Raw genomic sequence first — 55659 nt, 5'->3', positions numbered from 1 at the left:
GTCTGCAAGGGCTTCGAGGCCGACACGCGGCTGCTGCCGCATCAGATGGTCGCCGAGGAACTGCCGGAGCACGCGAGCTACGGCGTGCTGTCGGGCCCGAGCTTCGCACGCGAAGTTGCGCAGGGGCTGCCCGTCGCGCTGACGGTCGCGAGCGCGTCGACCGCGTGCCGCGAGCGCACGCTCGCCGCGTTCCATCACGGCGCGATGCGGATCTACACGGGCGACGACGTCGTCGGCGTCGAGGTCGGCGGCGCGGTGAAGAATGTGCTCGCGATCGCGACGGGTATCGCCGATGGCCTGGGCCTCGGCCTCAACGCGCGCGCGGCGCTCGTCACGCGCGGGCTCGCGGAGATGTCGCGCCTGGGCGTCGCGCTCGGCGGCCGCGCGGAGACGTTCACGGGCCTCACGGGGCTCGGCGACCTGATCCTCACGGCGACAGGCGATCTGTCGCGCAACCGGACCGTCGGCCTGCAGCTCGCGGCCGGCCGCTCGCTCGACGACATCCTGGCCGCGCTCGGCCACGTGGCCGAAGGCGTGCGGTGTGCGCGCGCGGTGCTGTCGATCGCGCGCGAGCGCGGCGTCGACATGCCGATCACCGAAGCGGTGTGCGCGGTGCTGTTCGACGGCGTCGCGCCGCGTGACGCGGTGAGCGGCCTGCTGCGGCGGGACGCGAAGGCCGAATAGGGTCCGGCGGGCCGGATCGAATCCAATCCGAAGCGAACGAATGCGGGCGCGCTGCGCGGCGCGCCCGCGTTCGCGCGTTCCGTGCGCCCGGGGGCGCGCGGGCGTACGCTGTGCGCATCGCGATCCACTCGATGGAGGGCATCATGCCGAACATCGGTTCGACGTCGGTCGAAGCGCGCGTCGTCGACATCACGACGCTCGCGCTCGACGCGATCGTCAACGCGGCCAACGCGTCGCTGCTGGGCGGCGGCGGCGTCGACGGCGCGATCCACCGCGCGGCGGGGCCCGGGCTCGTGAAGGAATGCGCGACGCTCGGCGGCTGCGCGACGGGCGACGCGAAGCTCACGCAAGGCTATCGCTTGCCCGCGAAGTACGTGATCCACACGGTCGGCCCGGTCTGGCACGGCGGCGGGCGCGGCGAGGCCGAACTGCTCGCGTCGTGCTACCGGCGCTCGCTCGAAGTCGCGGCCGGCGCCGGCTGCGCGTCGATCGCGTTTCCGGCGATCAGTTGCGGCGTGTATCGCTTTCCGCCGGCCGACGCGACTGCGATCGCGGTGCGCACCGTGACCGACGCGCTCGCGGGCGAATTGGCCGACGCGCGATTCGAGCGCATCGTATTCGCGTGCTTTTCCGACGCGATGCTCGATCTTTATCGCGCGGCGCTTGCGCGTATTTGAGCGCGCGTTCGTTCGCGGCTCGCCGCTCGCCGCCGTCGTCGATCGGTTCCCGCCGCGGCCCTCGCGCCGGCAATCGGCTTGTGATCGGCCGGCGATCGGAGGCCGGCGGCGTAACGTCGTGCGAGAAGCGTCGTGCGAGAGGCGCACGCAGCGTTCGCTCCGTGCGCGTGGGTCGCGCATGCCGTTTGCTTCGCGCCGCCGCCAGGCGGCCGACATTCGCTCAAGCCCCGCCTTCGAACCCCGTCTGCCGCCACGCCTCGAACACGACGACCGCGACCGTGTTCGACAGATTGAGGCTGCGATTGCCCGGCCGCATCGGCAGCCGCACGCGCTGCCCGGCGGGAAAGCGCTCGACGAGCGCGCTCGCGAGCCCACGCGTCTCCGGGCCGAACACGAACCAGTCGCCCGGCTCGAACGCGCGGTCGTGAAAGCGTCCCGAGCCGCGCGTCGTGAACGCGAACATCCGCGCAGGATCGGGCGCCTCGGCGGCGACGAACGCGTCCCAGTCGCGATGCACGCGCATCTGCGCGTATTCGTGATAGTCGAGCCCCGCGCGGCGCATCTTCGCGTCGTCGAGCGGAAAGCCGAGCGGCTCGATCAGATGCAGCCGCGCGCCCGTGTTGGCGCACAGCCGGATCACGTTGCCGGTGTTCGGCGGAATTTCGGGCTCGACGAGAACAACGTTGAACATGATTCGATTCGATCGGTGAAAAGCGTGTGAACCCGTGCGGCGGCCGCGCCGCGGCGCGCCGTCAATCCTTCGCGGTGCGCAGCGCGACGAAGTTCGTCACGCGCCGCGCGCCCGCATCCTTCAGTTTGCGCGCGAGCGCATCGAGCGTCGCGCCCGACGTCATCACGTCGTCGACGATGCCGACGTGCAGCCCCGCGACCGGCCGCGCGACGTCGAACGCCGCCGCGACGTTCGTGCGCCGCGCATCGAACGCGAGCCGCGATTGCGGCGCGGTATCGGCCACGCGCGCAACGAGCGCCGCATCGGCGCGCACCTTCAGCGCGCGCGCGAGCGGCCGCGCGATCGCCCACGCCTGGTTGTAGCCGCGCTCGACGAGCCGCCGCCGCGCGAGCGGCACGGGCGCGATCACGTCGAGCGGCGGCGCGCCGTCGAGCGCGTCCGCCGCGAGCCGCGCGAGGCGCTCGCCGAATTCGCGGCCGAGCGCGAACTGCGCGCGGAACTTCAGGTCGAGCGCGAGGCTGTCGAGCGGCGCGCGGTAGTCGGCGAGCGCGAGTGTCGCGTCGAACGGCGGCGGTGCGTTCGCGCACGCGGCGCAGCAATAGTGCATCGCACCGCGCGCGCCGTGCAGCGGCAACGCGCAGCGTGAGCAGCGCAGCCGGGTCTCATTCCAATAGGCGTCGTCGCAACAGTCGCAAATTGTCCTATGTGACAAATTGCCGCATAACGCGCAGCGGTTCGGCAGCGCAGCAGCGGAAAAACGTGCCAGGACAATGCCCACGCACGCGGCCGCCGCACGTATGCGGCGGCGCAATACGGCCGGATTCGCCATCGCCGGGCTCCTGCGGAGGGCCGCTTCGCTGAATGGCGCGAAGCGAGCGAGTATACTTCGGGCTCTTCGCCAGTGTGCCCGACATGTCCCCAGCTTCCGCAAAAACCGGCCGTCCGGCCTACGATCCGCGGCGCTTGCGGCGGATCTTCGACCGCCGCGCCGCCGCGTTCGACGCCGTGTCGTTCCTGCCGCGCGAGATTGCGCAGCGGATGCGCGAGCGCCTAGACTACATCAAGGTGAACCCGGCGGGCGTGCTCGATGCGGGCTGCGGCACGGGCGACGACCTGCCGCTGCTGCGCGCGCGCTTTCCGGAAGCGCCCGTGTTCGGCGTCGACGCGTCGGGCGGGATGCTCGCGCGCGCGGCCGCGCGCGACACGGCCGAGACGAGCTGGCGCCGGTTCCTGCCGGCGACGCTCACGAAAGCGCTCGGCCATCGCGGGCCGCGCGTCGCGCAAGCCGATTTCTCCGCGCTGCCGTTCGCGAGCGGCGCGTTCGATCTCCTCTGGTCCAACTTCGCGCTGCATTGGCACGCGCGTCCCGATCTCGTGTTCCCCGAATGGCATCGCGTGCTGCGCGTCGACGGGCTGCTGATGTTCAGCACGCTCGGCCCCGACACGCTGCGCGAGCTGCGCGCCGCGTGCGCGGACGCGGCCGCCGCGGCGGGCGGCGCGCGCGCCGTCGCGCGCGTGATCGATTTCGTCGACATGCACGACCTCGGCGACATGCTCGTCGAGAGCGGCTTCGAGATTCCGGTGATGGACCAGGAGACGCTGACCGTCACGTACAAGTCCGCCGATTCGCTGCTCGCCGACGTGCGCCGCCTCGGCGCGTATCCGTTCGAGCGCGGCGCGTCGGGCCATGCGTCGCGCCGCCTGCGCGCGGCGCTGTACGACGCGCTCGAAGCGCGCCGGCGCGACGACGGAACGATTCCGCTCACGTTCGAAGTGATCTACGGGCATGCATGGAAGGCGGCGCCGCGCACGACGGCGGAAGGCTTCGGCATCGTGCGCGTGCAGGACATCGGCAAAGGGCGGCCGAAGCGTTCATGACGCGGTAAAGAGGGGTTTTCGTTATGCCGGAAATTAACGGCCGAGGGACGCTGCAAAAAGCCTCCTAAAACGGCCGGGAAGCTTGTCGCGCTTGGCTCGCCGGGCGATGGCCGTTTGCTTGTGGATGACTTTGAACCCGCCTATAATGCGACAGTTTGTCGTCCTGGGGGTCCTCACAATACAGGACGGCCGGCCCGATGCGGGCAAGCATCAGACGCCATTCGCGAGAGGCAGCGATGGAAGCAGCGAACGGGTTGCACGACGGGTTGCACGACGCCGAACCGGTCCTCGCGGACTGGCTGATGAAGCGCAACTGCTCGGCGTCTCCACGCCAGTTCGTGGCGTTCTACGTGTCGCTCGCGGCGTTTTCGCTGTTGATCGCGGTCCTGTTGTCGTGGCGCGGAGCGTGGCTCGTGCTGCCTTTCACCGGGGTCGAGTTGCTGGCGGTGGGCGTCGCGTTTGCCATCTACGCGCGCCATGCAGTCGATTACGAACGCATCCGGCTGTTTCCTCACCGGCTCGTCATCGAGCGGATGAGCGCGGAGCGGCTGACGCAGATCGAATTGAATCCGCGCTGGGTGCGGGTCGAGCCGGGTGCGTCGCCGCGCGATCCCGTCACATTGGTGTCGCGCGGAGAGTCCGTCGTGGTCGGGCAGCACCTCGCGCAATACCGGCGCGCGCAGTTCGCGCGCGAACTGCGCGCGTCGCTTTCGCGCTGCGGCTGAACGAGGCGGCCGGCGTGAAGCGGGCGGCTTGCGACGGGGGAGGGTTTGAATGGAAATTTTGGGTAAGGAAGCTATGAAAACAATCAAGCGAGCCCTCACGGGCGTGCTGGCATGCAGCGGTCTGCTCTTGTCCGGCGCCGCTCTGGCGGTGGGCGACAGCCCGGGCGGCCCCCGCGTCAACGAGATCAATCTCCAGCCGCCCGCGACGAAGATCGCCGAGGAGCTCTACGACCTCCACACGATGATGCTGATCCTCTGTACAGCGATCTTCGTCGGCGTGTTCGGCGTGATGTTCTATTCGATCTTCGCGCACCGCAAGTCGAAAGGCCACAAGGCCGCCAATTTCCACGAAAGCACCACCGTCGAAATCATCTGGACGATCGTGCCGTTCATCATCGTCGTGCTGATGGCGCTGCCCGCCACGAAGGCCGTCGTCGCGATGAAGGACACGACGAACGCCGACCTCACGGTCAAAGTCACCGGTTACCAGTGGAAGTGGGGCTACGACTACGTGAAGGGCCCGGGCGAAGGCATCAGCTTCCTGTCCACGCTGTCGACGCCGCGCGCCGAAGTGAACGGCCAGCAGCCGATCAGCGACACCTACCTGCAGGAAGTCGATCACCCGCTCGTCGTGCCGGTCAACAAGAAGATCCGCGTCATCACGACCGCGAACGACGTCGTCCATTCGTGGTACGTCCCGGCGTTCGGCGTCAAGCAGGATGCGATTCCGGGCTTCGTGCGCGATACCTGGTTCAAGGCCGAGAAGGTCGGCACCTACCGCGGCTTCTGCACGGAGCTCTGCGGCAAGGAGCACGCGTACATGCCGGTCGTCGTCGAGGTGCTGTCGGACGACGACTACGCGAAGTGGGTGAGCGCGCAGAAGGCGAAGCTCGCCGCGGGCGCGGTCGATCCGGACAAGGTGTATACGCGCGCCGAGCTGATGGCGCACGGCGAGGAAGTCTACAAGGCGAACTGCGCGGTGTGCCACCAGCCGAACGGCAAGGGCGTCGGCGCGTTCCCGGCGCTCGACGGGGGCAAGATCGTCAACGGCCCGATCGCCGGCCATCTCGAGCAGGTGCTCAAGGGCAAGGGCGCGATGCCGTCGTGGGCGTCGCTGCCGGATCTCGACATCGCGTCGGTGATCACGTACGAACGCAATTCGTGGGGCAACCACAAGGGCGACTCGCTGCAGCCGAAGCAGGTGGCCGACGCACGCAACGGCAAGCTGCCGGAAGACGCGCAGCAGGCGGACGGCGGTGCGGCGGCGCCGGCGGCCGACGCATCGGGCGCGGCCGCGCCGGCGCAGGCACAGGCGCTGCCGGCGGCGATCTATTTCGAGACGGGCAAGAGCGAGCTGCCGGCGGACGCGAAGGACGCGATCGCCGCGGCGGCCGAATACGTGAAGGCGCATCCGGACGCGAAGCTCGCGTTGTCAGGCTTCACCGACAAGACGGGCTCGGCCGACGCGAACGCCGAACTGGCCAGGCGCCGCGCGCAGGCCGTGCGCGACGCGCTGAAGACGGCCGGCGTCGCGCAGGAGCGCATCATTCTGAAGAAGCCGGAAACGATCACGGGCGGGGCGGACGCGAAGGAAGCCCGGCGGGTCGAGATCGGCCCGGCGGCTTGACGTGTCGCTGTGTTTGTCGACGTATTCGCATTAGGAGATTCTCATGTCTAGCATCGGGCACGACGTAGCCGCGGGCCACGCGCACGACGACCACGCGCACGAAACCCCGCACGGCTGGCGGCGCTGGCTGTTCGCCACCAACCACAAGGATATCGGTACGCTGTACCTGCTGTTCTCGTTCATCATGTTCCTGTCGGGCGGCGTGATGGCGCTCGCGATTCGCGCCGAGCTGTTCGAGCCGGGCCTGCAGATCATGCGGCCCGAGTTCTTCAATCAGTTGACGACGATGCACGGGCTCATCATGGTGTTCGGCGCGATCATGCCGGCGTTCGTCGGCTTCGCGAACTGGATGATTCCGCTGCAGATCGGCGCGTCGGACATGGCGTTCGCGCGGATGAACAACTTCAGCTTCTGGCTGCTGCCCGTCGCGGCGGTGCTGCTGGTCGGCTCGTTCTTCGCGCCGGGCGGCGCGACGGCCGCCGGCTGGACGCTGTACGCGCCGCTGTCGACGCAGATGGGTCCGGGCATGGATTTCGCGATCTTCGCGGTGCACATCATGGGCGCGTCGTCGATCATGGGCGGGATCAACATCGTCGTGACGGTCCTGAACATGCGCGCGCCGGGCATGACGCTGATGAAGATGCCGATGTTCGCGTGGACGTGGCTCATCACCGCGTACCTGCTGATCGCCGTGATGCCTGTTCTGGCGGGCGCGATCACGATGGTGCTGTTCGACCGCCACTTCGGCACGTCGTTCTTCAACGCGGCGGGCGGCGGCGATCCGGTGATGTATCAGCACATCTTCTGGTTCTTCGGCCACCCCGAGGTGTACATCATGATTCTGCCGGCGTTCGGGATCGTGTCGCAGGTGATCCCGGCGTTCTCGCGCAAGCCCCTCTTCGGCTACAGCTCGATGGTGTACGCGACCGCGTCGATCGCGATCCTGTCGTTCATGGTCTGGGCGCACCACATGTTCGCGACCGGCATGCCGGTGACGGGCCAGTTGTTCTTCATGTACGCGACGATGCTGATCGCGGTGCCGACGGGCGTGAAGGTGTTCAACTGGACGGCCACGATGTGGCGCGGCTCGCTCACGTTCGAGACGCCGATGCTGTTCGCGATCGGCTTCCTGTTCGTGTTCACGATGGGCGGCTTCACGGGCCTGATGCTCGCGATGGCGCCGCTCGACATCCAGTACCACGGCACGTACTTCGTCGTCGCGCACTTCCACTACGTGCTCGTCGCGGGTTCGCTGTTCGCGCTCTTCGCCGGCTGGTACTACTGGGCGCCGAAGTGGACCGGCTGGATGTACAACGAGACGCGCGGGAAGATCCATTTCTGGTCGTCGATGATCTTCTTCAACATCACGTTCTTCCCGATGCACTTCGTGGGGCTCGCGGGCATGCCGCGCCGCTATGCGGACTACCCGGCGCAGTTCACCGATTTCAACCAGCTCGCGACGATCGGCGCGTTCGGCTTCGGCCTCGCGCAGGTGTACTTCCTGTTCGCGGTCGTGCTGCCCGCGTATCGCGGCGGCGGCGAGCTCGAGCGTGCTTCCGACAAGCCGTGGGACGGCGCGACGGGCCTCGAGTGGACGGTGCCGAGCCCGGCTCCGTTCCACACGTTCGAGCATCCGCCGACGGTCGAGTAATGGTTTGATGGCGTTCGCCGCCCGCGTCGCACGACGCGGGCGGCGCCAACCCGAACGAAAAAATTCGCATGACCCGGAATTCACAAAAAAGGCGAACGCCCGACGAGATTCGCGCGGGCAACAGGCGGCTGCTCTTGATCCTGCTCATCGTCGTCGCCGTTTTCTTTGTGGGTGCCGTCGTCAGGCAGTGGATTGCGTCCACGTCCTGACGCAGTATTGAGGAAGTCCTGATGTCGAAGCCCGAGGCGAACGTCGATCGCGCGTTCAACCGGTCGATGCTCGTGAAGCTCGTCGTCGTGGCGGGGCTGATGTTCGGCTTTGGCTTCGCGCTGGTGCCGATGTACCGCGCGATCTGCCAGATCACCGGCATCAATAATCTGTTGCAGCGCGACGTCAGCGCGCGAGAGGCGAGAAATACGCAGATCGATTACACCCGGACGGTGTCGATCGAGCTCGACGCGAACGCGCGCGGCCCGCTCGGCTTCAAGCCGAAGCGCAACAGCATCGACGTGCATCCGGGCGAGTTGACGACGGTCGTCTACGAAGTGACGAACGGGCAGGGCAGGACGGTGGTCGCGCAGGCGATCCCGAGCTATGCGCCGAAGCAGGCCACCGAGTTCTTCAAGAAGATCGAGTGCTTCTGCTTCACGCAACAGACGCTCGCGGCGAACGAGACGCGCGACATGCCGGTCGTGTTCGTGATCGATCCGAAGCTGCCGAAGGACGTGAAGACGATCACGCTGTCGTACACGTTCTTCGAGCTGAACACGCCCGCGCCCGCCGTGCGCGGCGCGGCGGAGCGCACGGGCGGCGCTGCGGCGAAGCCCGCCGCGTGATATTGAGGAGGCGACGTAGGTGAGCGGAACGGACAACAAGAGCACGTTCGCGCAGACGATCAAGGCGGTGATGTGGTCGTTCTTCGGCGTGCGCAAGCGGCGCGATCTCGAGGCGGACGCGACGCAACTGAACCCGCTGTACGTGCTGATCGCCGCGCTGATCGGGGCGGCCGTGTTCGTCGGCGTGCTGATCCTGATCGTGCACGCGGTCGTCGGGTAGCAGGGGCGGATTCAGCGGGCGCGCCGCCGTGCGCGGCCGCGAGCAGAAACAAAGCGAGGAGGCGCCGCGCGCGCCGCCGCAGAAATAAGCCGGATCGTTCCGGAACAAATTGGACTGAAGTGGAGAATCAAGCATGACCGGTCAAAACGAGAGCCCGTACTATTTCGTGCCGCACCCGTCGCAGCACCCGATCAGCGCGGCCATCGGCCTGCTGATCATGCTCGGCTCGTTCGCGCTGTGGGTCAACGGCGAGCCGTGGGCGCCCTATACGGCGCTCGTCGGCCTGCTGTGGCTCCTGTTCGTGCTGTATCACTGGTTCGGCGACGCGATCGCCGAGTCGGAAGGCGGGATGTACGGCAAGCGCGTCGACAAGTCGTACCGCTGGAGCATGAGCTGGTTCATCTTCTCCGAAGTGATGTTCTTCGGCGCGTTCTTCGGCGCGCTGTTCTATGCGCGCGAAATCGCGATGCACCAGCTCGGCAGCCTCGACTACAAGCTGATCTGGCCGGACTTCTCCGCCGTGTGGCCGAACGAAGGCCCGGGCGCCCTCGTCGGCCACTTCAAGACGATGGGCCCGTGGCCGATCCCGACCCTCAACACCGCGCTGCTGCTGTCGTCGGGCGCGACGCTGACGGTGTCGCATCACGCGCTGCGCGAGGATCATCGCGGCAAGGCGATCGCCTGGCTCGCCGCGACGCTCGTGCTCGGCGTCTGCTTCCTGTTCCTGCAGGGCTTCGAATACTTCCACGCGTACAACGAGCTGAACCTGACGCTCGGCTCCGGCGTGTACGGCTCGACGTTCTTCCTGCTGACGGGCTTCCACGGCTTCCACGTGTTCCTGGGCGGCACGATGCTCGCGGTGGTGCTGGTGCGTATGATCCGCGGCCACTTCAAGCCGGATCACCACTTCGCGTTCGAAGGCGCCGCGTGGTACTGGCACTTCGTCGACGTCGTCTGGCTCGGCCTGTACGTCGTCGTCTACTGGCTGTAACAACGAAAACGGCCCGCGCAGCAATGCGCGGGCCGTTTGCCTGGTTCGTCGGCGCCGCGATGCGCGCCGAAGCGCCGCAGGCAGGACCGGTGCGCCGCCCCGACTTCATCGGGCGGCGCTTTTGCTTGAAGGGGCGGCACTCGTGCGGCGTTATGCCGCATCAGCGGCCGATCGGAATGCCGGTCGAATGGATCCAGCCCATCCAGTTCGCGAACAGGATGAACAGGAACAGCGAGATCGACAGCCCGACGCGCATCGCGAGCGACCAGACCATCCGCTTCGTATGGCCTCGGTCGTGCATCATGAAATACAGCGCCGACACCATGCTGGCGATGATGAGTACGAAGGCGATCGGAACGAGAATGTGCATGAAGCTAACCGGAAACCGGCAGTTGGAGGAAGAAAGGGGCATTATCGCACTTCGGTCGGGCGATCGTCGCGCCCGGGGAGCGGCGCGATGAGAATCCGCTGGCTGCCTGCGCTGCTGATTCTCGCGGTGATCGCGATCACAGTGCGGCTCGGTTTCTGGCAGCGCGACCGCGCGCATCAGAAGGAGGCGCTCGACGCGCAGATCGCGCGCTACGAGCATGCGAGCCCGGCCGACGTGCCGCGCGAGAGCGTCGCGTTGAAGGACATCGAGTTCCATCGCGTGCGCGCCACGGGGCGTTTCATGCCGGAACTCGCGGTGTTCCTCGACAACCGGCCGTACAACGATCAGCCGGGCTTCTACGTCGTGATGCCGATGAAGCTCGCGAACGGCGGCTACGTGCTCGTGAACCGCGGCTGGCTGCCGCGCAATTACGCCGATCGCACCGCGATCGAGCCGTTCGCGACGCCCGCGGGCGACGTGACGATCGAGGGCATCGCGCGCGGCAACGCGTCGCGCGCGTTCGAGCTCGGCGAGGGCGGCTCGGCCGCGCGCCAGAAGATCCGGCAGAATCTCGACGCCACCGCGTATGCGCAGGAAACGGGCCTGCCGCTGCAGCCGTTCGTGATCCAGCAGACGAGCGACGACGGCGACAAGCTCGTGCGCGACTGGCCCGCGCCGACGACAGGCGTTGAGCGCAACTACGGTTACATGTTCCAGTGGTGGGGCATGGCGGCGGCCGCCGCCGGCTTCGGCCTGTATGCCGCGCGGCGCGCGGCGAAAAAGCAGTCCGGCGACGCGTGAGCGCGGCGCCGCGCGACGTCCATCGTTTCAAGAGGTCTCTTTGGTGATGCAATCTTCCCATCCGACGCGGCCGCAAGACGGCCGGCAAGCGGAACCCGCGCAGCGCGGCTCGTGGCGGCGCGGCCGCTGGGTGCTGCTCGCGCTCGCGCTCATCTGCGCGGCGCCCGTGGTCGCGTCGTATTTCACGTATTACGTGATCAAGCCGCGCGGCGGTGCGACCAACTACGGCACGCTGATCGAGCCGCAGCGGCCGATTCCGCCCGATCTGACCGTCGTCGACGAAACGGGCAAGACGGTGCCGCTCGCGTCGCTGCGCGGCGTGTGGCTGTTCGTGATGGAGGACGGCGGCGCGTGCGGCGACGCATGCGCGAAGAAGCTCTACTTCATGCGCCAGGTGCGCGCGACGCAGGCGGGCGAGCGGCAGCGGATCACGATGGTGTGGCTGAAGAGCGACGCGGCGAACGTGCCGGCGGCGATCGCCGATGCGTATCCGGACACGCGCAAGCTGCGCGCCGATCCGGCCGCGGTCGCCGCGTGGCTGCCCGCCGATGCGGGCACGCAGGTCGCGGATCACCTCTATCTCGTCGATCCGAACGGCAACCTGATGATGCGTTTCCCGAAGAATCCGGACCCGAGCAAGATCAAGCAGGACGTGACGAAGCTCCTCAAGTGGTCGAGCATCGGTTGAGCGCCGGCCCCGACCGGCGATAGACGGTAAGAGAGAAACACGATGTACCTATTGCAACTCGGCCTGATCGGCCTCTGCATCGCGCTGCTGCCGCTGTCCTACGTGTGGGTGAAGGCGGACGACGGCAAGTTCCGCAAGCTCGTCTGGATCACGACGTTCCTCACGCTCGATCTCGTGATGTTCGGCGGCTTCACGCGCCTGACCGATTCGGGGCTCGGCTGCCCGGACTGGCCGGGCTGTTACGGCACGTCGTCGCCGTTCGTCGCGCATGCGGCGATCACGGCCGCCCATCAGGCGATGCCGACGGGCCCCGTCAGCATGACGAAGGCATGGATCGAGATGATCCACCGCTATTTCGCGATGGCGATCGGCGTGCTGATCATCGCGCAGACGGCGATCGCATGGGCCGCGCGGCTGCGCCGCAAGCCGCTTCATGTCTCGCCGTGGTGGCCGACGGGCCTGCTGCTGCTGATCCTCGTGCAGGGTGCGTTCGGCGCGTGGACCGTGACGATGAAGCTGCAGCCGGTGATCGTCACGATCCACCTGCTGCTCGGCCTGACGCTGCTCGGCACGCTCGGCTGGCTCGCGGCGCGGCAGACGCCGCTGCCCGCGCACGAGCCCGGCGCGGGCCGCTACCGCGCGGCGGCGCTCGCGGCGCTCGTGCTGCTCGTCGCGCAGATCGCGCTCGGCGGCTGGGTCAGCACGAACTACGCGGTGCTCGCGTGCACCGATTTCCCGACCTGCAACGGCGCGTGGATGCCGCCGATGGACTTCCGCAACGGCTTCCACCTTTGGCGCGCGCTCGGGATGACGAACGACGGCGGCGCGATCACGCAGGACGCGCTCGTCGCGATCCACTGGACCCACCGCACGTTCGCATTCGTCGTCGTCGCGTACCTGATCGCGTTCGCGCTGAAGATGCGCCGCTTCGCGTCGCTGCGGCGGCCGGCGAACGGCGTGCTCGCCGTCGTCGTGCTGCAGTTCGTCACGGGTTTGACGAATATCGTGCTGCAATGGCCGTTGCCCGTCGCCGTCGCGCACAACGGCGGGGCCGCGATCCTGCTGCTCCTCGTCGTCATGCTAAACTTTCGCATCCTTTCAAGCCGTCCCGGCCGCGTCGCGCAACCCGCGCGCGACGCCGCGCCCGCGTGACGTTGACCGTACATGGACACGACACTTTCCCATACGCCCGGTAGCCGTCTCTCCCAGTATCTGGCGCTGACGAAGCCTCGCGTCACGCAGCTCGCCGTGTTCTGCGCGGTGATCGGGATGTTCCTCGCGACGCCGGGCATGGTGCCGTGGAAAGTGCTGCTCGGCGGCACGATCGGCATCGGGCTGCTCGCGGGCTCGGCGTTCGCGATCAATTGCCTCGTCGAGCAGAAGATCGACGCGATGATGCGGCGCACCGCGTGGCGTCCGTCCGCGCGCGGCGAGATCACGACCTTGCAGATCCTCGCGTTCTCGACCGTGCTGGGCGGCCTCGGCGCGTGGACGCTCTACACGTTCACGAACCCGCTGACGATGTGGCTGACGATCGCGACGTTCGTCGGCTACGCGGTGATCTACACGCTCTTGCTCAAGCCGATGACGCCGCAGAACATCGTGATCGGCGGCGCGTCGGGCGCGATGCCGCCCGCGCTCGGCTGGGCGGCCGTCACGGGCGCGGTGCCCGGCGACGCGTGGATTCTCGTGTTGATCATCTTCGTGTGGACGCCGCCGCACTTCTGGGTGCTCGCGCTCTACCGCCGCAAGGACTACGAGAACGCGGGCCTGCCGATGCTGCCCGTCACGCACGGCGAGCAGTTCACGCGGCTGCACATCCTGCTGTACACGGTGATCCTGTTCGCCGTCACGATGATGCCGTTCATCTCCGGGATGAGCGGGGCCGTCTATCTGACGAGCGCGGTGCTGCTCGGCGCGATCTTCCTGGCGTACGCGTGGAAGATCTACCGCGATTACTCGGATGCGCTCGCGCGCCGCGCGTTCCGCTATTCGATCGTCTATCTGTCGCTGTTGTTCGCGGCGCTCCTCGTCGACCACTACGCACGTCCCATGATCGGGATGTAACTCCAACGGTTCGATCGCAATGCTCAAATCCCTGTTTGCATGCCGCCGCGCGCAGCGCGGCTGGTTGTTCGCCTGCGCACTCGCGGGCGCCTTGCTGATCGCGGGCTGCAACCAGCAGCCGGCGTTCCAGAATCTCGACATCACCGGCAACTCGCAGTTCACCGGCGACTTCGCGCTGCCGGACACGACGGGCAAGATCCGCACGCTCGGCGAATTCAAGGGCAAGGCGGTCGTGGTGTTCTTCGGCTATACGCACTGCCCGGACGTGTGCCCGACGACGATGGCGGAGCTGTCGCAGGCGCTGCAGCAGCTTGGCCCGGACGGCAAGCGCGTGCAGGTGCTGTTCGTCACCGTCGATCCGGAGCGCGACACCGCGGCGATCCTCGGCCAGTACGTGCCCGCGTTCAATCCGGCGTTCGTCGGCCTGCGGCCCGCCGACGAAGCGCAACTGAAGAAGGTGACGAAGGACTTCCGCGTCTACTATGCGAAGGTGCCGGGCAAGACGCCCGACAGCTACACGATGGACCACACCGCCGCGAGCTACGTGTTCGATCCGAGCGGCAAGCTGCGCCTGTTCGTGCGCGACGGCCAGGGGCCGGGGCCGTGGGTCCACGATCTGAAGCTGCTGCTCGACTGACGACTCGAAAACGAGCGGCTGCCTGCCGATACGGCATGTATCCCGCGGCATGCACCCCGCGGCATGCACCCCGAAGCGCCGGACGCTTGTCCGGACTTCGGGGTGTTTTTCATTACGGCAGCGCCGGCAGATTGACGCCCGGCGCGATGCGCGTCGTCTTGAATTCGGTCACCGTGTACGTGGCGAGCCCTTCGGTGACGAACGGATCGGTTTCGAGGATCGCATCGAGCTTGTCGCGCTCGATCCGCACCGCGAGGATCACGCCGCCGTCGCGCGGCACCTTCGGCCCGCACGCGACGAACACGCCGGCGTCGAAATGGCGTTGCAGGTAGGCGCGGTGGCGTTCGAGCGCGTCGTCGATGCGCTCGAGCGGCGCGGTGTAGCGGATGTCGATCACGTACATGGAGGCCTCGTTGAATGTGGGCCGCGACGCCATGCCGCAGCCAAGCCGCTCTTGTAGCACAGTCGTCGCCATCGCGCTTCCATTCAAGTTGTAAGCCGGCGTGCCGTAAATAGCGGCAGCGATCGTTCGCGGCCGGGGCCGCGGCGCGGACGGCGCGCGACGAACACGACACGGGAACGCACACACGATGAACAGAATGAGCTTGAACCGCAAGCTGTGGCTGGCGCTTGCGCTCGTATGGGTCGGATTGCTGGGGGTAGGCGCGTGGAGCGCGTTCGAGACGCGCACGACGATGCTCGCCGAGCGCAAGGAAGGGATGGCGAATCTCGTCGATTCGGCGGCGGGCGTGGTGAAGGCGTACTACGCGCTCGCGCAGAGCGGCAGGATGAGCGACGAGGACGCACGGCGCGAAGCGCTCGCGCGCCTGTCGGCGATGCGCTATGGGGATTCCGGCTACTTGTTCGTGACGGACTCGACGCCCGTCGTGCTGATGCATCCGACGCTGCCGAAGCTCGTCGGCACGCAGGTCGGCGATTACCTGGACCCGGACGGCAAGCGGCTTTTCGTCACGATCGTGAACGCGGCGAAGGAGAGCGGGCGCGGCTTCGCCGAGTATCGCGGGCGACTGCCGCACAGCGAGACCGCGGTGCCGAAGATCAGCTACGTGACGCGCTTCGCGCCGTGGGACTGGAACATCTCGAGCGGCGTGTTCCTGAAGGACATCGATACCGTCTACTACGAGACGCTCGTCGGCCATCTCGCGATGGTGTTCGTGATCGGCCTCGTGATCACGGCGGCGATGCTCGTCATCATCCGCAACGTGCGCGCGAGCCTCGGCGGCGAGCCGGATGCGGCGGCCTCGCTCGCCGCGCGGATCGCGGCGGGCGACCTGACGCGGCCCGTCACGGTGCGCGCGGGCGACAGGACGAGCATGATGGCCGCGATGCGCGACATGCAGGGCCGCCTGCGGTCGACGATCGGCGGCATCCGCCAGGCGGCCGAATCGATCGCGGCCGCGAGCCACGAGATCGCGTCGGGCAATCACGATCTGTCGCAGCGCACCGAGCAGCAGGCCGCGTCGCTCGAAGAGACCGCGGCGAGCATGGAAGAGCTGACCGCGACCGTCAAGCAGAACGCCGAGAACGCGCGGCAGGCGAGCGGGCTCGCGAACAGCGCGTCCGAGATCGCGCTGAAGGGCAACGACGTCGTGAGCCGCGTGATCGGCACGATGGGCGAGATCAACGACAGCTCGCAGAAGATCGCCGACATCATCGGCGTGATCGACGGCATCGCGTTCCAGACCAACATCCTCGCGCTGAATGCGGCCGTCGAGGCGGCGCGCGCGGGCGAGCAGGGCCGCGGCTTCGCGGTCGTCGCGGGCGAGGTGCGCTCGCTCGCGCAGAGGAGCGCGACGGCCGCGAAGGAGATCAAGCAACTGATCGACGCGTCGGTGGAGCGCGTGAGCAACGGCTCGGCGCTCGTCGGCCAGGCGGGCGAGACGATGACGGAGATCCTGCAGGCGGTGCGGCGCGTGACCGACATCATGGGCGAGATCGCGGCCGCGTCCGAGGAGCAGTCGAGCGGGATTTCGCAAGTCGGCCGCGCGGTCACGCAGATGGACGAAATGACGCAGCAGAATGCGGCGCTCGTCGAGGAGGCGGCGGCCGCGGCGTCGTCGCTTCAGGAGCAGGCGGCGCGGCTGCGCGAATCGGTGAGCGCGTTCCAGGTCGGCGACGGCGCGGCGGCCGCGCGTGCGCCGAGCGCGGCGGCGGGCAGCGGCCCGAATGCGGCCGCGTCGTCCGGGCGCGTCGAGCCGGCGCTCGCATGACGCATTCCCATACCTATATGAGCGGGATGTATTTCACAGCCTGGCGATCTTGTGACACCATTTGCGCTTTCGTCCGCGCGGCCCGGCCGGTCAGGCCGTCGCGCCCCCTCTACCGAGCCTGGATGGTTCTGCAAGCAAGCGAGAAATAGATGAAGCGTCGCACTCTCCTGAAAGTTGTCTCCGCGGTCGCGGCCGGCGCCGCCGCCCTTTCCGTTTCCGTCGGCGCGCAAGCGCAGGACAAGGTGATCAAGGTGGGCACGGTCGCGGGCCCCGACGCGCAGGTCTGGCAAGTCGTCCAGAAGGTCGCGAAGGAAAAGCAGGGCCTCGATGTGAAGGTCATCGAGTTCAACGACTACGTGCAGCCGAACGCGGCGCTCGATGCGGGCGACCTCGACGCGAACAGCTTCCAGCACCAGCCGTACCTCGACAGCCAGGTGAAGCAGCGCGGCTACAAGATCGTGAGCGCGGGCCTCACGTACATCTCGCCGATCGGCGTCTATTCGAAGAAGTTCAAGACGCTGAAGGATCTGCCCGCGGGCGCGAAGGTCGCGCTGCCGAACGATCCGTCGAACGAGAACCGCGCGCTGCTGCTGCTGCAGACGCAGGGCGTGATCAAGCTGAAGGCGGGCGCCGGCACGGGCGGCAGCAACGCGACCGTGCTCGACGTCGCCGAGAATCCGAAGAAGCTGAAGCTGACCGAGCTCGACGCCGCGCAACTGCCGCGCGTGCTGTCCGACGTCGACGCGGCCGTGATCAACACGAACTACGCGCTCGCGGCGAACCTGCAGCCGACCAAGGACGCGATCGCGCTCGAATCGCTGACGAGCCCTTACGCGAACCTGATCGCGGTCCGCGCGAAGGACAAGGATCAGCCGTGGGTGAAGAAGCTCGTGAAGGCGTACCAGTCGCCGGAAGTGAAGGAGTTCATCACGAAGCAGTTCAAGGGCTCGATGGTCGCGTCGTTCTGAGCGTCGTCCGATCGTCCCGAATCGCCGAAGGCCCGCGCATCGCGCGGGCTTATTTGTTTTCGGCCGCGCATCGGGCATCGGGCGGCCGCCGGCGCGGCGCTCTCGGTACTGTCCCGAAATATTGAACGGTCTGGGGAAATGGTATCCTCAGACGCTTGCCGCCGCGCCCGTTCCGGCGCGGCCGCGCGGGCCGCGCACGTTCCGGGGAGCGCGGCCCGTCCACCATTCAGAACCGGGGGAGACAGACAGATGAAGCGATTCAAGATCGTGGCCGCTCATTCGATTGCGGCGGGCGTCGCGGCATTCGCGATGCTGGGCGCCGGCGCCGCGCACGCGCAGACCGTCAAGGTGCTGTCGATCGTCGATCATCCGGCGCTCGACGCGATCCGCGACGGCGTGCGCGCCGAGCTGAAGGCCGAAGGCTACGGCGACGACAGGCTCAAGTGGGAATACCAGAGCGCGCAGGGCAATACGGGCACCGCCGCGCAGATCGCGCGCAAGTTCATCGGCGACCGTCCGGACGTGATCGTCGCGATCGCGACGCCCGCCGCGCAGGCCGTCGTCGCGTCGACGAAGAGCGTGCCTGTCGTCTATTCGGGCGTGACCGATCCCGTTGCCGCGCAGCTCGTCAAGGGCTGGGGGCCGACCGGCACCAACGTGACGGGCGTGTCCGACAAACTGCCGCTCGACCGGCAGGTCGCGCTCATCAAGCGCGTGGCGCCGAAGGCGAAGACGGTCGGGATGGTCTACAACCCGGGCGAGGCGAACTCGGTCGTCGTCGTGAAGGAAATGAAGGAGATCCTCGCGAAGCAGGGGATGACGCTCAAGGAAGCGGCCGCGCCGCGCACCGTCGACATCGCGCCCGCCGCGAAGAGCCTGATCGGCAAGGTCGACGTGATCTACACGAATACCGACAACAACGTCGTGTCCGCATACGAATCGCTCGTGAAGGTCGCGAACGAGGCGAAGATCCCGCTCGTCGCGGGCGACACCGACAGCGTGAAGCGCGGCGGCGTCGCGGCGCTCGGCATCAACTACGGCGATCTCGGCCGGCAGACGGGCAAGGTCGTCGCGCGCATCCTGAAGGGCGAGAAGCCGGGCGCGATCGCATCGGAGACGAGCAGCAATCTCGAACTGTTCGTGAACACCGACGCGGCCGCGAAGCAGGGCGTGACGCTTTCGCCCGATCTCGTCAAAGAAGCGAAGACGGTCATCAAGTAACGCACGTGCGGCCGGCGGGCCGGTCTCGACGGGCTTCGATGCGCCGGGCGTCGGCATGTCGGGCGTCGCTACGCTTGGCCGTGTTTTGCTTCGGCGGTCCGCGACGCATTGCGCGACAGGCGCCGCGCGCGGCCGACGCATCCGGGCCAAGTCGGGTCCGGCCTGGCCGCCGCGCTCGCCGCTCCGTCACGCGCAGCACGCTGCAACAGGATTTCCCCAACCATGTCTCTTTTTTCTCTTCTCGGCGCGCTGGAGATCGGCCTCATCTTCAGCCTCGTCGCGCTCGGGGTGCTGATCTCGTTTCGCATCCTCAATTTTCCGGACCTGACCGTCGACGGCAGCTTTCCGCTCGGCGGCGCCGTCGCCGCGACGCTGATCGCCGCGGGCCACGATCCGTTCACGTCGACGCTCGCCGCGATCGCCGCGGGCGCGTGCGCGGGCTTCGTCACCGGCTGGCTGAACGTGCGGCTGAAGATCATGGATCTGCTCGCGAGCATCCTGATGATGATCGCGCTCTATTCGGTGAACCTGCGGATCATGGGCCGGCCGAACGTGCCGCTCATCACCGAGCCGACGCTCTTCACGGTGCTGCAGCTCGACTGGATGCCCGACTACGTGCTGCGGCCGGCGCTCCTTGCCGTCGTCGTCGTGATCGCGAAGCTCGGCCTCGACTGGTTCTTCTCGTCGCAGCTCGGGCTCGCGATGCGCGCGACGGGCGCGAATCCGCGAATGGCGCGCGCGCAGGGCATCGCGACGGGCCGCGCGACGCTCGCCGGCATGGCGCTGTCGAACGCGCTCGTCGCGCTCGCGGGCGCGCTTTTTGCGCAGACGCAGGGCGGCTCGGACATCTCGATGGGGATCGGCACGATCGTGATCGGGCTCGCCGCCGTGATCATCGGCGAGACGCTGCTGCCCGCGCGGCGGCTCTTTCTCACGACGCTCGCCGTCGTGCTCGGCGCGATCCTCTACCGTTTCTTCATCGCGCTCGCGCTCAACAGCGAGTTCGTCGGCCTGAAGGCGCAGGACCTGAACCTCGTGACGGCCGTGCTCGTGACGGTCGCGCTCGTGCTGCCCGCGACGCGCAAGAAACTGTTCGGCCGCAAGACGAGGGGGGCGTAAATGCTCTGCGCACAAGACCTGAAGCTCACGTTCAACCCCGGCACGCCGATCGAGACGCGCGCGCTGCGCGGGCTGTCGCTCGACATTCCGGACGGCCAGTTCGTCACGGTGATCGGCTCGAACGGCGCCGGGAAATCGACGTTCCTGAATTCGGTGAGCGGCGATCAGCCGGTCGATTCGGGACGGATCGCGATCGACGGCATCGACGTCACGCGCAAGCCGGCGTGGGATCGCGCGCCGCTCGTCGCGCGCGTGTTCCAGGACCCGATGGCGGGCACCTGTGAAGCGCTGACGATCGAGGAGAACATGTCGCTCGCGATGGCGCGCGGCGCGCGGCGCGGCTTTCTGCCGGCGCTGAACCGCGCGTCGCGCGAGCTGTTTCGCGACAGGCTGCGGCTGCTGAATCTCGGGCTCGAGAACCGGCTCACCGATCGCATCGGCCTGCTGTCGGGCGGACAGCGGCAGGCGGTGAGCCTGCTGATGGCGTCGCTGCGGCCGTCGCGCATCCTGCTGCTCGACGAGCACACGGCCGCGCTCGATCCGAAGACGGCCGCGTTCGTGCTGGAGCTGACCGCGCGGATCGTCGAGGAAAGCCGGCTGACGACGATGATGGTCACGCACAGCATGCGGCAGGCGCTCGATTACGGCGATCGCACGGTGATGCTGCATCAGGGGCAGGTGGTGCTCGACGTGTCCGGCGACGAGCGTCGCGGGCTCGACGTGCCCGATCTGCTGCAATTGTTCGAGAAGACGCGGCACGAGAAGCTCGACGACGACGCGTTGCTGCTCGGCTGACGGGCGGTTTCGGCGGCGGCTGCGGTTTCGGGGCGGTCGTTTCGGGATGCCGTGCCGGGACGGACGCTGCTTCGGCCGCTGGCCGAACGGGCGTGGTTCGTGATGTGCGCCGCGAACGCATTGCCATATGTTGTGCAAACATGCAGTAATCGGCTATGCGACGTCCGCTTCCTCCCTCTCCCTCGAATCGCTGCATCCGTCGCTCTGGACCTTTACTCTGGCGATGCATGGTTTGTGGCCCGATAGCATAGAAACGTTGCGACGCCTTGCTGCTGCATAGCGCGGCTTTGCCTGGTGGACATGTCAGGTCCGGCACTCGTACCAGCCCTTCGACTGATTGACGATGCGCACCACCAACAGCATGACCGGCACTTCGATCAGCACACCGACGACGGTGGCCAGCGCCGCACCGGAATGGAAACCGAACAGGCTGATTGCGGCCGCGACGGCCAGCTCGAAGAAGTTGGATGCGCCGATTAGTGCGGACGGGCACGCGATGTTGTGCTTCTCGCCCACGGCGCGATTGAGCCAGTAAGCGAGCGCCGAGTTGAAAAACACCTGAATCAGGATCGGCACCGCGAGCAGCGCGATCACCAGCGGCTGCTTCAGGATCGCTTCGCCCTGGAACGCAAACAGCAACACGAGTGTGGCCAGCAGCGCGGCGATCGACCACGGGCCGATCTTCGCCATCGCGGCATCGAATGCAGCCTGACCGTTCGCGAGCAGCCGCTTGCGCAGGATCTGCGCAATGATCACCGGGATAGCGATGTAAAGCACGACGGACGTGAGCAGCGTCGCCCACGGCACCGTGATTGCGGACATTCCCAGCAGCAGGCCGACCAGCGGCGCGAAGGCGATCACCATGATGCTGTCGTTCAGCGCGACCTGCGACAACGTGAACAGCGGATCGCCGCCCGTCAGTCGACTCCACACGAATACCATCGCCGTGCACGGTGCGGCGGCCAGCAAGATCAAGCCGGCGATGTAGCTGTCGAGCTGATCAGCGGGCAGCATCGGCGCGAACAGGTGGCGGATGAACAGCCAGCCGAGGAATGCCATCGAGAACGGTTTGACGAGCCAGTTCACGGCGAGCGTGACGCCGATGCCTTTCACGTGCTGGCGCACTTCATGCAGAGCGCCAAAGTCGACCTTGACCAGCATCGGGATGATCATCACCCAGATCAGCAGCCCGACCGGGAGATTGACCTGCGCATATTCCATCCGGCCGATCTGCTGGAACAGGCCGGACAGCACCTGGCCGAGCGCGATGCCGGCGACGATGCACAGCGCAACCCAGACGGTCAGATAGCGTTCGAAGAAATTGATGGAAGGCTTTGCGACGGCCTGGCCCGGCGGGGCGACATTGGACGCGTTCATTGGACAGGGGGCGGTCTTGAAGTCGTCGGCAGCCGCGTGTTTCGGCAGGCCGCCATGCGAATGTTCAGTTCTGCGAGATCTCGGTCAACGCTGTCTGGAGTTCGGTATTGCTCATGCGATCGAGCGGCAGCGCCAGCAACTGCAGCATGCGATAGCCGATTGCCTGGCGTGTGAGTTCGAACGCGAGGCGCTTGCCTTCGTCGCCACCCGCTGCATTCGACGGATCGGCGTAGCCCCAGTGCACTTTGACGGGGCTACCGGGCCAGTACGGGCACGTCTCGGCGGCCGCGCTATCGCACACCGTGATGACGACGCGCATTTCGGGCGCACTGTCCCCGACGAACTCGTCCCAGCTCTTGCTACGGTAGTCGCTCACGTCGATACCGGCGTTCGTCAGCGCCTCCAGCGCGAACGGATTGAGGCGACCGCTCGGCGCGCTGCCGGCGCTGTACGCTCGCACATCCTTGCCGAGCTTCGCTGCCCAGTGATTGAGCATCCCTTCCGACAGCACGCTGCGCGCCGAGTTGTGGGTGCAGAGGATCAGTACGTTCGTGGTCATGTCCGAGAATCCAGATTTGCTGTTGGCCGATTTCGCGCACCGATTTCTGCAGCGCGACGTTATCGAGTTTGGTGAGCGGCAATGACAGCAGCAGGTCGATCCGACGCTTCAACGTCAGCGCGGCGTCGTGCATGGCCTGCTGCTTCTGCTCGTCGGAGCCCTCGACATCGGCCGGGTCAGGCACGCCCCAGTGCGCGGTGATCGGTTGACCGGGCCAGATCGGGCAGACCTCGCCGGCGGCCTTCCCGCACACGGTGAAGACAAAATCGAGCATGGGCGCGCCAGGCGCCGCAAATTCATCCCGGCTCGTGCTTCGATACCCTTCGGTCGGCAATTGCCAACGTGCCAGCTCGCGCAGTGCGAACGGGTTCACCTCGCCTTTCGGATGACTGCCGGCCCGAGTAGGCAACGAAGCGCCCGTCGCCAAGCTGGCTCATCAAGCCTTCGGACAGGATCGATCGGGCGGAATTGCCGGTACAGATGAACAGCACGTTGTAGCGCTTGCCGCTCATGGTCGGACCTCAGCAGCAGGAAGATTTCACCGGCACGCCGATCGGCTTGCCGCGCGCGGGGGAACAGCAAGCAGAAGCGTCGGCGTTCGATTCAGCCGCCGGCGCGCTACGGGATTCACCGAAGGTTGGAACCTCGCCGAGCGTCTGGTATGTCTCCCAGGCAACGCCTTGCGGATCGACCGTCCAGTATTTGTCGGCACGCGCATAGCAGCACGCCGTGCCGATCTGCGCGTCGACGGGCAAGGACGCCGCGCTCAAACGCGCGTGCATTTCCGCAAGCTCGGTCTCGTTCTCGACCTGCATGCCGAGATGGTCGAGGCCCGGCACTGCGCCGCGCTGCGAGATCGCGAAATTGATGCGCGGGTCGTCGAGCATCCACTTGGCGTAGTCGTCCTTGACGACGGTCGGTTCGGCGGCGAACAGCGCCGAGTAGAAGCGAATGCTCTCGGCGAGATCGGCGACGCCGACGTGAACATGAAAGCATTTCATGATTGATGCTTCTTGGACGTCGAACAGGTGGCTGCCGGCGAGCAAGGGTTGCCGCCGCAGCAGTTCTCCGTGAGGTAGGCCAGCAGGCCATTCATCGTTTCGAAGCTCGCGCAGTAGAAGACGAAGCGGCCTTCCTGGCGGCTAGTGACGAGCTGCGCATGCGCCAACTCCTTCAAATGGAAGGAGAGCGACGATGGCGGCACATCTAGCAGCGTGGCAATCTGCCCGGCCGGCATGCCCTCCGGGCCCGCCTGCACAAGAGCACGGAAGATGGCGAGCCGGGACTCGTGCGCGAGTGCTGCGAGAGCGGCAATGGTTTGGTTCGTTTCCATTATTCGATAATAATGGAAATATCGAATATTGCGAAGGATCGACACACACTCGACCAGCGGGTTCGTCGACGCCCTCTGGCAATCCCGGAATCTTGCGTTAGAATAACTGTATATTTATACAGTATTTGATGAGAGTTCCCCCATGAATCGCACCGTTATTCAGCCCCTGCAGATGCGCGGCTCCGATGAACGGGCGCGTTCTATTGATGCGTTACTCGACAGAACCATGTATTCCGACTTGGGGGGAATAACGCTCTGGCGCGGCTCGCAGCTCGCGCGCGGCGGCCCGCGCACGGTCGATACCGGCTATGCGGCGCTGTCGGCCGAGTTGCCGGGGGGCGGCTGGCCGGTCGGCGGGCTCGTCGAGCTGCTCGTGCCGCACGCGGGCTGCGGCGAGATGCGCGTGCTCGCGCCCGCGCTCGCGGCGACGGGCAGCGCGCGGCGGCCGCTCGCGTTCGTCGCGCCGCCGCAGCCGCCGCACGCGTGCGCGCTCGCCGGCCTCGGCGTGCCGCTCGACGCGCTGCTGTGGCTGCGCGCGGACAGCGGCGCCAACGCGCTGTGGGCGGCCGAGCAGGCGCTCAAGACAGGCTGCTGCGGCGCGCTCCTGCTGTGGCAGCAGAACACGCGCGCCGAGGCGCTGCGCCGCCTGCATCTCGCCGCCGCCCGCGCGGGCGACACGCTGTTCGTGATGTTCCGGCCGCTCGCCGCCGCGCAGCAGCCGTCGCCCGCGGTGCTGCGCCTCGCGCTGCATCCGTCGCCGGGCGGGGTGTCGGTCGAGATCGTCAAGCGCCGCGGGTCGGCTTGCGGCGAGCCGCTTTCGCTCGAATTGCCGTCGCCCATCGTGGAGAGCCGCTATGCGCGTCTTGCTCGGCATCCATCTGCCGCGCCTGCCGCTCGACGTGTGCGCACCGCCGTCGCCTGACGGCGGCAACGGCTGTGCGGTGCTCGAGCAGGGCGTCGTGCTGATCGCCGATTCGGCCGCGCGCGCGCACGGCGTGCGCGTCGGCATGAAGCGCGGCGGCGTGCTGACGCTTGCGTCCGGCACGCGGCTCGTCGAGCGCGATCCGGCGCGCGAGGCCGACGCGCTGCGCGCGGTCGCGCTCGCGCTGCTGCGCTTCTCGCCGTGCGTCGCGCTCGACGACGAAGCGACGCTCGTCGTCGACGTCGGCGCGAGCCTGCGGCTGTTCGGCGGCCTGCCGTCGCTGTGCCGGCAGGTGCGCGCAACGCTCGCCACGCTCGGCTATGCGGCGCGTCTTGCCGCCGCGCCGACGGGGCGCGGCGCGTGGCTGCTCGCACGCGCGCCGGGCAAGCCGGGCGCGCGGCGGCGGATCGTGCGGGCGGCGTCGCTCGCGCGCGCGCTCGATGCGCTGCCGTGCGAGCTGCTGTCCGCCGCGCGCCCGTACGCCGGCTGGTTCGACGGCATCGGCTGCCGCACGCTCGCCGATCTGCGCCGCCTGCCGCGCGCGGGGCTCACGCGCCGCTGCGGTCCCGCGCTCGTCGCCGCGCTCGATCGCGCATATGGCGACGCCGTGGAGCCGCTCGCCTGGATGCCGGTGCCGCCCGTGTTCGACATGCGCCTCGAATTGCCGGAGCGTGTCGAATATGCGCAAGCCGTGCTATTCGTCGCGCGGCGGCTCGTCGTGCAACTGTGCGGCTGGCTCGCCGCGCGGCAGTTGTCGCTGTCGGCGATGGCGTTCGCGCTCGAGCACGAGCGCGGCCGCCAGGCGGTGCCGCCGACGCCGCTCGAACTCGCGTTCGCCGAGCCCGCGCGCGACGAGGCGCACTTCATGCGCGTCCTCGGCGAGCGGCTCGCGCGCGTCGCGCTGCCCGCCGCGGTGATCGCGGTGCGTCTGACGGCGACGCGCGTCGAATCGGTCGCGCCGCCCGCCGACGATCTGTTCCCCGAGCCGGGCGGCACCCGCGAGGCGCGCGCGCGGCTCGTCGAGCTCCTGACCGCGCGGCTCGGCGCGGACAACGTGCTGCGCGCGGCGCCCATCGCCGATCACCGGCCCGAGGCGGCGAACCGCTGGCTGCCGCTCGGCGCGCCGGCGGGCAAGCCGGCCGTGCCGGGCGTCGCGCCGCCGCGTCCCGCGTGGCTGCTCGCGCAGCCGCTGCCGCTCGTGATGCGCGAGAACCGGCCGTTCTACCGCACGCCGCTCAGGTTCGTGTCGTCGATCGAGCGGATCGAGGCCGGCTGGTTCGACGGCCAGCTCGTCGCGCGCGACTATCGCATCGCGCAGGACGGCGACGGCGCGTGCTACTGGGTCTACCAGGAGCGCGGCAGCGGCGCGGCGGGGCAATGCTGGTTCCTGCACGGCCTGTTCGGGTGAGCGGCATGGATTCGCCGTTCAAGAGCCTGCCCGATTACGCGGAGCTGTTCTGCCGGTCGAACTTCTCGTTCCTGCACGGCGCATCGTCGGCGGAAGAGCTCGTCGAGCGCGCAAAGAAGCAGGGCTATCGCGGCATCGCGATCACCGACGAATGCTCGCTCGCCGGGGCGCCGCGCATGCACGTCGCGGCGAAGGCGCAGGGGTTGCCGCTCGTCGTCGGCGCGTACTTCGACGTGACGCCGGACGACGTCGCGCCGGGCCGCGATCCGGGGCCCGGCACGTTCGGCCTCGTGCTGCTCGCGCAGAACCGGGAGGGCTACGGCAACCTCTCCGAGCTGATTTCGTGGCGGCGGATGGACGCGCCCAAAGGCACCTACCGGCTCACGCCGCGCATGCTCGCCGCGCCGCCGCCGCCGTTCGCGCATCTGCGCGGCGTGCCCGACTGCTTCGCGATTCTCGTGCCGACGTATCCGGCGCGCGCCGACGTGCTCGACGCGCAACTCGCGTGGTTCGACGCGCTGTTCGGCGAGCGCGCGCGGCTCGGGCTCGTCCAGTTGCAGCGCGCGCTCGACGGCGCGCATCGCGAGGAAGTCCGGGCGGCGGGCGAGCGGCGCGGGATGCGCCTCGTCGCGCTCGGCGACGTGACGATGCACATCCGCTCGTGCAAGCCGCTGCAGGACACGATGACGGCGATCAGGCTCGGGATGCCGATTGCCGAATGCGGCCATGCGCTCGCGCCGAACGCGGAGCAGCACTTGCGCACGCGCCAGCGGATCGCGCAGTTGTTTCCGGCCGACGCGGTCGCGCAGACGTGCCGGATGCTCGACGCATGCGCTTTCTCGCTCGACGAGCTGCGCTACGAATATCCGCATGAAATCGTTCCCGCAGGGCATACGCCGGCGAGCTATCTGGCGCAGGAAACCTGGGCGGGCGCGCGCGAGCGCTATCCCAGCGGCATGCCGGAAACGGTGCGAAAAAGAATCGAGTACGAACTCGCGCTGATCGCCGAGCTGAACTACGAGCCGTATTTCCTGACGGTCTACGACATCGTCCAATACGCGCGCAGCAAGAACATCCTGTGCCAGGGGCGCGGCTCGGCGGCGAACTCGGTCGTCTGCTATTGCCTGCACGTGACCGAGGTGGACCCCGAGCGCAGCACGCTGCTGTTCGAGCGCTTCATCAGCCGCGAGCGCGGCGAGCCGCCCGACATCGACGTCGACTTCGAGCATCAGCGCCGCGAGGAGGTCATCCAGTATCTCTACGAGAAATACGGCCACGACCGCGCGGCGCTCGCGGCGGCCGTATCGACCTATCGCCCGCGCGGCGCGCTGCGCGAGACCGGCAAGGCGCTCGGCGTCGATCCGATGCTCGTCGAGCGGGTCGCGAAGGCGCATCGCTGGTTCGACGGCAGCCGCGATCTGCTCGCGCGCTTCGAGTCGGTCGGGCTCGATCCGGACACGCCGCTCATTGGCGCGTGGGCCGAACTCGCCGCGCGGCTGCTGAACTTTCCGCGCCACCTGTCGCAGCACTCGGGCGGCTTCGTGGTGAGCCGCGGCAAGCTCACGCGGCTCGTGCCGGTCGAGAACGCGGCGATGGAGGGGCGGCGCGTGATCCAGTGGGACAAGGACGATCTGGAGGCGCTCGGGCTGATGAAGGTCGACGTGCTCGCGCTCGGCATGCTGTCCGCGCTGCATCGCGCGTTCGACATGGTCACGGCGTGGCGCGGCGCGCGGGATGGCAAGCCGTTCGGAATGGCGCACATCGAGCAGGGCGACGTGAAGACGTACGACATGATTTGCCGCGCGGACACGGTCGGCGTGTTCCAGATCGAGTCGCGCGCGCAGATGTCGATGCTGCCGCGCCTGCGGCCGCGCAACTATTACGATCTCGTGATCGAGGTCGCGATCGTGCGGCCGGGGCCGATCCAGGGCGGCGCGGTGCATCCGTACCTGAAGCGGCGGCAAGGGCTCGAGCCCGTCACGTATCCGAAGGCCGATCTGAAGGAGGCGCTCGAGCGCACGCGCGGCGTGCCGATCTTCCAGGAGCAGGTGATGCAGATCGCGATCATCGCCGCGGGCTTCACGCCCGGCGAGGCCGACGAGCTGCGCCGGGCGATGGCCGCGTGGAAGCGCAAGGGCAATATCGAGCAGTACCGGCGCAAGATCGTCGACGGCATGCGCGAGCGCGACTATCCGCCCGAATTCGCCGAGCAGATCTTCGAGCAGATCAAGGGCTTTGGCGAATACGGCTTTCCGGAGAGCCACGCGGCGAGCTTCGCGCATCTCGTCTACGCAAGTAGCTGGCTCAAGTGCCACGAGCCGGCGATCTTTCTCGCCGCGCTCCTGAACAGCCAGCCGATGGGCTTCTATCCGCCCGCGCAGCTCGTGCAGGACGCGAAGCGCCACGGCGTGACGGTGCTGCCGATCGACGCGACGAAGAGCGACTGGGAAGCGTCGCTCGAAGCGCGGCCCGGCGCGGCGCCGCCCGACGGCGGGCCGTCGGTGCGGCTCGGCCTGTCGCTCGTGCGCGGGCTGGGCGAGGAGGCCGCGCGGCGGATCGAGGCGGCGCGCGCGGCGGGGCCGTTCGCGAGCGTCGACGAACTCGCGCGCCGCGCGCGCCTCGAGCGCCGCGATCTCGAGGCGCTCGCCGCCGCGAACGCGTTCGCGACGCTCGCCGGCAATCGCCGCGATGCGCTGTGGCAGGCGGTCGCCGCCGTGCCGGAGCGCGGCCTGCTCGCCGCCGCGCCGATCGACGAAGCGGTGAGGCCGGCGCTCGGCGCGCCGGCCGAGGCCGACGACGTGTTCGCCGACTATCACACGATCGGCCTCACGCTGAACCGGCATCCGGTCGCGCTGCTGCGGCCCGCGCTCGATGCGCGGCGGCTGTCGTCCGCCGCGGCGCTGCGCGATCGCCGCAACGGCCAGCTCGCGCGCGCGTGCGGGCTCGTGACCGCGCGGCAGATGCCGGGCACGGCGAAGGGCGTGCTGTTCGTCACGCTCGAGGACGAGACGGGCAGCGTGAACGTGATCGTCCGGCCGGAGCTGCTCGAGCGGCAGCGGCGCGAGACGCTCGATTCGCGGCTGCTCGCGGTGTCGGGCGTCTGGCAGTGCGAGAGCGATGTCCGGCATCTCGTCGCGCAATATCTGGAGGATCTGACGCCGCTGATCGCGGGATTGCGAACCGAGAGCCGCGAATTCCATTGACCGGCCGCGAATCGATGCATACCAATGCGCAACACTGGTGCTATTTCGGTATCTATTCGGCCGAAATCCGGCTTGCTCCAACCCCCGTGTCCAGCGGCCGGTCTTTGGCATGCGGGTAAATACCTATCCAGAAATATCCTGTAAATAAAGGGCTTCGACACGTCGAGGCCCTTGGCTGACAACACTTTCCGGCGAGCCTGCATTCCGGTTTCGATCAAATTGACTGGTATTATTTTGGTTATATAATGGCCTCGCTTTTCGGACGACGCCCTCCCGTTTTCGTACCCGGAGACCTATGGACATCGGCTGGTCGGCGCTGGCGCCCGACGCCCGCAGCGACACCCCGCTCTACCTGCAGCTCGCCCGCAATCTCGCGGGCGCGATTCACGGCGGCGCCTGGCGCGCCGGCGAAGCGCTGCCGTCCGAGCGCGGCTTGTCGGCGGGGGCGGGCGTGTCGCGCATCACCGTGCGCCGCGCGCTCGCGCTCCTCGTCGAGCAGGGCCTCATCCGGCGCGCGCGCGGCGCGGGCAGCTTCATCACGCCGCGCGTCGCGGATCCGCTGTCGCGGCTCGTCGGGTTCACCGCGAAGATGCGCCAGCGCGGCTTCGCGCCCGATTCGGTGTGGCTCGTGCGCAGCCTGCGCGCCGCGAGCCGCGACGAGCTCGCGCGCTTCAGCCTGTCGCCCGGCGCGACGGTCGCGCGCCTCGAGCGGCTGCGGCGCGCGGACGGCGTCGTGATGGCGTACGAGCGCTCGACGCTGCCCGCGACCTGCGTGCCCGAGCCGCAGGCGCTCGAAGGGTCGCTGTACGGCTACCTGCGGTCGCGCGGTCTCGACGTGGTGCGCGCGTCGCAGCGCTTTCGCGCGGTGAATGCGGCGGCCGACGTCGCACAGTGGCTCGGCCTCGTGCCGGGCGCGGCGCTCCTCGTCATCACGCGGATCGGTTACGGCGCCGATCGGCGGGCGATCGAAGCGACCGAAACCTATTGCCGCGACGATTACTACGATTTCGTCGCCGAGCTGAAACGCTGACACGACAGACTGTCCGCGGCAGCCCGGACGACTGGCAAGCCCTCTCGCAAGCAGCAAGCGGTACCGACCCCATACGCATCACCAGATATCAGAGAACGTCATGCTGACCGGAAACATACTGACCGCCGAAGGCTGGATTCACGGCACGCTCGAATTCGAGAACGGCCGGATCACGGCGCTGTCGGGCGACGCGACGGACCCGTCGAAGAACGATGCGCCCTACATCCTGCCCGGCTTCATCGACCTGCACGTGCACGGCGCGGGCGGCGCGGACGTGATGGAGGGCGGCGACGCGATCGAGACGATCGCGCGCACGCATGCGCGCTACGGCACGACGAGCCTGCTCGCGACGACGATGACCGCGCCGCGCGACGAGCTGATGCGCGTCGTCGCGAACCTGGGCGACGTCGCGCGCACGCGCACGCCGGGCGGCTCGCGCGTGCTCGGCGTGCATCTCGAAGGCCCGTACATCAATCCCGGCAAGCTCGGCGCGCAGCCGGACGCGGCGGTGTCCGCGGTGCTCGACGAGGTGCTGAAGTACCTGTCGATCGCGCCGATCCGCGTCGTCACGCTCGCGCCGGAGATTTCCGGGCACGTCGAGATCATCTCGGAGATGGCCGCGCGCGGCGTGCGCGTGCAGCTCGGCCATTCGCTCGGCACGTACGACGACGCGGTCGCCGCGCTCAAGCACGGCGCCTGCGGCTTCACGCACCTGTTCAACGCGATGTCGCCGCTGCATCACCGCAATCCCGGCATCGTCGGCGCGGCGCTCGCGCACGCCGAATACGCGGAGATCATCCCGGACCTCCTGCACGTGCATCCGGGCGCGATCCGCGCGGCGCTGCGCGCGATTCCGCGCCTGTACGTGGTGACCGACAGCACGTCGGCCACCGGCATGCCCGACGGCGAATACCGGCTCGGCAGCCAGCGCGTGACGAAGTGCCTGGGCGGCGTGCGTCTTGCCGACGGCACGCTCGCCGGCAGCACGCTGACGATGGATCAGGCGCTGCGCAATCTCGTGTCGCTCGGCCTGCCGATCGCCGACGTGTCGAACCGGATGTCGCGCTACGCGGCCGACTACCTCGGGCTCGCCGATCGCGGCCGCATCGCGCGCGGCGCGTGGGCCGACGTCGTCGTGTTCGATCGCGAACTGAATCTGGCCGCAACCTTCGTCGAAGGAGAATCGATTGTCGAATATGCTTAACGAGGCGCGCGAGTCGGCGCGAGTCGTCGCCGCGCAGCTTGCGGACACGCGCCGCGTCGAGACGCTCGCGCTCCACCTCGCGGCGCACACGCCGCAGGTCGCGCTCACTGTCGCGCGCGGCAGCTCCGATCACGCGGCGAGCTACTTCGCGAGCCTGACGATGAGCCGCCTCGGCGTGCCCGTCGCGTCGCTGCCGATGTCGGTCGCGACGCTGCAGCAGGCGCCGCTGAAAGTGCGGGGCCAGCTCGCGCTCGCGTTCTCGCAATCGGGCAAGAGCCCGGATCTCGTCAACACGATGGCCGCGCTGCGCGACGCGGGCGCGCTGACGGTGGCGGCCGTCAACGTGCTGCCGTCGCCGCTCGCGCACGCGTGCGAGCACCCGTTGCCGCTCCTCGCCGGCCCCGAGCTGTCGGTCGCCGCGACGAAGAGCTATATCGCGATGCTGTCGCTCGCCGCGCAGCTCGTCGCGTTCTGGCAGCGCGACGCCGCGCTCGTGTCCGCGCTGCGCGGCCTGCCCGACTCGCTCGACGAGGCGGGCCGGCTCGACTGGTCGGGCGCCGTCGACGAGCTGTGCGACGTCGAGCGGATGATCGTGATCGGCCGCGGGCTCGGCCTCGCGATTGCGCAGGAGGCGGCGCTCAAGCTGAAGGAGACCTCGGGCATCCAGGCCGAGGCGTTCTCGAGCGCCGAAGTGCGGCACGGCCCGATGGAACTGATCGACCGCGACTATCCGCTCCTCGTGTTCGCGCCGCCCGGGCCGGAACAGGAGGGCCTGCTGCAGCTCGCGCGCGACATGCGCGCGCGCGGCGCGCGCGTGCTGCTCGCCGCGCCGGCGGGCACGCCCGATGCGACGCTGCCGCTCGCGCGCACCGCGCATGCGGCGCTCGATCCGATCGCCGCGATCCTGTCGTTCTACGTGATGGCGGCCGGGCTCGCGCTCGCGCGCGGCCGCGATCCCGATGCGCCGCGCCATCTGCACAAAGTCACCGAAACACACTGACGATCTGACGATCACCGACGAGACGAGACAGCCATGAGACGTGCCGAGGAGTCACAGTTGAAGCAACAAGCATCCCACGACCAGATCGTGCTGGTCGCTCCGCTGACGGGGCCCGTCGTGCCGCTCGCCGACGTGCCCGACCCCGTGTTCTCGGGCGGCATGTTCGGCGACGGCATCGGCATCGATCCGCTCGAGGGTCGGCTGCTCGCGCCGTGCGCGGGCGTCGTGTCGCACGTCGCGCGCACGGGCCACGCGGTGACGGTCGCGGCCGACGGCGGCGCGGAGATCCTGCTGCACATCGGCATCGACACGGTCGAGCTGAACGGGCTCGGCTTCTCGGCGAAGATCGCCGAAGGCGCGCGCGTTTCGGCGGGCGATCTGCTGATCGAGTTCGATCAGGACGCGATCGCGCGCGCCGCGCACAGCCTCGTATCGGTGATCGCGATCGCGAATTCGGATGCGTTCGAAGTCGTCGGGCGCGCGGGCGCGGGCGTCGCGAAGGCGGGCGAGACGCCGCTGCTCACGCTGCGCGCGCGCGGCGCGGCGGCAAGCGCGGGTTCGGCGGCAGGCTCCGCAGGCCCCGCCGCCGAAGCGCGCAAGTCGATCACGCTCACGCAGCCGGGCGGCCTGCACGCGCGGCCGGCCGCGCGCGCGCGCGAAGCGGCGCGCGGGCTCGACGCGCACGTCGACGTGCATTTCGAAGGGCGCAAGGCGGCGCTGCAGAGCGTCGTCGGGCTGCTTGGCCTCGGCGCGGGCGAGCACGCGACGATCGAGCTCGTCGCCACGGGCCGCGACGCGGCGAAGGCGGTCGAGCTCGTCGCGCACGAGCTGCTGCGCGAAGCGCACGGCGAAGCCGAGGAGAAGCCGGCGCGCGTCGTGTCGCCCGCCCCCGTCATCGCGAGCGGTGGCCACGCGCCGCTCGATCCGAACACGCTCGCGGGCGTGTGCGCGGCGCCCGGCATCGCGCTCGGCGCGCTCGTGCGCTGGGACGACGCGGACATCGCGCCGCCCGAGTTCGCGAGCGGCACGCCCGCGGCCGAGAGCCGGCTGCTCGACCGCGCGCTCGCCGAAGTCGACGCGCAGCTCGAGACGACGGTGCGCGAAGCGTCGAAGCGCGGCGCGATCGGCGAAGCCGGCATCTTCGCCGTGCACCGCGTGCTGCTCGAGGACCCGGCGCTCGTCGACGCCGCGCGCGACCTGATCAGCCTCGGCAAGAGCGCGGGCTACGCGTGGCGCGAGACGATCCGCGCGCAGACGGCTGTGCTCGCCGACGTCGACGACGCGCTCCTCGCCGAGCGCGCGGCCGATCTGCGCGACATCGACAAGCGCGTGCTGCGCGCGCTCGGCTACGCGAGCGCGACTGCGCGCGAGTTGCCGGCCGAGGCGGTGCTCGCGGCGGAGGAGTTCACGCCGTCCGATCTTGCGTCGCTCGATCGCGAGCGCGTGACGGCGCTCGTGATGGCGCGCGGCGGCGCGACCTCGCATGCGGCGATCATCGCGCGCCAGCTCGGCATTCCGTCGCTCGTCGCGGTCGGCGACGCGCTGTATGCGATTCCGCAGCGCACGCAGGTCGTCGTCGACGCGAGCGCGGGCCGCCTCGAGTACGCGCCGACCGCGCTCGACGTCGAGCGCGCGCGCCACGAGCGGCAGCGTCTTGCCGGCGTGCGCGAGGCGAACCGGCGGATGTCGGGCGAAGCGGCGGTGACGCGCGACGGCCACAGGATCGAGGTCGCCGCGAACATCGCGACGCTCGACGACGCGCGCGTCGCGGTCGACAACGGCGCCGACGCGGTCGGCCTGCTGCGCACCGAGCTGATGTTCATCCACCGGCAGGCGGCGCCGACGACGTCCGAGCATCGGCAGAGCTATCAATCGATCGTCGACGCGCTGCAAGGGCGCACCGCGATCATCCGCACGCTCGACGTCGGCGCGGACAAGGAAGTCGATTACCTGACGCTGCCGCCCGAGCCGAACCCGGCGCTCGGCCTGCGCGGGATCCGTCTCGCGCAGGTGCGCCCCGATCTGCTCGACGATCAGTTGCAGGGCCTCCTTTCGGTGAAGCCGTACGGCTCGGTGCGAATCCTGCTGCCGATGGTGACGGACGTCGGAGAGCTCGTGCGGATCAGGAAGCGCATCGACGATTTTGCGCGCGCGATGGGCCGCGAGCAGCCCGTCGAAGTCGGCGTGATGATCGAGGTGCCGTCGGCCGCGCTCCTCGCGGATCAACTCGCGAAGCACGCGGATTTCCTGTCGATCGGCACGAACGACCTTACGCAATACACGCTCGCGATGGACCGCTGCCAGGCGGATCTCGCCGCGCAGGCGGACGGCCTGCATCCGGCCGTGCTGCGGCTCGTCGACGCGACCGTGCGCGGCGCCGGCAAGCATGGCAAGTGGGTCGGCGTGTGCGGCGCGCTCGGCGGCGATCCGGTGGCGGTGCCGGTGCTCGTCGGCCTCGGCGTGACGGAATTGTCGGTGGACCCGGTGTCGGTGCCGGGCATCAAGGCGCAGGTGCGCCATCTCGATTACCAGTTGTGCCGCCAGCGCGCGCAAGACCTGCTCGCGCTCGAATCGGCGCAGGCGGTGAGGGCAGCAAGCCGCGAGATCTGGCCGGCGGAATGACGCACGTCCGTCGTCCGGCGAATCGCGCGCGTTTCAAGCACGTTTCAATCGAAGAGACCTGATCAACTATTCAACGACGAGACACGATAAAGGATTGGAGGATCGAATGGACGGGAATCCGTTTCTGAAAATACAGAGCCTCGGCAGGGCGCTGATGCTGCCGATCGCGGTGCTGCCGGTGGCGGGCATCCTGCTGCGCCTCGGGCAGCAGGACGTGCTCAACATCAAGATGATCGCCGACGCGGGCGGCGCGATCTTCGACAACCTGCCGCTGCTGTTCGCGATCGGCGTCGCGGTGGGCTTCGCGAAGGACAACAACGGCGTCGCGGCGCTCGCGGGCGCGATCGGCTACCTGATCGAAGTCGCGATCATGAAGGACATCGATCCGAAGCTGAACATGGGCGTGCTGTCCGGGATCATCGCGGGCGTCGTCGCGGGGCTCCTGTACAACCGCTACAAGGACATCAAGCTGCCCGACTACCTCGCGTTCTTCGGCGGCAAGCGCTTCGTGCCGATCATCACGGGGCTCGCGTGCGTCGTGCTCGGGGTCGTGTTCGGCTACGCATGGCAGCCGGTCCAGCACGCGATCGACGCGATCGGCCAGTGGCTGCTGACGGCAGGCGCGATCGGCACGTTCGTCTACGGGTTCCTGAACCGCCTGCTGCTCGTCACGGGCTTGCACCACATCATCAATTCGCTCGTCTGGTTCGTGTTCGGCACGTTCACGCCGGCGTCGGGCGGCGCGGCGGTGACGGGTGACCTGCATCGCTTCTTCGCGGGCGATCCGGCCGCGGGCGGCTTCATGGCGGGCTTCTTCCCGATCATGATGTTCGGCCTGCCGGCCGCGTGTCTCGCGATGTTTCACGAGGCGCCGAAGGAGCGCCGCGCGATCGTCGGCGGCCTGCTGTTCTCGATGGCGCTCACGTCGTTCCTGACGGGCGTGACCGAGCCGATCGAGTTCAGCTTCATGTTCCTCGCGCCCGTGCTCTACGTGATCCACGCGGTGCTGACGGGGCTCTCGCTCGCGATCTGCCAGTTGCTCGGCGTGAAGCTCGGCTTCACGTTCTCGGCGGGCGCGATCGACTACGTGCTGAACTACGGGCTGTCGACGAAGGGCTGGATCGCCATCCCGCTCGGCCTCGCGTATGGCGTCGCCTACTACGGCCTCTTCCGCTTCTTCATCCGCAAGTTCAACATGGCGACGCCGGGCCGCGAACCGGCGGGCGCCGACGCGCAGGCGCAGTCGTTCGCGTCGGGCGGCTTCGTCGCGCCGACGGCGGGCGCTTCGGTGCCGCGCGCGCAGCGCTACATCGCGGCGCTCGGCGGCGCGGCGAACCTGTCGGTCGTCGATGCGTGCACGACGCGGCTGCGGCTGTCCGTCGTCGATCCGGACAAGGTGTCCGAAGCGGATCTGCGCACGATCGGCGCGCGCGGCGTGTTGAAGCGCGGCGGCAGCAGCGTGCAGGTGATCATCGGGCCGGAGGCGGACCTCATCGCCGACGAGATCCGCTCGACGCTCGGCAGCGGCGCGACGTCATTTCCGGCAACGGCAACTGCAACGGCTGCGCCGGCCGCTGCCGCAACGGCGGCGGGCGCGCAGGCGGGCCCGCTCGATCCGGAACCGACGCGCTGGCTCGCGGTGTTCGGCGGCGCGACGAACGTGGCGTCGCTCGATGCGGTCGCGGCGACGCGCCTGCGCGTCGTCGTGCGCGATCCGTCGGCGGTCGATCGCCAGCGCCTCGCGACGCTCGACGTCGCGTGGGTCGCGAGCGACACGTTCCACATCGTCTGCGGCCCGTCGGCGCCGCGCTATGCGCAGCAGCTCGCGGCGCGTCTGCCTTCGTCGGACGGCGGCGCGGCGGCGCAGCCCGCCTGACGCGACGGCGGGGCGGCCGAATCCGCGATGCGGGTTCGGCTTCGATCGGGCAATGCGGCAAACGGCTTGCGATATTCGCGAGCCGTTTTTTCTTCGGTGTGGGGTGGTTGGCGCGAGTTGTCTTTGCGTGACGAACGACGAACGACGAGCCGGGCGACGCGCACGCAGCGCATCGCCCGGCCGCCCGTCATTCGCCCGTCAGCGTGAACGTCGGCTTGCGATAGCCGATGCCCGCGCGCTCGAGCTTCGGCAGCTCGCGCTGCTTGAGCAGCGTCGCGAAGCCCGCCCAGTCGCGCTCGAGCGCGGCCGTGTCGACATGATGCGTGTCGCCGAGCCTGTAGCGCACGCCGGCCGCGTAGGGCAGTTCCCAGTCGGCCTTGTGCCACGCGCGTTCGGCGAGCGCGAGCAGGCGCGGATACACCATATATTCGAGCAGTGGCCCGTTGCGCATCACCTCGCCCCACGCCTGCCCCTGTATGCCCTCGATGCTCGGCGCCGCGCCCGCGCTCGTCACCTCGAACGGGTTGCCGTCGCGATCGCCGAATACCTCGGCGTTCTGCGGCAGGTTCTCCGGCGCGAGCGAGAACACCTTGTACTCGTCCGTCGCCTGCGAGCCCCAGTAGTAGCCGCGCTCGCGCGGATTGCGCGTGTACGGAAAATCGAAGTACAGGTAGTCGGGCAGCGCGAGCACGGTCCGGTAGCCCTTCGCGCTCAGATCGCGCGCGCTGTCGGACGCGCCCCAGAAGATCGTGTCCCACAGCGACACCATCACGCTGCGCGTGCTGAAATCCTGCGGCCCGCTCGCGTGCTTGATGCCGTCCTGCCATGCGGCCATCGTGCCGATTCCGTTCGCGTTGACGACGGCGCTGACCTGCTTCGCGAAGCGCGTCGGCAGCTCGTCGATCGATTTGATCTCGCCGCGCCGAAGCAGCGCCGTACAGGCGGGCGAGCGCGCCCACGGCTTGTCCTGCGCGGCAAGATCGACGCGGCCCTTGCCGGGATCGGCGCCGTCGAGCGGCTGGAAGCCCGCGCCGAGCAGGATGTTCTTCGCCTCGTCGCCGCCGAAGTGCCAGATCCGCAGCGGCGCTTGCGCGTCCGCGTGCATCGACGCGATCTCGCGGATCACCTTCGACGCGAAGTTCAGCGCGCCCGGCATGCACGGGTTCAGATCGCTGCGCCGGTCGTAGAACTGCACGGTCAGCAGGTTCGACGTGTCCTGCGGATCGAGCAGGCGGTACGCGTTCGCTTCCTGCTCTCGCCCCGCCGCATGCAGGCGGCGATAGCGCGCCTCCATCGACACGACGGCCGCGCGCGAGTGCGCGGGCATGTCGATCTCGGGGATCACTTCGACGAAGCGCTCGGCCGCGTAGCGCAGCAGCGCGACGTAATCGTCGCGCGTCAGATAGCCGCCGCCCGAGCGGTTGTCCGGACCGGAGCCGAGCTGCGGCAGCAGGCAGCGCGTCTCGCCCGGATCGTGGCAGCGGCGCGCGCCGACGTCGGTCAGCTCCGGCAGGCCGGGAATCTCGATGCGCCAGCCCTCGTCGTCGGACAGGTGCAGATGCAGCCGGTTGAGCTTGTATGCGCTCATCTGGTCGATCAGCCGGCGCAGCGTCGCGGGCGGCTTGAAGTTGCGCGCGAGGTCGACGTGCATCCCGCGATGCGTGAAGCGCGGCGCGTCTTCGATCAGCATCGCGGGCACCGTCGCGCCGCCCGCCGGCACGAGCGAGAAGAGCGTCTGCACGCCGTAGTAGAGGCCCGCGCGATCGTAACCCTCGATGAACGCGCCGCGCGGGCCAATCGCGAGCCGGTAGCCGCCTGGCACCGCGATGTCGGCGGGCAGCCGGCGCGGCGCGACGGCGCCCCACACGGGCACGCGCGCGCCGTCGAGGCCGAGCGTGCCCGCGCGGTCGCGCAGCGCGGCGACCTGCGCGGAAGGCAACTCCGGCAGCGTCAGCTCGACGCCGCGCAGATCGAGCGCGCCGGACAGCGTGCGCTGCCTCTTCACGCTCGGCAGCGCGCGGTTCGCGACCGGCTGCGCGGCAGCGGGCGGCGCATTGCCGGGCGAGTTGTTCTGCGCGTCGGCGGGCAGCGTTTCGACGTAGCGCAGCTCGTCGTCGGTATCGTCGTAGCGGAGCACTGCGGGCGCCGCGCCGTCGACGACCACGTACGGGCGGGGGATCACGTCGCTGTAGCGGCGCAGCCAGTATTCGGCGACGAATGGCAACTCGATCCGCTCGCCCTGCGCGAGCCGCACCGTGCCCGGCTGCGGCGTCAGCTCGTACAGATCGCCCGTCAGATGGCGCAGCGTGAAGCCGGGGCGGTCGATCCTGAGCAGCCGGCGGATGCTGTGCAGATAGAGCTTCCAGCCGCCGTCGGTGAGGGGCGGGTGGCCGCGATTCTGCAGGATCAGGCGGCCCGTCGCGCAGCTTGCCCAGTCCGCGCCGAGATCGGCGCACGGCACGCCGGCGGACGCCGCGTGATTGTTGTCGACGGCGACGCGCACCGCGAGGCCGTTCGCGAGCAGTGCGGCGAGCTCGGCGGGCGTGGCGGGCGCGGACGCGGGGGGAGCGGCGGCGGCTGTCGCGGTCACGGCCGCGCCGGTCGTGGCTCGCGCGGGCGGTTGCGCGCGCGAGGCCGCCGGCAATAGCGCCGTCGCGGCCAATAACGCGGCGCACAGGGAATGCGAGATTCGGTTCATGGGGGTTCCTTGGCAAAAATCGGCGATACGACGCCGGGGAAATACGTCGCTGCGATCGGGTCTTTCAAGGAAGCTGCGGGGAAGGCTCGGGAGCCGCGCGCGGGAAGGGAGGGGCGAAGCGGGGCCGCACGCGCGAGCGCGCGTCACGGGTCGGGTTCCGGGCGATCGTGCCGGTCGGGGCGGCGGCGCGTGCGCGTGGGCGCGGACGGATTCATCAGCGCCGCCGCGCGGACGAGGAAGGGGGGACGGCATTTGCGATGGCGCCGGTCGCCTTGGGCGCGGCGGCGCGCCGCGCGTCGAACCGGATATCGGCCGGCGCGCTGGCCGGAATGTCGACCGAAATGTTGGCGCAGGCCGTGGCCGGAATGTCGGCGTGCATGTCGGCACGAGCGGCGGCTCGCGCAACGTGGCGCGCGGGATTCGCGGAACCGGCCGCCCACGGACGGCCTGCGCCGATCATGGCCGGCCGGCGCGGCTGCAAGCTCCGCGCGCCGGCCGGGCGAGAAGCGACAAGCCCGGCCGCGCGGGCCGGACGAACCAAGCGGACCCAATGGGGTTCCTTCATGTCTCCTCCACCGACGTGGATGCGGCCGCTGAGCGGCCGTGTGTGAAAGATCTTATGAAACCTTCGATTGGTGTTCAAGTGGTATCAATTTGGAATCGAATTGGCATTTGATCGTTCAAAAAGGGCTGGATTAAATCGTGTGGCGAGCGGGGCGCGCGGTGAGGTCGAATGCGAATGCGCGAACGCGGCGGCCGAGCGCGCCCGGCGTCGGCGAAGCCGGGATGCGTGCGCGGCGAGCGGCGCGTCAAGGAAGGGGACCGAAGCCGGGACGTGGTCGAAAACGACGCGCGCCGGCGCTACGGAAAGACCGCCCGAGCGCGATGTGTCCGGGCGCGAACGCATCGCGCCGGCGCGATCGCCAGCCGGGACGAAATCGTCGCTGGCCGAAGCGCACGGCCAACGCCGAGCGCCGAGCGCAAGCGTGTTGCCCGATGACACGCTCGACGAAAGAGACGCGCGAAGCTTAGTGCGACGACACATACGTCGCGCCGTCGAACGCCTCGGGAATGGCGAAGCTCTCGCGCATGCGTTTCGCCTCTGCGGCGGGTGTCAGGTCAAAGAGTCGCTTGAACTCCCTCGTGAACTGGGACGCGCTCGTATAACCCACGGCGTGGCCCGCCGCCTCGGCGGTCAGGTCGTGACGCAACATCAGCAGTCGAGCCTGATGCAGACGCGTCGACTTCACGTATTGCATCGGTGAGACCTGCGTGATCGCCTTGAAGTGGCTGTGAAAGCTCGGGATGCTCATCCCCGCTTCCTCAGCAAGCCGGGGCACGTCGAGCGGCTGCGCATAGGCGGCGTGGATGAGGCGTAGCGATCGGCCTATTCTGCCGAACTGCCCTCGCATCGCCAGAGCCTCGCGCATCGAGCCGCCCTGGGCCCCGGTCAGCACGCGAAAGTACAGTTCGCGCAGCAACCCTTGGCCCAACACGGCGGCTTCGAGCGGCCGATGCATGGCTTCGAGAAAGCGCAACACCGACGTTTGCATCGCATCATCCAACGGCGTGGAGGTCATGCTGCGGGGCGCTTCCATGCGCTTCGGCGCGCATGCCAGATAGTGGCGCTCGTCGTACAGATAGAGCTGGTCACCGAAGTAACCGCGCTTGCGGCCCTGGCAGACGATCACGATCCCGGGATCGTACAGAACCGGCGTGCGCGACAACGCCCGGTTCGAGCGCAGGACGCGCACGCTCGGCAGCGCCGTCAAGTTGTAGCCCTCGTCCGGCGCCAGGCTGAGCAGCAGAGAGACCATGCGCTTCCGGCTTCGCGACGACAGCTCGGGATGGCGCGGGGTTGCGCGCGTGCTTCTCATGTCAGCAGCGGCTTCGGCTGGGCGCTCGCGCAGGAAGCGCTGGCGGTCGGCCACAGGGTGGTCGGTACCGTGAGAAGCGGGCAGGCATTGCGCGATTTCGCATCGCTGTCCGCGCATGCCGCATTTGGACGCGTCCTCGATGTGACTGAGTTCGACGCCATCGACGGCGTCGTGTCGGCGATCGAAGCGGACGTGGGACCTATCGACGTGCTGGTCAACAATGCCGGCTATGGCCACGAGGGCATCATGGAAGAATCGCCTTTGTCGGAGATGCGTCGACAGTTCGACGTAAACGTCTTCGGCGCGGCCGCGATGATGAAGGCCGTATTGCCCTTCATGCGCGACCGCCGGCGTGGGCGCATTCTGAACATCACGTCGATGGGCGGCCACATCACCATGCCGGGAATCGCGTATTACTGCGCAAGCAAGTTCGCGCTCGAAGGCCCTTCCGGAGCCTTGGGCAAGGAGGTCAAGCCTTTCGGCATTGCCGTGACGGCCGTGGCGCCGGGGTCGTTCCGCACCGACTGGGCCGGCCGCTCGATGACGCGAACGCCCCGCTCGATTCCGGACTACGACGACATCTTCGACCCTGTGCGCAAAGCGCGTGAGGAAAAAAGCGGCAAGCAGCCGGGAGATCCGAGGAACGCCGCGCGTGCGATGCTTGCGGCGATCGATGCGGACTGCCCGCCCGCGCATCTCCTGCTGGGCACCGATGCGCTCGGGCTCGTGCGGGGCAAGCTGTCGGCGTTGGAGAATGAGATCCGTGCGTGGGAGGCCGTCACGATCTCGACGGACGGCTGAGGCGGGATGGTGTCGGAAGGCTGTCGATAACGCCAGCCGCGCGATTCGTTTCTGGGGGGGCGCTCGTGATGCGGTGGGCGGCTGTCGACATGCAACGGCCGCTCGAGCCTCTCCCGCCCGCATCGAAAGTGAATCGCAAACGGCTATCCCGCGGAAATCCGCGAGGCATCAAAGAAAAACCCCAGCGAAAGGCGGGGGCCGTATCGGGAACGAACGCGCGGCGATTGCCCGCACCATCCGCCGCCGCGCCACATCGCGTCGCGCGCGCCCGGCACGACACAAGCCGCTCTCGGCGCACCACGCGCCAGGCGCTACGCGTCGCGCTTCTGCCGCGCTTCGAGCCACATCGCATTGATGATGCCGAACGCGAGCGCGACGCCGATGCCGAGAATCCAACTGAAGTACCACATGATCCGACTCCTTCGAAACTTGCGAAAATCGTGCGAAAGGGCCGGCCTCGCGGTGCGGCGCACGCGGCGGCCGGCCGGACATCAATACATCGAGTGCCGGTTTTCCTCGAGCGCGCTCGGCGTCACCTTGCCGCGCAGCACGCGATACACCCAGCCGGTGTAGAGCAGGACGATCGGCAGGAACACGATCACCGCGGCGAGCATCACTTCGAGCGTCAACTGGCTCGACGTCGAATCCCAGACCGTCAGGCTGCTCTTCGGATCGAGCGACGACGGCATGATGAACGGGAACATCGAGAAGCCCGCCGTCAGAATCACGCCGGTGATCATCAGGCCCGTGCAGATGAATGCGGTCTTCTCGCGCTTCGAGCCGGCGAGCAGCATCGCGAGCACGCCGCCCGCGATGCCGACGACGGGCGCGGCGATCATCCACGGATACAGGCCGTAGTTCACGAGCCAGACGCCCGGCGCCGCGGAAACCTGCTTGAGGAGCGGATTCGCGACGGTATCGACGGGGGCCGCCTGCGTGATCTGAAAGCCGTCGATGAACGAAGCGATCAGCGCGCCCGCGAGCACGAACAGCACCACGGCGACGAGCGACGACACGCGCAGCGCGATCGATGCGCGCTTTGCGATCGTGCCGTCGGTTTTCATCTTGACGAACGCGGCGCCGTGCGCGACGAGCATCGTCAGGCTCACGAGCCCGCAGAGCAGCGCGAACGGATTGAGCAGCGCCCAGAAGCTGCCGTGATAGGTGACGCGCATGTCGGTGTCGAACGCAAACGGCACGCCTTGCAGCAGGTTGCCGAACGCGACGCCGAACACGAGCGCGGGCACGAAGCCGCCCGCGAAGAGCGCCCAGTCCCAGCTCGTGCGCCAGCGCGGATCGTCGCGCTTGCTGCGGTAGTCGAAGCCGACGGGCCGGAAGAACAGCGCGAACAGCACGAGCAGCATCGCGAAGTAGAAGCCCGAGAACGACGCCGCATAGACGAGCGGCCACGCGGCGAACATCGCGCCGCCCGCGGTGATGAGCCAGACCTGGTTGCCTTCCCAGGTCGCGCCGACCGTGTTGACGATGATGCGGCGCTCGTCGTCGGTCTTGCCGAGGAACGGCAGGAGCGCGGCCACGCCCATATCGAAGCCGTCCGTCAGCGCGAAGCCGACGAGCAGTATCCCGACGAGCAGCCACCAGATCACTTTCAGAGTTGCATAGTCCATGGCGATTCCTTGTGCGAATTCGAGGGTGCCGGGGCCGTCACGCGACCGTGCCGGCGACGGCCTTCTCGAGCGGCCGCCCGGCCTGTTCGTGGTGATAGCGGCCGGTGTGCAGCGACGACGGGCCGAGCCGCGCGTACTTGAACATCAGCGTGATCTCGATGATGAAGAGCGTCGTGTAGAACAGGATGAAGCCCGCGAGGCTCAGGTACAGATCGGTGGCCGTGAGGCTCGACGCGGACAGATGCGTCGGCAGAATGCCCGCGATCGTCCACGGCTGGCGGCCCAGTTCGGCGACGACCCAGCCGAATTCGGCGGCGAGCCACGGCAGCGGAATCGCCCACACCGCATAGCGCAGGAACCAGCGGCGGTTGTCCTGCAGCAACTGGCGGCGCGCGCAGAACCAGAACGCGGCGATGAAGGTCGCGAGGAACAGGAAGCCGAGGAACACCATGATCCGGAACGAGAAGAACACGGGCGCGACGGGCGGGATCGTCTGCTTCGCCGCGGCCTTGATCTGATCCGGCGTCGCGTCGGTCACGTTCTGCGTGAACTGCTTGAGCATCAGGCCGTAGCCGAGATACTGCTTGTGCTGATCGAACGTCGCCTTCGTCTCGGCGCTCGTATCGCCCGCCTTCAGCTTCTGCAGTGCGCCGTACGCGATCATCCCGCTCTGGATGTGCTCTTCGCTGCGCTTCGCGAGATCGCGCAGGCCGACCACCGGCTCGCTGATCGAGCGCGTCACGATGAGGCCGAGCGCATACGGGATCTTGATCGCGTAATCGGTGCGCTCCGCCTCCTGGTTCGGCAGGCCGATCAGCGTGAACGACGCGGGCGCGGGCTGCGTTTCCCATTCGGATTCGATCGCGGCGAGCTTCATCTTCTGCACTTCGCCCGTCGTATAGCCGGATTCGTCGCCGAGCACGATCACGCAGAGCGTCGACGCGAGGCCGAAGCCCGCGGCAACCGCGAACGAGCGCAGTGCGAAGTCGGTGTCGCGCTTTTTCAGCAGATACCACGCGGACACGCCGAGCACGAACATCGAGGCCGTCACGTAGCCCGCCGACACCGTGTGCACGAACTTCACCTGCGCGACCGGGTTGAAGAGCACGTCGAACAGGTTCGAGAGCTCCATGCGCATCGTCTGGTAGTTGAACTCGGCGCCGACCGGATTGTTCATCCAGCCGTTCGCGACGAGGATCCACAGCGCGGACAGGTTCGAGCCGAGCGCGACGAGGAACGTGACGACAAGGTGCTGGACCTTCGACAGACGGTTCCAGCCGAAGAAGAACAGGCCGACGAACGTCGATTCGAGGAAGAACGCCATCAGCCCTTCGACGGCGAGCGGCACGCCGAAGATGTCGCCGACGTAGTGCGAGTAGTACGACCAGTTCGTGCCGAACTGGAATTCGAGCGTGATCCCCGTGGTCACGCCCATCGCGAAGTTGATCCCGAAGAGCTTGCCCCAGAACTGGGTCATGTCCTTGTAGACCTGCTTGCCCGTCATCACATAGACGGCTTCCATGATGACGAGCAGCCACGACATGCCGAGCGTCAGCGGAACGAACAGGAAATGGTAGAGCGCTGTGATGCCGAACTGCAGACGCGACAGATCGACGACTTCGCTACTTATCATGGCGGTCTCCCTCAGAGGGTGCGGATGGCGTTGCCGACAGCAATTGCGCGGCGACGACGGCAGGCGGCAATGACATGTGCTCTGCCTGCGGATGGTTGAAGAATGCGTACTTGAGCGCGACGAGCAGGATGAGCTTGAACGCCAGCACGATCGAGATGTCGCGCGCGAGAGTGGGGCCGCGCGCCCAGGCGGCGACCCGGCCGCGCCAGCCCGCCGGACGGGCGGGCGGCGCGCCGTCGGGCGACGCCTTCTTGTTGATGAAAGTCAAAGCCATGATGTCCGGGATGAAGCGATAAGCGTAAAACTGGGCCGGTCTCGCGACGTGCTTCGTGCACGTGCAGCATTTGCTGGCCGGTCCCCCCCATTGTAGGAGGCGCCCCGGAAAACCCTTAGTGCCGCGCTGCGGCACACCGTCGCGAAGCGATTGCGAAATCTTGCGCTTGCTCAAGGCTTGCACGATTCGCGATGCGTCGGATGAAATTTTTCATAACGTTGATCAAGCATGCAAGCAGCGCGCACGGCTTCGCGGCGCACAAAAAAGCCCGCTGTCCTGCGACAGCGGGCTTTTTTGCTTCGGCGCGGCCCGGGCGGGCCGCACGTTCGGGCGTTAGGCGTACGCGGCGAGCGCCGTGCGCATCTTTTTCATCGCGCTCGCCTCGATCTGGCGGATGCGCTCCGCCGATACGCCGAACTCGGCCGCGAGATCGTGCAGCGTCGAGCCGCCCGAGCCGTCGTCGTCGACGTTCAGCCAGCGCGCCTCGATGATCCGGCGGCTGCGCGCGTCGAGCGATTCCAGCGCGCGCGCGATGCCGTCCGTCTGCAGCATGTCACGCTGCCGCGCGGCGAGCACGGCGGTCGGCTCGTTGTGCGAATCGGCGAGATAGGCGATCGGCGCGTACGATTCCTCGCCGTCGTCGATCTGGCCTTCGAGCGCGATGTCGCCGCCCGACAGGCGGGTTTCCATCTCGGCCACTTCCTCGCGCTTGACGTTCAGCTCCTGCGCTAGGCCGTCGATTTCCTCCGGCGTGAACGCCTGCGTGCCCTTCTTGTGGCTGCGCAGGTTGAAGAACAGCTTGCGCTGCGCCTTCGTCGTCGCCACCTTGACCATGCGCCAGTTGCGCAGGATGTACTCGTGAATCTCGGCCTTGATCCAATGGATCGCGTACGACACGAGGCGCACGTTCTGAGCGGGATCGAAACGCTTGACCGCCTTCATCAGGCCGATGTTGCCTTCCTGGATCAGGTCGCCGTGCGGCAGGCCGTAGCCGAGATAGTTGCGCGCGACCGACACGACGAGCCGCAGGTGCGACAGCACGAGCTGGCGCGCGGCGTCGAGATTGTTTTGCTCGCGGTATTCGGTCGCGTATTGGCGCTCTTCCTCTGCCGTCAGCAGCGGAACCCGGTTCACGGCCTGGATATAGGCGTCGATGTTGCCCAACTGGCCGGGCAGCATCGAATAGGATGCGAGCGCCAGCGAGCCTGCCGATGCGGCCTTAGCGGACGCCGGGCGCAGAGTGTTCGGAAGGGTCAATGCGTTGCTCACGTAGAAAACTCCTTTGGAATCAGGGACGAGCCCCTTTGCCGGGGCGATTCCTCGATGAATCTTAGCACTCCGTCTACTGGAGTGCTAATCCTTAGAAGGAACAGGGGCACCGGAGTTCCCATTTTGCTATCGATTTTTGGAGGCCGATAGCCATTGCTGGCGCCCCATTTTCCGCGATGGTTCCGTAAGTGTTTGTTTTACGGGCATTTCGGGTAAAGGTTCCTGATTCTTGTCAATCCGGAAGAAAACCATTTCGTCAGACGATGCCGATCGGAAAAGTCCTTTACCATAAGATGCTGTTCGCTCGAGCACGGCATGTCGATTGTGCCGAGGCTCTATTCAACCAGAGAAGTTGGAGTATGAGATGAACGATAAGAACGGCGGTCGGGTGGGGCGGGCCATTGCGCAGACCGCGCTGGTCTTGGCGCTCGTCGGCGCTTGCGGCTCTGCGTTTGCGCAGCGCTGGGGCCTGCAACTCGGCGGCGGCGTGGCCGATCACGACATGAAGAAGGGCGACATCGCCGTCGTCTGGGATCCGAACTGGACCTGGTGGGAAATCGGTGGCTGGCATTTCGCGTTCGTCGCCGAAGGGCACTTGTCGTACTGGCGCTATACGGGCGATCGCGCGATCAACGACAGCGTCTGGGAAGTCGGCGCGACGCCCGTGATCCGGTTCATCAAGAGCGCAGGCTACGTGCGGCCGTTCATCGAGGCGGGCGCAGGCGTGCGCTTCCTGTCGCATCCGACGATTTCGCGGAACTACTCGATGTCGACGTCGTTCCAGTTCGCCGACATGGTCGGCGTTGGCGCGCAATTCGGCAATCGTCAGCAGTATCAGGCGGGTCTTCGTTTCCAGCACGTATCGAACGCGGGTATCAAAGACCCGAATCCTGGTATAAATTTCAGCCAGCTCTACGTGCAATACAACTTCTGATCGGCGCGCCGGACGCGTGCATGCAGTCGAGGAGTATGGCGATGGTGGCGAAGGGGATCGATGCGATTCGCGCGCTCGAGCGCGACCGGTTTCGGGCGATGGTCGACGGCGACGGCGAGGCGCTCGACGCGCTGTTGTCCGACAAGGTTTGCTACGTGCACACCAACGGCAAGCGCGAGACCAAGCAGCAGTTCATCGATGCGATCACCGCGGGGCGCCGCCGCTACCGGCAGATCGAGATCCAGTCGCAGGAGGTGTTGCCCGTCGGCGACGCCACGTATGTCGTCGCGGGCCGCGCGCTGATCGAGATGGAGACGAACAACGGCGGCCTCGTGTTCCCGATCGCCTATACCGCCGTTCAGACGCAGGAGAGCGGCCACTGGCGCCTCCTCGCATGGCAGGCGACGCGTTGCGCGACTGACGGCTAGGTTACAGGGTGAAGCGGCCCAGAGCGTGAAGCACGCCTTTGCCCGTGATGGCCGCCTGCTTTTCCGGCCCCTCGTCGGGGCGCTTGGCCGCTGCTCGCGTGTCCTTTCGTCTGTCGTCGAATTCGCCGCGTCAGGCCGCGGCGCGCCGCTTGTCGCGGCTCCAGGCCGAGCGGTTGAGCGCGCTCACGAGCGCGTCCGTCGCGGCCGCGACCGGATCGGGATGCACGCCCGCGCCGTGGCGCAGCGCGGCGTCGCCGACCTTCGCGCCGACGAACACGACGGCGTCGCCGTTCGCGGTGCGCTCGACCTCGCACGACACGACGTCGATCGCGACGCCCGCCGCCGAGGCGAACGCGGCCGCGGCTTGCCGCGCCGCGCCCGGCGCGTCGTCGGCCTGCGCGAGCACGACCTCGCGATCATGCCAGCTCGCCGATGCGCCCGCGCGCGCGGCCGGGCCCATCGTCTGCAGATATTCGCGCGTGAAGAGCGCGCAAATGGCGTCGGCCGTCACTTCCTCGCCGGACGTGTCGGCGAGCGCCTGCACCGCGTGGCTGAATTCGATCTGCACGCGACGCGGCGGCGAGAAGCCCATCCCGCGCTCGAGCAGGTACGTCGCGCCACCCTTGCCGGACTGGCTGTTCACGCGGATCACCGCGTCGTAGCTGCGGCCGACGTCGGCGGGATCGATCGGCAGGTAGGGCACGTCCCAGACCGCGTCGGGGCGCTGCTGCGTGAGGCCCTTGCGGATCGCGTCCTGATGCGAGCCGGAGAACGCGGTGAACACGAGATCGCCCGCGTAAGGATGGCGCGGATGCACGGGAATCTGGTTGCAGCGCTCGACGACGCGGCGCACCGCGTCGATGTCGGAGAAATCGAGGCCCGGATCGATCCCCTGCGTGTACAGGTTCAGCGCGAGCGTGACGAGATCGACGTTGCCCGTGCGCTCGCCGTTGCCGAACAGGCACCCTTCGACGCGGTCCGCGCCCGCGAGCAGCGCGAGCTCGGCCGCCGCGACCGCGGTGCCGCGATCGTTGTGCGGATGCACGGACAGCACGATGCTGTCGCGATAGCCGAGGTTGCGGTCCATCCATTCGATCTGGTCGGCGAACACGTTCGGCGTCGCGGCCTCGACGGTGGCGGGCAGGTTCACGATCATCTTGTGATCGCGCGTCGGCCGCCACGTTTGCGCGACCGCGTCGCAGACCTCGCGCGCGAACGGCAGCTCGGTCATGCTGAACGTCTCGGGCGAATACTGGAACGTCCAGTGCGTGCCGGGGCGCGCCTGCGTGTGCGCCTTGATGATCCGCGCGCCGTCGACCGCGAGCGCCTTCACGTCGTCCTTCGACATCCCGAACACGATCCGCCGGAACGACGGGCAGATCGCGTTGTACAGGTGGACGATCGCGCGCGGCGCGCCTTCGAGCGCGTCGAACGTGCGCGCGATCAGGTCTTCGCGCGACTGCACGAGCACTTCGATCGTCACGTCGTCGGGAACGCGCTGCTCGACGATCAGCTTGCGCACGAAATCGAAGTCGGTTTGCGACGCCGACGGAAAACCGACTTCGATTTCCTTGAAGCCGATCGCGACGAGCATCTCGAAGAATTCGAGCTTTTGCCCGATCGTCATCGGCTCGATCAGCGACTGGTTGCCGTCGCGCAGATCGGTGCTCATCCAGATCGGCGCATGCTCGATCGTGCGGCTCGGCCATCGGCGTCCGTTGATGCGAACGGGTTCGAACGGTCGGTATTTGTCGGCGGGGTTGCGCTTCATCTTTGCCTCGGGCGGTCAAGTCGCGAGCGAAGACAGACGGCATGACGCGCCGGTGGGCGCCGCCTGCGCACGTGCATGCCCGATGGCACGACGACGCGGAATCTTCGCGGTTCGCCCGTCGGATCGACGAACGAAAGCTGACGACTACGGGTTGTAAAAAACTGCGAGAAAGAAACTGCGAGGAACTGCTAGGGGAGGGACCGCGCCGGGACGGCGCGGCGCCACGACAGCTTTACGCTAGTCGTAGCGATAGCGGCCGCGCTAGGCGGCCGGAGGTAATTCGGAGGGTGTTCTGGAAGGAACGCATGAGGGCAACTCTATGCGAAGTCGTCCGCGGCTGTCAATCGTCGGGACATTCGGTCGGGCATTCGGTCCGGGCATTCGGTCGGTGGCGCGGCGTTCGCCACCCGCCCGGCCCGCGTCAGCGGGCGCGACTGTCTTCGCGTCAGGCGTGTCGAACAGCGTGCTGATCAGCGCGCCGAAGCGCGCGGCGTCGGCTGAATGCTGAAGCCGCGCGGCGCGTGTCGGGCGAGCGATGCGGACGCTCGCGCACGCGTTCGCCGGCATTTGCCGCCACGCGCGAACCGCTCGCGCGAACCCGTCGCCCGCGCCGCCGCGCGTCTCGGCGACGCATCGAAAGGCACGCGCTCACGCGATCCGCGCGAGCCGCACGATCGTGTCGACCTGCATCGCGACCGCGTCCGGAATCGGAATTTCGCCGCGCATCACGGAATCGGTCCATGCGGCCGTCGTCGCGGCGTCGCGCGATGCGGGCAGCTCGACGGGCGGCGCGTCGGACGACGAGCGCGCCGGTTCGACGACCGTCTCGCAGAGCCCGTCGTGCAGCCAGTCGACCTGCACCTGACGGCGCGTGTCGGCCACCGCCTCGCCTTCGGTGCCGCGCGCGAGCAGCGCGCCGCCCGCCGCGGCCGCCGGATGATCGCGAAACAGCTCGACGAGGCTGTCGCGATACGGCGGATGCGTGTAGTTGACGAGCCGCAGCCCGGCGGGCTCGAACGGCTGCAGCAGCTTGACGATCGTGTGCGTCGAATTGCGCACGCCGAGCACGCGCCGCAACGCGATCAGCCGCGCGAGCTTCGGCGCGAGCACGTCGATCGGCGCGAACGCGACGCGGCGCTCGGCGAGCGTGTCCTCGATCTCGTCGTGCGTGCCGCCGGGCGCAATCGACAGCTCGGTGAAAATCTCCGCGCTCGTCACGCGGCCCGGGTCCTCCGCCACGCCGTGCACGAGCACCGGCACGCCTTCGCGCGCGAGCAGCAGCGCGAGGAGCGGCACGAGGTTCGGCTGCCTGCGCGCGCCGTTGTAGCTCGGGATCGACACGGTGCGGAACATCGCGTCCTGCACGTGCAGCGGCTCGAACGACGCGTGCGCGGCGGCGAGCATCGCCGCGAGCTCGGCGGCCGTCTCGCCTTTGAGCCGGTATGCGATCAGCACCGCGCCCAGCTCGATGTCGGACACGCGGGCGTCGAGCATCGCGCGGAACAGCGCGAACGCGTCGTCGTACGGCAGCGCGCGTGCGCCGTTGGGTCCGCGCCCGATTTCCTTGATCAAGCGGGCGCAGGAAAAGTGGTCGGGCTGCTGGCTGGCGTTGGCGTCGGATTCGGTCATCGAGGGGAAGGGGCCGCGGCCGTCGCGGTTTCGGCGATCAGGCGGCGCAGCTCGGGTATGCAGGAACCACACTGAGTACCGCATTTGAGCCGTTCTTGCAAGTTCGCGAGCCGCTCGCCGGGCGCCGCGGACGGCGCGTCGGCCGCCAGCACCGCGCCGATCTCGCGCTCGCCCACGCCGACGCAGTTGCAGATCGTGCGGCCGCGCGCAGGCGCTGCCTGCAGCGGCACGCGGCCGGCGAACAGCAGCAGGCGGCCGAGCGCGCCGACGCTCGCGCCGCTGTCGACGTACTCGCGCAGCACGGCCGCGCCGTCCTCGGTCGTGCCCGCCGCGCCGGCGACGGAGAACGCGACGAGCGCGCCGTCGACGATCCGCACGCGCCGGCCGGCGCCGCGCCGCGCGTCGCCGTAGCTCATCACGTCGGCCGCCTGCGCGGGCAATTCGAAAAGCGCTTCGATTTCGCGCTGCAGCCCGGCGGGCGCGGGCTCGTACGCGGCGACGCGCCATGCGAGGCCCGCGTACGCGTCGGTGCCGAACGGCACGCAGCTCGCATACGGAAAGCGCGCGAAGAACGCGCGCGCGGCCCGCTGGCGCGCGAGCAGCTCGCCAGCCGGCACGCGCGCGGCGATCAGCCAGCGCCACGGCAGATCGGCCTTCAGCAGCTTGATCGCCGCGTGCTTGAGTTCCGGCTGCTGCGAATACGGGTCGCGCGCCGGCGTCGTCAGCGCGTTGATGCCCATTGCCGCGCGGTTGCCCGCGACGCCCGACACGTATTCGTCGCCCCAGTGCATCGGCGCGAACGCCTGGCCGGGGACGACCGCGTCGTCGGCGCGCGCGGGCAGGAGCGCGCTGCCGCGCCGCGACGTCAGGTGGACGAAATCGTGCGGGCCGAGTTCGAGCCGCGCGCAGTCGCCGGGATTGAGCTCGACGCACGGCTGCGGCGCGTGGGCGAACAGCTTCGCAACCGAGCCCGTGCGGCTGCCGCCGTGCCACTGGTCGCGCAGGCGGCCTGTCGTCAGCGCGAAGCGGTAGCGCGCGTCGACGGCCTCGGCGACGGGGTGATACGGCGTCGGCACGAAGCGCGCGCGGCCGTCGCCGGTCGGAAAGCGCCCGTCGGCGTACAGGCGCGCGAGGCCCTGCACGGCGCCCGCCGGAAACGGCCATTGCTGCGGGCCGTCGCGCGCGAGGAGCGGCCATGACAGCCCGCCGATGTCGCAGTCGCGGCCGATCGTCGTCGCGCGGTGCTCGTTCCATATCGCTTCGGCGTCTTCGTACGGAAAGAGCGTCGGGCGGCCGGGCGCGAGCCGCGCTTCGAGCCGGCGGCCGACGTCCGCCGCGATCCGCCAGTCGGCGCGCGCGTCGCCGTACGGCTGCGTCGCCGCGCGCACGCGCGAGATCCGCCGCTCGGAGTTCGTCACCGTGCCTTCCTTCTCGCCCCACGTCGCCGCGGGCAGCAGCACGTCCGCGTATGGCGCGGTGCCCGTGTGCGCATACGCGTCCTGCAGCACGACGAATTCCGCGCGCTCGAGCCCCGCGCGCGCGAGCGCCTGGCCCGGAATCGAATGCGCGGGGTTCGTGCAGACGATCCAGATCGCTTTCAGCGCGCCTTCGGCGAGCTGCTCGAACATCTCGACCGCGGTCAAGCCCGGCTTCGCAGGCAGATCGGGCACGCCCCAGAGGCCGGCGATCTCGGCGCGATCGGCCGGGTTCGCGAGATCGCGGTGCGCGGACGCGAGCGTCGCCATGCCGCCCACCTCGCGGCCGCCCATCGCGTTCGGCTGGCCCGTCAGCGAGAACGGCCCCGCGCCGGGCTTGCCGATCTGGCCTGTCGCGAGATGCAGGTTGACGAGCGCGACGTTCTTCGTCGTGCCGCTCGCCGACTGATTGAGCCCCTGGCAATACAGCGACAGCGACGGCCCCGCGCCGAACCAGCGCGCGGCCTGCACGATGTCGTCCGCGCGCAGCCCGCACACCTGCGCGGCCGCGGCGGGCGTCGCGTCGCGCACCGCATCGCGCAGCGCGTCGAAGCCCTGCGTGTGCGCGGCGATGAATGCGGAATCGAGCGCGCCGTCCCAGATCAGCACGTGCAGCATCGCGTTGAACAGCATCGTGTCGGTGCCGGGCTGCAGCGCGAGATGCAGCGTCGCGTCGCTCGCCGAATCGGTGCGGCGCGGATCGGCGACGATCACCTTCATCTGCGGATTGCGCGCGCGCGCCGCCTCCAGCCGCCGGTAAAGGATCGGATGCGCGTAAGCGGGGTTCGCGCCCGCGATCAGCACGGTGCCCGCGTGATCGAGGTCTTCGTAGCTGCACGGCGGCGCGTCGGCGCCGAGCGTCCTCTTGTAGCCGACGACGGCCGAGCTCATGCAGAGCCGCGAGTTCGAATCGATGTTGTTCGTGCCGACGAGCCCCTTCGCGAGCTTGTTGAAGACGTAGTAGTCCTCGGTCAGCAGTTGGCCGGAGATGTAGAAGCCGACCGCGTCGGGCCCGTGCTGCTCGACGATGCGCGCGAGGCGCCGCGCGACGTGATCGAGCGCGTCGTCCCACGGCACGCGCGTGCGTGCCGCGTCGCGCGATGCGCGCAGCTCCGGATGCGTCGCGCGCGTCTGCGCGTAGCGCTCGGGCGTGGCCGTCAGATGCAGCGTGCTGCCTTTCGAGCACAGGCGCCCGAAGTTCGCCGGGTGGTCGGAATCGCCGCGCACGCCGACGATCGTGTCGCGGCCGTTCGCGTCGCACCGGGTTTCGATCACGACGCCGCAGCCGACGCCGCAATAGCAGCACGTCGAACGCGTTTCGCGCACGGCGCCGGGCGTGTGTTGCGCGATGGGCTGCGCGGGCGTGTCGACCGTCATGTGGCGGCGCCCGGCGATGCGAGCGGCGCCGGCTGCGACGCATCGTCGACGCCGAGCGTCGCGAGCTCGGTGCGCGCGAGCAGCACCGCGCCGCCGTCGCGCTTCACGCTGAAGACGGTCGTGCAGCCTTCGTCGGGCGGCAGCGCGCAGCCGCTCGCGAACGCGACATTGAAGCCGTGCAGCGGACACGTGACCTGCTCGCCGTGGACGATCCCCTGCGACAGCGGGCCGCCCTTGTGCGGGCAGCGATCGAGGAGCGCGAACACCGCGTCGCTCGCGGTGCGAAAGAGGGCGATCGGCGCGCCGGCGGCCCGCGTGAGAACGCGTGCGCCGAGCGGCGGGATGTCGTCCAGTTGGCAGACGGCGATCCATTCGGGTTGCGTGGCGGACATGATTCGAATTCCTGGTTGATTGACGGGGCTCGTGGGCGGCGCGATGCGCGGCGCATCACGCA

The 55659-nt window shown here is 68.4% G+C and carries 54 protein-coding genes and 1 pseudogene (2 of these 55 running past the window's edge); 33 read left to right on the top strand and 22 right to left on the bottom strand.

The annotated features are described in order from the left end of the window. On the top strand, positions 1-684 hold the 3' portion of the coding sequence (locus AQ610_RS16470; RefSeq protein WP_043281977.1) for an NAD(P)H-dependent glycerol-3-phosphate dehydrogenase. 315 nt of this gene lie to the left of the window's left edge; 684 of the gene's 999 nt are visible here — the last part of the coding sequence; its start codon lies beyond the left edge, outside the window; its stop codon occupies positions 682-684. Positions 685-827: 143 nt separating this feature from the next. After that, positions 828-1361: an O-acetyl-ADP-ribose deacetylase gene (locus tag AQ610_RS16465; protein ID WP_009911158.1), complete on the top strand. Its 534-nt coding sequence runs from the start codon at positions 828-830 to the stop codon at positions 1359-1361. Positions 1362-1581: 220 nt separating this feature from the next. On the opposite strand, the gene trmL is transcribed toward AQ610_RS16465, so the two are convergent. Both trmL and AQ610_RS16455 read right to left on the bottom strand, forming a co-directional pair. Continuing rightward, entirely contained in the window at positions 1582-2052 is a 471-nt protein-coding gene (trmL, locus tag AQ610_RS16460) for a tRNA (uridine(34)/cytosine(34)/5-carboxymethylaminomethyluridine(34)-2'-O)-methyltransferase TrmL (protein ID WP_006024422.1), read from the bottom strand. A 61-nt stretch (positions 2053-2113) separates the two neighbouring features. Then, positions 2114-2881: a ComF family protein gene (locus AQ610_RS16455; protein ID WP_045554874.1), complete on the bottom strand. Its 768-nt coding sequence runs from the start codon at positions 2879-2881 to the stop codon at positions 2114-2116. Positions 2882-2964: 83 nt separating this feature from the next. Here AQ610_RS16455 and AQ610_RS16450 point away from each other — a divergent pair, with 83 nt between their 5' ends. The 8 genes from AQ610_RS16450 (at position 2965) to AQ610_RS16420 (ending at position 9980) form a co-directional block, all read left to right on the top strand. Then, positions 2965-3930, top strand: coding sequence for a methyltransferase domain-containing protein (locus tag AQ610_RS16450; protein WP_015600782.1), 966 nt, complete (start codon positions 2965-2967; stop codon positions 3928-3930). A gap of 236 nt (positions 3931-4166) precedes the next feature. Next, positions 4167-4655 carry a DUF2244 domain-containing protein gene (locus AQ610_RS16445; protein WP_009911163.1) on the top strand — a complete coding sequence of 163 codons (489 nt, stop codon included), beginning with the start codon at positions 4167-4169 and terminating at the stop codon, positions 4653-4655. A 49-nt stretch (positions 4656-4704) separates the two neighbouring features. Continuing rightward, positions 4705-6282 (top strand): cytochrome c oxidase subunit II, encoded by a 1578-nt coding sequence (coxB, locus tag AQ610_RS16440; protein ID WP_043281979.1) that lies wholly within the window; start codon positions 4705-4707, stop codon positions 6280-6282. A gap of 43 nt (positions 6283-6325) precedes the next feature. Beyond that, complete coding sequence (ctaD, locus tag AQ610_RS16435; RefSeq protein ID WP_006024427.1) at positions 6326-7933, top strand: cytochrome c oxidase subunit I; 1608 nt, start codon at positions 6326-6328, stop codon at positions 7931-7933. Positions 7934-8001: 68 nt separating this feature from the next. Continuing rightward, positions 8002-8142: a cytochrome oxidase small assembly protein gene (locus AQ610_RS37405; protein ID WP_006024428.1), complete on the top strand. Its 141-nt coding sequence runs from the start codon at positions 8002-8004 to the stop codon at positions 8140-8142. A 21-nt stretch (positions 8143-8163) separates the two neighbouring features. Further along, complete coding sequence (locus AQ610_RS16430) at positions 8164-8769, top strand: cytochrome c oxidase assembly protein (protein WP_006024429.1); 606 nt, start codon at positions 8164-8166, stop codon at positions 8767-8769. A 70-nt stretch (positions 8770-8839) separates the two neighbouring features. Beyond that, complete coding sequence (locus AQ610_RS16425) at positions 8840-8989, top strand: DUF2970 domain-containing protein (RefSeq protein ID WP_045554916.1); 150 nt, start codon at positions 8840-8842, stop codon at positions 8987-8989. A 133-nt stretch (positions 8990-9122) separates the two neighbouring features. Beyond that, positions 9123-9980, top strand: a complete 858-nt coding sequence (locus AQ610_RS16420; protein ID WP_006024431.1) for a cytochrome c oxidase subunit 3 — start codon at positions 9123-9125, stop codon at positions 9978-9980. A 160-nt stretch (positions 9981-10140) separates the two neighbouring features. Here AQ610_RS16420 and AQ610_RS16415 read toward each other — a convergent pair whose 3' ends face one another. Beyond that, positions 10141-10350 (bottom strand): twin transmembrane helix small protein, encoded by a 210-nt coding sequence (locus tag AQ610_RS16415; protein ID WP_004200193.1) that lies wholly within the window; start codon positions 10348-10350, stop codon positions 10141-10143. A gap of 87 nt (positions 10351-10437) precedes the next feature. Here AQ610_RS16415 and AQ610_RS16410 point away from each other — a divergent pair, with 87 nt between their 5' ends. The 5 genes from AQ610_RS16410 to AQ610_RS16390 are packed head-to-tail and all read left to right on the top strand — an operon-like array spanning position 10438 to position 14543. Then, positions 10438-11151, top strand: a complete 714-nt coding sequence (locus AQ610_RS16410; protein ID WP_006024434.1) for an SURF1 family protein — start codon at positions 10438-10440, stop codon at positions 11149-11151. A 46-nt stretch (positions 11152-11197) separates the two neighbouring features. Then, positions 11198-11839 (top strand): SCO family protein, encoded by a 642-nt coding sequence (locus AQ610_RS16405; RefSeq protein WP_043281982.1) that lies wholly within the window; start codon positions 11198-11200, stop codon positions 11837-11839. Between the two features lie 42 nt (positions 11840-11881). Further along, complete coding sequence (locus AQ610_RS16400; RefSeq protein ID WP_009911166.1) at positions 11882-12991, top strand: COX15/CtaA family protein; 1110 nt, start codon at positions 11882-11884, stop codon at positions 12989-12991. Between the two features lie 12 nt (positions 12992-13003). Further along, positions 13004-13906, top strand: coding sequence for a heme o synthase (gene cyoE / locus AQ610_RS16395; protein ID WP_006024437.1), 903 nt, complete (start codon positions 13004-13006; stop codon positions 13904-13906). A 19-nt stretch (positions 13907-13925) separates the two neighbouring features. Continuing rightward, the gene (locus tag AQ610_RS16390) at positions 13926-14543 is read left to right on the top strand and encodes an SCO family protein (RefSeq protein ID WP_006024438.1); all 618 of its coding nucleotides are present in this window, start codon (positions 13926-13928) and stop codon (positions 14541-14543) included. Positions 14544-14655: 112 nt separating this feature from the next. Here the strand turns inward: AQ610_RS16390 and AQ610_RS16385 are convergent, their stop codons facing one another. Continuing rightward, positions 14656-14946, bottom strand: a complete 291-nt coding sequence (locus AQ610_RS16385; protein ID WP_006024439.1) for a YciI family protein — start codon at positions 14944-14946, stop codon at positions 14656-14658. 187 nt (positions 14947-15133) lie between these two features. Between AQ610_RS16385 and AQ610_RS16380 the strand changes: the two genes are divergently transcribed. From AQ610_RS16380 to AQ610_RS16360, 6 genes are all read left to right on the top strand, one after another. After that, positions 15134-16774, top strand: a complete 1641-nt coding sequence (locus AQ610_RS16380; RefSeq protein WP_006024440.1) for a methyl-accepting chemotaxis protein — start codon at positions 15134-15136, stop codon at positions 16772-16774. Further along, positions 16771-16923: a hypothetical protein gene (locus AQ610_RS33880; protein ID WP_006024441.1), complete on the top strand. Its 153-nt coding sequence runs from the start codon at positions 16771-16773 to the stop codon at positions 16921-16923. The genes AQ610_RS16380 and AQ610_RS33880 overlap by 4 nt, the downstream gene beginning before the upstream one ends. Further along, on the top strand, positions 16924-17742 hold the full coding sequence (locus tag AQ610_RS16375; RefSeq protein WP_006024442.1) for a MetQ/NlpA family ABC transporter substrate-binding protein: 819 nt from the start codon (positions 16924-16926) through the stop codon (positions 17740-17742). It begins immediately after the preceding gene. A 249-nt stretch (positions 17743-17991) separates the two neighbouring features. Next, positions 17992-18963, top strand: coding sequence for an ABC transporter substrate-binding protein (locus AQ610_RS16370; RefSeq protein WP_009911172.1), 972 nt, complete (start codon positions 17992-17994; stop codon positions 18961-18963). Between the two features lie 222 nt (positions 18964-19185). Then, on the top strand, positions 19186-20082 hold the full coding sequence (locus AQ610_RS16365) for an ABC transporter permease (protein WP_009911173.1): 897 nt from the start codon (positions 19186-19188) through the stop codon (positions 20080-20082). Continuing rightward, positions 20083-20877 carry an ABC transporter ATP-binding protein gene (locus tag AQ610_RS16360; RefSeq protein ID WP_006024445.1) on the top strand — a complete coding sequence of 265 codons (795 nt, stop codon included), beginning with the start codon at positions 20083-20085 and terminating at the stop codon, positions 20875-20877. Positions 20878-21180: 303 nt separating this feature from the next. On the opposite strand, the gene arsB is transcribed toward AQ610_RS16360, so the two are convergent. From arsB to AQ610_RS16340, 5 genes and pseudogenes are all read right to left on the bottom strand, one after another. Further along, positions 21181-22254, bottom strand: a complete 1074-nt coding sequence (gene arsB / locus AQ610_RS16355; protein WP_006024446.1) for an ACR3 family arsenite efflux transporter — start codon at positions 22252-22254, stop codon at positions 21181-21183. 64 nt (positions 22255-22318) lie between these two features. Continuing rightward, positions 22319-22813: an arsenate reductase ArsC gene (locus tag AQ610_RS16350; protein ID WP_006024447.1), complete on the bottom strand. Its 495-nt coding sequence runs from the start codon at positions 22811-22813 to the stop codon at positions 22319-22321. 19 nt (positions 22814-22832) lie between these two features. Further along, positions 22833-23325 (bottom strand): annotated as a pseudogene (locus AQ610_RS33875) (arsenate reductase ArsC); the annotation flags it as partial. A gap of 9 nt (positions 23326-23334) precedes the next feature. Then, positions 23335-23814 (bottom strand): ArsI/CadI family heavy metal resistance metalloenzyme, encoded by a 480-nt coding sequence (locus tag AQ610_RS16345; protein WP_009911175.1) that lies wholly within the window; start codon positions 23812-23814, stop codon positions 23335-23337. Further along, entirely contained in the window at positions 23811-24146 is a 336-nt protein-coding gene (locus AQ610_RS16340; RefSeq protein WP_009911176.1) for an ArsR/SmtB family transcription factor, read from the bottom strand. The genes AQ610_RS16345 and AQ610_RS16340 overlap by 4 nt, the downstream gene beginning before the upstream one ends. Positions 24147-24372: 226 nt before the next feature. Here AQ610_RS16340 and imuA point away from each other — a divergent pair, with 226 nt between their 5' ends. From imuA to nagE, 8 genes are all read left to right on the top strand, one after another. After that, positions 24373-25068, top strand: coding sequence for a translesion DNA synthesis-associated protein ImuA (imuA, locus tag AQ610_RS16335; protein WP_006024450.1), 696 nt, complete (start codon positions 24373-24375; stop codon positions 25066-25068). Beyond that, the gene (locus AQ610_RS16330; RefSeq protein WP_045554873.1) at positions 25001-26476 is read left to right on the top strand and encodes a Y-family DNA polymerase; all 1476 of its coding nucleotides are present in this window, start codon (positions 25001-25003) and stop codon (positions 26474-26476) included. Before imuA ends, AQ610_RS16330 begins: the two co-directional genes overlap by 68 nt. Before the next feature lie 5 nt (positions 26477-26481). Continuing rightward, positions 26482-29679, top strand: coding sequence for an error-prone DNA polymerase (locus tag AQ610_RS16325; RefSeq protein WP_006024452.1), 3198 nt, complete (start codon positions 26482-26484; stop codon positions 29677-29679). A 295-nt stretch (positions 29680-29974) separates the two neighbouring features. Then, positions 29975-30709 (top strand): GntR family transcriptional regulator, encoded by a 735-nt coding sequence (locus AQ610_RS16320; protein WP_006024453.1) that lies wholly within the window; start codon positions 29975-29977, stop codon positions 30707-30709. Positions 30710-30809: 100 nt separating this feature from the next. Beyond that, positions 30810-31913, top strand: a complete 1104-nt coding sequence (nagA, locus tag AQ610_RS16315) for an N-acetylglucosamine-6-phosphate deacetylase (protein ID WP_006024454.1) — start codon at positions 30810-30812, stop codon at positions 31911-31913. Continuing rightward, positions 31906-32913 (top strand): SIS domain-containing protein, encoded by a 1008-nt coding sequence (locus AQ610_RS16310; RefSeq protein ID WP_006024455.1) that lies wholly within the window; start codon positions 31906-31908, stop codon positions 32911-32913. Before nagA ends, AQ610_RS16310 begins: the two co-directional genes overlap by 8 nt. A gap of 57 nt (positions 32914-32970) precedes the next feature. Beyond that, a complete protein-coding gene (gene ptsP, locus AQ610_RS16305) occupies positions 32971-35535 on the top strand; it encodes a phosphoenolpyruvate--protein phosphotransferase (RefSeq protein WP_006024456.1) in 2565 nt (854 codons plus the stop codon). A gap of 106 nt (positions 35536-35641) precedes the next feature. Further along, positions 35642-37411: an N-acetylglucosamine-specific PTS transporter subunit IIBC gene (gene nagE, locus AQ610_RS16300; protein WP_010676297.1), complete on the top strand. Its 1770-nt coding sequence runs from the start codon at positions 35642-35644 to the stop codon at positions 37409-37411. A gap of 187 nt (positions 37412-37598) precedes the next feature. Here the strand turns inward: nagE and AQ610_RS16295 are convergent, their stop codons facing one another. From AQ610_RS16295 to AQ610_RS16290, 3 genes are all read right to left on the bottom strand, one after another. Then, positions 37599-40109, bottom strand: a complete 2511-nt coding sequence (locus AQ610_RS16295) for a beta-N-acetylhexosaminidase (RefSeq protein ID WP_043281986.1) — start codon at positions 40107-40109, stop codon at positions 37599-37601. A gap of 214 nt (positions 40110-40323) precedes the next feature. Continuing rightward, positions 40324-40674, bottom strand: coding sequence for a hypothetical protein (locus tag AQ610_RS33870; RefSeq protein ID WP_080594882.1), 351 nt, complete (start codon positions 40672-40674; stop codon positions 40324-40326). A gap of 463 nt (positions 40675-41137) precedes the next feature. Then, positions 41138-41986, bottom strand: coding sequence for an AraC family transcriptional regulator (locus tag AQ610_RS16290; protein ID WP_010676299.1), 849 nt, complete (start codon positions 41984-41986; stop codon positions 41138-41140). Here AQ610_RS16290 and AQ610_RS16285 point away from each other — a divergent pair. Further along, positions 41957-42787, top strand: coding sequence for an oxidoreductase (locus AQ610_RS16285; RefSeq protein ID WP_006024461.1), 831 nt, complete (start codon positions 41957-41959; stop codon positions 42785-42787). The genes AQ610_RS16290 and AQ610_RS16285 overlap by 30 nt on opposite strands. Before the next feature lie 311 nt (positions 42788-43098). Here the strand turns inward: AQ610_RS16285 and cydX are convergent, their stop codons facing one another. The 5 genes from cydX to rpoH all read right to left on the bottom strand — a co-directional run bounded on the left by cydX (position 43099) and on the right by rpoH (position 47591). Further along, complete coding sequence (gene cydX / locus AQ610_RS16280; protein ID WP_004550904.1) at positions 43099-43197, bottom strand: cytochrome bd-I oxidase subunit CydX; 99 nt, start codon at positions 43195-43197, stop codon at positions 43099-43101. Between the two features lie 81 nt (positions 43198-43278). Next, complete coding sequence (gene cydB, locus AQ610_RS16275; RefSeq protein WP_006024465.1) at positions 43279-44415, bottom strand: cytochrome d ubiquinol oxidase subunit II; 1137 nt, start codon at positions 44413-44415, stop codon at positions 43279-43281. A gap of 37 nt (positions 44416-44452) precedes the next feature. Beyond that, positions 44453-46048 (bottom strand): cytochrome ubiquinol oxidase subunit I, encoded by a 1596-nt coding sequence (locus AQ610_RS16270; RefSeq protein ID WP_006024466.1) that lies wholly within the window; start codon positions 46046-46048, stop codon positions 44453-44455. Beyond that, positions 46038-46322: a cytochrome oxidase putative small subunit CydP gene (gene cydP, locus AQ610_RS16265; protein WP_006024467.1), complete on the bottom strand. Its 285-nt coding sequence runs from the start codon at positions 46320-46322 to the stop codon at positions 46038-46040. Before cydP ends, AQ610_RS16270 begins: the two co-directional genes overlap by 11 nt. Positions 46323-46655: 333 nt before the next feature. Further along, positions 46656-47591, bottom strand: coding sequence for an RNA polymerase sigma factor RpoH (rpoH, locus tag AQ610_RS16260; RefSeq protein ID WP_010676300.1), 936 nt, complete (start codon positions 47589-47591; stop codon positions 46656-46658). Positions 47592-47955: 364 nt separating this feature from the next. Here rpoH and AQ610_RS16255 point away from each other — a divergent pair, with 364 nt between their 5' ends. Both AQ610_RS16255 and AQ610_RS16250 read left to right on the top strand, forming a co-directional pair. Next, positions 47956-48525 (top strand): acyloxyacyl hydrolase, encoded by a 570-nt coding sequence (locus AQ610_RS16255; RefSeq protein ID WP_010676301.1) that lies wholly within the window; start codon positions 47956-47958, stop codon positions 48523-48525. A gap of 41 nt (positions 48526-48566) precedes the next feature. Next, on the top strand, positions 48567-48953 hold the full coding sequence (locus AQ610_RS16250; RefSeq protein WP_010676302.1) for a nuclear transport factor 2 family protein: 387 nt from the start codon (positions 48567-48569) through the stop codon (positions 48951-48953). Positions 48954-49083: 130 nt separating this feature from the next. Here the strand turns inward: AQ610_RS16250 and leuA are convergent, their stop codons facing one another. Further along, entirely contained in the window at positions 49084-50724 is a 1641-nt protein-coding gene (gene leuA / locus AQ610_RS16245; protein WP_006024472.1) for a 2-isopropylmalate synthase, read from the bottom strand. Here leuA and AQ610_RS38170 point away from each other — a divergent pair. Next, the gene (locus AQ610_RS38170) at positions 50618-50881 is read left to right on the top strand and encodes a hypothetical protein (RefSeq protein WP_010676303.1); all 264 of its coding nucleotides are present in this window, start codon (positions 50618-50620) and stop codon (positions 50879-50881) included. The genes leuA and AQ610_RS38170 overlap by 107 nt on opposite strands. A gap of 491 nt (positions 50882-51372) precedes the next feature. Here the strand turns inward: AQ610_RS38170 and ybiB are convergent, their stop codons facing one another. The 4 genes in view from ybiB to nirB are tightly spaced (at most 55 nt apart) and all read right to left on the bottom strand, a layout consistent with a single transcriptional unit that may run on beyond the window. Continuing rightward, complete coding sequence (gene ybiB / locus AQ610_RS16240) at positions 51373-52353, bottom strand: DNA-binding protein YbiB (protein ID WP_010676304.1); 981 nt, start codon at positions 52351-52353, stop codon at positions 51373-51375. Next, a complete protein-coding gene (locus AQ610_RS16235) occupies positions 52350-55205 on the bottom strand; it encodes a nitrate reductase (RefSeq protein WP_006024474.1) in 2856 nt (951 codons plus the stop codon). Before AQ610_RS16235 ends, ybiB begins: the two co-directional genes overlap by 4 nt. Then, the gene (locus AQ610_RS16230) at positions 55202-55597 is read right to left on the bottom strand and encodes a nitrite reductase (NAD(P)H) small subunit (RefSeq protein ID WP_010676307.1); all 396 of its coding nucleotides are present in this window, start codon (positions 55595-55597) and stop codon (positions 55202-55204) included. The genes AQ610_RS16235 and AQ610_RS16230 overlap by 4 nt, the downstream gene beginning before the upstream one ends. Positions 55598-55652: 55 nt before the next feature. Continuing rightward, positions 55653-55659 carry the final stretch of a nitrite reductase large subunit NirB gene (nirB, locus tag AQ610_RS16225; RefSeq protein WP_043281987.1) on the bottom strand. Its footprint extends 2438 nt past the window's final position, so the window shows 7 of its 2445 coding nt (coding positions 2439-2445); its start codon lies off the right edge, out of view; the stop codon is at positions 55653-55655.

Source organism: Burkholderia humptydooensis, from assembly GCF_001513745.1.
In the GTDB taxonomy this organism is placed as follows: domain Bacteria; phylum Pseudomonadota; class Gammaproteobacteria; order Burkholderiales; family Burkholderiaceae; genus Burkholderia; species Burkholderia humptydooensis.
Note: the sequence above shows the minus strand (reverse complement) of the source record. Positions and strands in the feature narration are given on the sequence as shown.

Coding starts and splice junctions, on each gene's coding strand:
- nagE (WP_010676297.1), top strand. CDS start 35,642: ATGGACGGGAATCCGTTTCTGAAAATACAGAGCCTCGGCAGGGCGCTG.
- AQ610_RS16360 (WP_006024445.1), top strand. CDS start 20,083: ATGCTCTGCGCACAAGACCTGAAGCTCACGTTCAACCCCGGCACGCCG.
- AQ610_RS16375 (WP_006024442.1), top strand. CDS start 16,924: ATGAAGCGTCGCACTCTCCTGAAAGTTGTCTCCGCGGTCGCGGCCGGC.
- AQ610_RS16330 (WP_045554873.1), top strand. CDS start 25,001: ATGCGCGTCTTGCTCGGCATCCATCTGCCGCGCCTGCCGCTCGACGTG.
- cydB (WP_006024465.1), bottom strand. CDS start 44,415: ATGGACTATGCAACTCTGAAAGTGATCTGGTGGCTGCTCGTCGGGATA.
- AQ610_RS16325 (WP_006024452.1), top strand. CDS start 26,482: ATGGATTCGCCGTTCAAGAGCCTGCCCGATTACGCGGAGCTGTTCTGC.
- AQ610_RS37405 (WP_006024428.1), top strand. CDS start 8,002: ATGACCCGGAATTCACAAAAAAGGCGAACGCCCGACGAGATTCGCGCG.
- AQ610_RS16320 (WP_006024453.1), top strand. CDS start 29,975: ATGGACATCGGCTGGTCGGCGCTGGCGCCCGACGCCCGCAGCGACACC.
- ybiB (WP_010676304.1), bottom strand. CDS start 52,353: ATGACCGAATCCGACGCCAACGCCAGCCAGCAGCCCGACCACTTTTCC.
- leuA (WP_006024472.1), bottom strand. CDS start 50,724: ATGAAGCGCAACCCCGCCGACAAATACCGACCGTTCGAACCCGTTCGC.
- AQ610_RS16370 (WP_009911172.1), top strand. CDS start 17,992: ATGAAGCGATTCAAGATCGTGGCCGCTCATTCGATTGCGGCGGGCGTC.
- AQ610_RS16345 (WP_009911175.1), bottom strand. CDS start 23,814: ATGAAATGCTTTCATGTTCACGTCGGCGTCGCCGATCTCGCCGAGAGC.
- cydP (WP_006024467.1), bottom strand. CDS start 46,322: ATGGCTTTGACTTTCATCAACAAGAAGGCGTCGCCCGACGGCGCGCCG.
- AQ610_RS16255 (WP_010676301.1), top strand. CDS start 47,956: ATGAACGATAAGAACGGCGGTCGGGTGGGGCGGGCCATTGCGCAGACC.
- AQ610_RS16365 (WP_009911173.1), top strand. CDS start 19,186: ATGTCTCTTTTTTCTCTTCTCGGCGCGCTGGAGATCGGCCTCATCTTC.
- AQ610_RS16415 (WP_004200193.1), bottom strand. CDS start 10,350: ATGCACATTCTCGTTCCGATCGCCTTCGTACTCATCATCGCCAGCATG.
- nagA (WP_006024454.1), top strand. CDS start 30,810: ATGCTGACCGGAAACATACTGACCGCCGAAGGCTGGATTCACGGCACG.
- cyoE (WP_006024437.1), top strand. CDS start 13,004: ATGGACACGACACTTTCCCATACGCCCGGTAGCCGTCTCTCCCAGTAT.
- AQ610_RS16430 (WP_006024429.1), top strand. CDS start 8,164: ATGTCGAAGCCCGAGGCGAACGTCGATCGCGCGTTCAACCGGTCGATG.
- AQ610_RS16425 (WP_045554916.1), top strand. CDS start 8,840: ATGTGGTCGTTCTTCGGCGTGCGCAAGCGGCGCGATCTCGAGGCGGAC.
- cydX (WP_004550904.1), bottom strand. CDS start 43,197: ATGTGGTACTTCAGTTGGATTCTCGGCATCGGCGTCGCGCTCGCGTTC.
- AQ610_RS16270 (WP_006024466.1), bottom strand. CDS start 46,048: ATGATAAGTAGCGAAGTCGTCGATCTGTCGCGTCTGCAGTTCGGCATC.
- AQ610_RS16455 (WP_045554874.1), bottom strand. CDS start 2,881: ATGGCGAATCCGGCCGTATTGCGCCGCCGCATACGTGCGGCGGCCGCG.
- coxB (WP_043281979.1), top strand. CDS start 4,705: ATGGAAATTTTGGGTAAGGAAGCTATGAAAACAATCAAGCGAGCCCTC.
- AQ610_RS16230 (WP_010676307.1), bottom strand. CDS start 55,597: ATGTCCGCCACGCAACCCGAATGGATCGCCGTCTGCCAACTGGACGAC.
- AQ610_RS16340 (WP_009911176.1), bottom strand. CDS start 24,146: ATGGAAACGAACCAAACCATTGCCGCTCTCGCAGCACTCGCGCACGAG.
- AQ610_RS33880 (WP_006024441.1), top strand. CDS start 16,771: ATGACGCATTCCCATACCTATATGAGCGGGATGTATTTCACAGCCTGG.
- AQ610_RS16295 (WP_043281986.1), bottom strand. CDS start 40,109: ATGAACCGAATCTCGCATTCCCTGTGCGCCGCGTTATTGGCCGCGACG.
- AQ610_RS16350 (WP_006024447.1), bottom strand. CDS start 22,813: ATGACCACGAACGTACTGATCCTCTGCACCCACAACTCGGCGCGCAGC.
- AQ610_RS16290 (WP_010676299.1), bottom strand. CDS start 41,986: ATGAGAAGCACGCGCGCAACCCCGCGCCATCCCGAGCTGTCGTCGCGA.
- AQ610_RS16410 (WP_006024434.1), top strand. CDS start 10,438: ATGAGAATCCGCTGGCTGCCTGCGCTGCTGATTCTCGCGGTGATCGCG.
- ctaD (WP_006024427.1), top strand. CDS start 6,326: ATGTCTAGCATCGGGCACGACGTAGCCGCGGGCCACGCGCACGACGAC.
- arsB (WP_006024446.1), bottom strand. CDS start 22,254: ATGAACGCGTCCAATGTCGCCCCGCCGGGCCAGGCCGTCGCAAAGCCT.
- AQ610_RS16390 (WP_006024438.1), top strand. CDS start 13,926: ATGCTCAAATCCCTGTTTGCATGCCGCCGCGCGCAGCGCGGCTGGTTG.
- AQ610_RS16445 (WP_009911163.1), top strand. CDS start 4,167: ATGGAAGCAGCGAACGGGTTGCACGACGGGTTGCACGACGCCGAACCG.
- AQ610_RS16380 (WP_006024440.1), top strand. CDS start 15,134: ATGAACAGAATGAGCTTGAACCGCAAGCTGTGGCTGGCGCTTGCGCTC.
- AQ610_RS16405 (WP_043281982.1), top strand. CDS start 11,198: ATGCAATCTTCCCATCCGACGCGGCCGCAAGACGGCCGGCAAGCGGAA.
- AQ610_RS16235 (WP_006024474.1), bottom strand. CDS start 55,205: ATGACGGTCGACACGCCCGCGCAGCCCATCGCGCAACACACGCCCGGC.
- AQ610_RS16420 (WP_006024431.1), top strand. CDS start 9,123: ATGACCGGTCAAAACGAGAGCCCGTACTATTTCGTGCCGCACCCGTCG.
- imuA (WP_006024450.1), top strand. CDS start 24,373: ATGTATTCCGACTTGGGGGGAATAACGCTCTGGCGCGGCTCGCAGCTC.
- AQ610_RS16250 (WP_010676302.1), top strand. CDS start 48,567: ATGGTGGCGAAGGGGATCGATGCGATTCGCGCGCTCGAGCGCGACCGG.
- AQ610_RS16450 (WP_015600782.1), top strand. CDS start 2,965: ATGTCCCCAGCTTCCGCAAAAACCGGCCGTCCGGCCTACGATCCGCGG.
- AQ610_RS16285 (WP_006024461.1), top strand. CDS start 41,957: ATGGCGCGGGGTTGCGCGCGTGCTTCTCATGTCAGCAGCGGCTTCGGC.
- AQ610_RS16310 (WP_006024455.1), top strand. CDS start 31,906: ATGCTTAACGAGGCGCGCGAGTCGGCGCGAGTCGTCGCCGCGCAGCTT.
- AQ610_RS16465 (WP_009911158.1), top strand. CDS start 828: ATGCCGAACATCGGTTCGACGTCGGTCGAAGCGCGCGTCGTCGACATC.
- AQ610_RS33870 (WP_080594882.1), bottom strand. CDS start 40,674: ATGAAGGAACCCCATTGGGTCCGCTTGGTTCGTCCGGCCCGCGCGGCC.
- trmL (WP_006024422.1), bottom strand. CDS start 2,052: ATGTTCAACGTTGTTCTCGTCGAGCCCGAAATTCCGCCGAACACCGGC.
- AQ610_RS16385 (WP_006024439.1), bottom strand. CDS start 14,946: ATGTACGTGATCGACATCCGCTACACCGCGCCGCTCGAGCGCATCGAC.
- AQ610_RS16400 (WP_009911166.1), top strand. CDS start 11,882: ATGTACCTATTGCAACTCGGCCTGATCGGCCTCTGCATCGCGCTGCTG.